General features: G+C 69.0%; 50 protein-coding genes, 1 tRNA gene, 1 other RNA gene and 1 pseudogene. 36 read left to right on the plus strand and 17 right to left on the minus strand.

The genetic code is table 11. The features are described 5' to 3' along the window. Nucleotides 1–334: 334 nt before the first annotated feature. The 6 genes from IPV09_RS08940 (at nt 335) to IPV09_RS08965 (ending at nt 7,738) form a co-directional block, all read left to right on the plus strand. Nucleotides 335–1,351, plus strand: a complete 1,017-nt coding sequence (locus tag IPV09_RS08940) for a PfkB family carbohydrate kinase (protein WP_207474897.1) — start codon at nt 335–337, stop codon at nt 1,349–1,351. Next, on the plus strand, nt 1,348–3,831 hold the full coding sequence (gene pepN / locus IPV09_RS08945) for an aminopeptidase N (protein WP_207474898.1): 2,484 nt from the start codon (nt 1,348–1,350) through the stop codon (nt 3,829–3,831). Before IPV09_RS08940 ends, pepN begins: the two co-directional genes overlap by 4 nt. Before the next feature lie 91 nt (nt 3,832–3,922). Next, nucleotides 3,923–5,695 carry a VanW family protein gene (locus IPV09_RS08950; RefSeq protein WP_207474899.1) on the plus strand — a complete coding sequence of 591 codons (1,773 nt, stop codon included), beginning with the start codon at nt 3,923–3,925 and terminating at the stop codon, nt 5,693–5,695. Between the two features lie 44 nt (nt 5,696–5,739). Then, nucleotides 5,740–6,060: a ferredoxin gene (gene fdxA, locus IPV09_RS08955; protein ID WP_207474900.1), complete on the plus strand. Its 321-nt coding sequence runs from the start codon at nt 5,740–5,742 to the stop codon at nt 6,058–6,060. Beyond that, on the plus strand, nt 6,057–7,163 hold the full coding sequence (gene dapC / locus IPV09_RS08960; RefSeq protein ID WP_207474901.1) for a succinyldiaminopimelate transaminase: 1,107 nt from the start codon (nt 6,057–6,059) through the stop codon (nt 7,161–7,163). The genes fdxA and dapC overlap by 4 nt, the downstream gene beginning before the upstream one ends. A gap of 110 nt (nt 7,164–7,273) precedes the next feature. Further along, the gene (locus tag IPV09_RS08965) at nt 7,274–7,738 is read left to right on the plus strand and encodes an Hsp20/alpha crystallin family protein (protein WP_207474902.1); all 465 of its coding nucleotides are present in this window, start codon (nt 7,274–7,276) and stop codon (nt 7,736–7,738) included. A 73-nt stretch (nt 7,739–7,811) separates the two neighbouring features. Here the strand turns inward: IPV09_RS08965 and IPV09_RS14655 are convergent, their stop codons facing one another. Continuing rightward, a complete protein-coding gene (locus tag IPV09_RS14655) occupies nt 7,812–8,684 on the minus strand; it encodes a hypothetical protein (RefSeq protein WP_370590264.1) in 873 nt (290 codons plus the stop codon). A 126-nt stretch (nt 8,685–8,810) separates the two neighbouring features. Between IPV09_RS14655 and IPV09_RS08975 the strand changes: the two genes are divergently transcribed. From IPV09_RS08975 to IPV09_RS08985, 3 genes are read left to right on the plus strand one after another with little or no spacing between them, the layout of a single operon-like run. Next, nucleotides 8,811–9,788: an ABC transporter substrate-binding protein gene (locus IPV09_RS08975; RefSeq protein ID WP_207474903.1), complete on the plus strand. Its 978-nt coding sequence runs from the start codon at nt 8,811–8,813 to the stop codon at nt 9,786–9,788. 5 nt (nt 9,789–9,793) lie between these two features. Further along, the gene (locus IPV09_RS08980) at nt 9,794–10,702 is read left to right on the plus strand and encodes an ABC transporter permease (RefSeq protein ID WP_207474904.1); all 909 of its coding nucleotides are present in this window, start codon (nt 9,794–9,796) and stop codon (nt 10,700–10,702) included. After that, the gene (locus tag IPV09_RS08985; protein ID WP_207474905.1) at nt 10,699–11,490 is read left to right on the plus strand and encodes an ABC transporter ATP-binding protein; all 792 of its coding nucleotides are present in this window, start codon (nt 10,699–10,701) and stop codon (nt 11,488–11,490) included. Before IPV09_RS08980 ends, IPV09_RS08985 begins: the two co-directional genes overlap by 4 nt. Nucleotide 11,491: 1 nt before the next feature. Here the strand turns inward: IPV09_RS08985 and dapD are convergent, their stop codons facing one another. Both dapD and IPV09_RS08995 read right to left on the minus strand, forming a co-directional pair. Beyond that, complete coding sequence (dapD, locus tag IPV09_RS08990) at nt 11,492–12,448, minus strand: 2,3,4,5-tetrahydropyridine-2,6-dicarboxylate N-succinyltransferase (protein WP_207474906.1); 957 nt, start codon at nt 12,446–12,448, stop codon at nt 11,492–11,494. A gap of 4 nt (nt 12,449–12,452) precedes the next feature. Then, nucleotides 12,453–13,712 (minus strand): alkylhydroperoxidase domain protein, encoded by a 1,260-nt coding sequence (locus IPV09_RS08995; protein WP_207474907.1) that lies wholly within the window; start codon nt 13,710–13,712, stop codon nt 12,453–12,455. Between the two features lie 63 nt (nt 13,713–13,775). Between IPV09_RS08995 and dapE the strand changes: the two genes are divergently transcribed. The 4 genes from dapE (at nt 13,776) to IPV09_RS09015 (ending at nt 16,404) form a co-directional block, all read left to right on the plus strand. Continuing rightward, a complete protein-coding gene (gene dapE / locus IPV09_RS09000; protein WP_207474908.1) occupies nt 13,776–14,858 on the plus strand; it encodes a succinyl-diaminopimelate desuccinylase in 1,083 nt (360 codons plus the stop codon). Between the two features lie 36 nt (nt 14,859–14,894). Continuing rightward, nucleotides 14,895–15,707, plus strand: coding sequence for a TIGR00730 family Rossman fold protein (locus IPV09_RS09005; protein WP_207474909.1), 813 nt, complete (start codon nt 14,895–14,897; stop codon nt 15,705–15,707). A gap of 10 nt (nt 15,708–15,717) precedes the next feature. Then, nucleotides 15,718–16,140 (plus strand): DivIVA domain-containing protein, encoded by a 423-nt coding sequence (locus tag IPV09_RS09010; RefSeq protein WP_207474910.1) that lies wholly within the window; start codon nt 15,718–15,720, stop codon nt 16,138–16,140. Nucleotides 16,141–16,224: 84 nt separating this feature from the next. After that, nucleotides 16,225–16,404, plus strand: a complete 180-nt coding sequence (locus IPV09_RS09015) for a DUF3117 domain-containing protein (protein WP_207474911.1) — start codon at nt 16,225–16,227, stop codon at nt 16,402–16,404. A 75-nt stretch (nt 16,405–16,479) separates the two neighbouring features. Here the strand turns inward: IPV09_RS09015 and glgA are convergent, their stop codons facing one another. From glgA to IPV09_RS09030, 3 genes are all read right to left on the minus strand, one after another. Then, entirely contained in the window at nt 16,480–17,679 is a 1,200-nt protein-coding gene (glgA, locus tag IPV09_RS09020) for a glycogen synthase (RefSeq protein ID WP_207474912.1), read from the minus strand. A gap of 85 nt (nt 17,680–17,764) precedes the next feature. Further along, nucleotides 17,765–17,838, minus strand: a tRNA-Gly gene (locus IPV09_RS09025). A gap of 32 nt (nt 17,839–17,870) precedes the next feature. Further along, nucleotides 17,871–19,133 (minus strand): hypothetical protein, encoded by a 1,263-nt coding sequence (locus IPV09_RS09030; protein WP_207474913.1) that lies wholly within the window; start codon nt 19,131–19,133, stop codon nt 17,871–17,873. Between the two features lie 114 nt (nt 19,134–19,247). Here IPV09_RS09030 and glgC point away from each other — a divergent pair, with 114 nt between their 5' ends. Then, complete coding sequence (gene glgC, locus IPV09_RS09035) at nt 19,248–20,474, plus strand: glucose-1-phosphate adenylyltransferase (RefSeq protein ID WP_207474914.1); 1,227 nt, start codon at nt 19,248–19,250, stop codon at nt 20,472–20,474. Between the two features lie 18 nt (nt 20,475–20,492). Here the strand turns inward: glgC and IPV09_RS09040 are convergent, their stop codons facing one another. Further along, nucleotides 20,493–21,143 carry an O-methyltransferase gene (locus IPV09_RS09040; RefSeq protein ID WP_207474915.1) on the minus strand — a complete coding sequence of 217 codons (651 nt, stop codon included), beginning with the start codon at nt 21,141–21,143 and terminating at the stop codon, nt 20,493–20,495. A 29-nt stretch (nt 21,144–21,172) separates the two neighbouring features. Between IPV09_RS09040 and dapA the strand changes: the two genes are divergently transcribed. The 4 genes from dapA (at nt 21,173) to IPV09_RS09060 (ending at nt 24,710) form a co-directional block, all read left to right on the plus strand. Then, on the plus strand, nt 21,173–22,072 hold the full coding sequence (gene dapA / locus IPV09_RS09045; protein WP_207474916.1) for a 4-hydroxy-tetrahydrodipicolinate synthase: 900 nt from the start codon (nt 21,173–21,175) through the stop codon (nt 22,070–22,072). A gap of 71 nt (nt 22,073–22,143) precedes the next feature. Further along, complete coding sequence (gene sigE, locus IPV09_RS09050) at nt 22,144–22,779, plus strand: RNA polymerase sigma factor SigE (protein ID WP_207474917.1); 636 nt, start codon at nt 22,144–22,146, stop codon at nt 22,777–22,779. After that, a complete protein-coding gene (locus tag IPV09_RS09055; protein WP_207474918.1) occupies nt 22,776–24,251 on the plus strand; it encodes a zf-HC2 domain-containing protein in 1,476 nt (491 codons plus the stop codon). Before sigE ends, IPV09_RS09055 begins: the two co-directional genes overlap by 4 nt. 33 nt (nt 24,252–24,284) lie before the next feature. Beyond that, nucleotides 24,285–24,710, plus strand: a complete 426-nt coding sequence (locus tag IPV09_RS09060; protein ID WP_370590265.1) for a sec-independent translocase — start codon at nt 24,285–24,287, stop codon at nt 24,708–24,710. Nucleotides 24,711–24,742: 32 nt separating this feature from the next. On the opposite strand, the gene IPV09_RS09065 is transcribed toward IPV09_RS09060, so the two are convergent. The 3 genes from IPV09_RS09065 to IPV09_RS09075 form a co-directional block, all read right to left on the minus strand. Beyond that, nucleotides 24,743–25,903: an Mrp/NBP35 family ATP-binding protein gene (locus IPV09_RS09065; protein ID WP_207474920.1), complete on the minus strand. Its 1,161-nt coding sequence runs from the start codon at nt 25,901–25,903 to the stop codon at nt 24,743–24,745. Between the two features lie 76 nt (nt 25,904–25,979). After that, nucleotides 25,980–26,489 (minus strand): DUF1003 domain-containing protein, encoded by a 510-nt coding sequence (locus IPV09_RS09070; RefSeq protein WP_207474921.1) that lies wholly within the window; start codon nt 26,487–26,489, stop codon nt 25,980–25,982. Continuing rightward, nucleotides 26,482–27,753 (minus strand): magnesium transporter MgtE N-terminal domain-containing protein, encoded by a 1,272-nt coding sequence (locus tag IPV09_RS09075; protein ID WP_370590266.1) that lies wholly within the window; start codon nt 27,751–27,753, stop codon nt 26,482–26,484. Before IPV09_RS09075 ends, IPV09_RS09070 begins: the two co-directional genes overlap by 8 nt. A gap of 61 nt (nt 27,754–27,814) precedes the next feature. On the opposite strand from IPV09_RS09075, the gene IPV09_RS09080 reads away from it, so the two are divergent. From IPV09_RS09080 to IPV09_RS09090, 3 genes and pseudogenes are all read left to right on the plus strand, one after another. Continuing rightward, nucleotides 27,815–28,735, plus strand: a complete 921-nt coding sequence (locus tag IPV09_RS09080) for a CoA ester lyase (RefSeq protein WP_207474922.1) — start codon at nt 27,815–27,817, stop codon at nt 28,733–28,735. 50 nt (nt 28,736–28,785) lie between these two features. After that, nucleotides 28,786–29,295: pseudogene (locus IPV09_RS09085) on the plus strand (general stress protein); the annotation flags it as partial. A gap of 80 nt (nt 29,296–29,375) precedes the next feature. Further along, nucleotides 29,376–30,005, plus strand: a complete 630-nt coding sequence (locus IPV09_RS09090) for a class I SAM-dependent methyltransferase (protein ID WP_207474923.1) — start codon at nt 29,376–29,378, stop codon at nt 30,003–30,005. A 6-nt stretch (nt 30,006–30,011) separates the two neighbouring features. Here IPV09_RS09090 and IPV09_RS09095 read toward each other — a convergent pair whose 3' ends face one another. Both IPV09_RS09095 and IPV09_RS09100 read right to left on the minus strand, forming a co-directional pair. Then, a complete protein-coding gene (locus IPV09_RS09095) occupies nt 30,012–31,067 on the minus strand; it encodes a magnesium and cobalt transport protein CorA (protein ID WP_207474924.1) in 1,056 nt (351 codons plus the stop codon). Beyond that, entirely contained in the window at nt 31,067–32,569 is a 1,503-nt protein-coding gene (locus IPV09_RS09100; RefSeq protein ID WP_207474925.1) for an aminopeptidase P family protein, read from the minus strand. Before IPV09_RS09100 ends, IPV09_RS09095 begins: the two co-directional genes overlap by 1 nt. A 49-nt stretch (nt 32,570–32,618) precedes the next feature. Between IPV09_RS09100 and IPV09_RS09105 the strand changes: the two genes are divergently transcribed. From IPV09_RS09105 to IPV09_RS09120, 4 genes are all read left to right on the plus strand, one after another. Next, nucleotides 32,619–33,524 (plus strand): acyltransferase domain-containing protein, encoded by a 906-nt coding sequence (locus IPV09_RS09105; RefSeq protein ID WP_207474926.1) that lies wholly within the window; start codon nt 32,619–32,621, stop codon nt 33,522–33,524. Between the two features lie 35 nt (nt 33,525–33,559). Continuing rightward, on the plus strand, nt 33,560–34,282 hold the full coding sequence (locus IPV09_RS09110) for a zinc ribbon domain-containing protein (RefSeq protein ID WP_207474927.1): 723 nt from the start codon (nt 33,560–33,562) through the stop codon (nt 34,280–34,282). Nucleotides 34,283–34,313: 31 nt separating this feature from the next. Then, nucleotides 34,314–35,771, plus strand: a complete 1,458-nt coding sequence (locus IPV09_RS14485; RefSeq protein ID WP_207474928.1) for an RNB domain-containing ribonuclease — start codon at nt 34,314–34,316, stop codon at nt 35,769–35,771. A gap of 93 nt (nt 35,772–35,864) precedes the next feature. Beyond that, entirely contained in the window at nt 35,865–37,259 is a 1,395-nt protein-coding gene (locus IPV09_RS09120) for a hypothetical protein (RefSeq protein ID WP_207474929.1), read from the plus strand. A 12-nt stretch (nt 37,260–37,271) separates the two neighbouring features. Here IPV09_RS09120 and IPV09_RS09125 read toward each other — a convergent pair whose 3' ends face one another. Further along, on the minus strand, nt 37,272–37,643 hold the full coding sequence (locus tag IPV09_RS09125; RefSeq protein ID WP_207474930.1) for a hypothetical protein: 372 nt from the start codon (nt 37,641–37,643) through the stop codon (nt 37,272–37,274). 398 nt (nt 37,644–38,041) lie between these two features. Further along, a complete protein-coding gene (locus IPV09_RS09130) occupies nt 38,042–38,707 on the minus strand; it encodes a hypothetical protein (protein ID WP_207474931.1) in 666 nt (221 codons plus the stop codon). 85 nt (nt 38,708–38,792) lie between these two features. Here IPV09_RS09130 and rnpB point away from each other — a divergent pair. From rnpB to IPV09_RS09180, 10 genes are all read left to right on the plus strand, one after another. After that, an RNA gene (gene rnpB / locus IPV09_RS09135) (RNase P RNA component class A) lies at nt 38,793–39,158 on the plus strand. Between the two features lie 246 nt (nt 39,159–39,404). Then, the gene (locus tag IPV09_RS09140) at nt 39,405–40,508 is read left to right on the plus strand and encodes an ABC transporter substrate-binding protein (protein WP_207474932.1); all 1,104 of its coding nucleotides are present in this window, start codon (nt 39,405–39,407) and stop codon (nt 40,506–40,508) included. Next, complete coding sequence (locus tag IPV09_RS09145) at nt 40,505–41,569, plus strand: ABC transporter ATP-binding protein (RefSeq protein ID WP_207474933.1); 1,065 nt, start codon at nt 40,505–40,507, stop codon at nt 41,567–41,569. The genes IPV09_RS09140 and IPV09_RS09145 overlap by 4 nt, the downstream gene beginning before the upstream one ends. After that, entirely contained in the window at nt 41,566–42,441 is an 876-nt protein-coding gene (locus IPV09_RS09150; protein WP_207474934.1) for an ABC transporter permease, read from the plus strand. Before IPV09_RS09145 ends, IPV09_RS09150 begins: the two co-directional genes overlap by 4 nt. After that, nucleotides 42,434–43,255: an ABC transporter permease gene (locus IPV09_RS09155; protein WP_207474935.1), complete on the plus strand. Its 822-nt coding sequence runs from the start codon at nt 42,434–42,436 to the stop codon at nt 43,253–43,255. Before IPV09_RS09150 ends, IPV09_RS09155 begins: the two co-directional genes overlap by 8 nt. 11 nt (nt 43,256–43,266) lie before the next feature. Then, complete coding sequence (locus IPV09_RS09160; protein ID WP_207474936.1) at nt 43,267–45,366, plus strand: hydantoinase/oxoprolinase family protein; 2,100 nt, start codon at nt 43,267–43,269, stop codon at nt 45,364–45,366. After that, nucleotides 45,363–47,357: a hydantoinase B/oxoprolinase family protein gene (locus IPV09_RS09165; protein ID WP_207474937.1), complete on the plus strand. Its 1,995-nt coding sequence runs from the start codon at nt 45,363–45,365 to the stop codon at nt 47,355–47,357. The genes IPV09_RS09160 and IPV09_RS09165 overlap by 4 nt, the downstream gene beginning before the upstream one ends. Continuing rightward, nucleotides 47,354–48,349, plus strand: a complete 996-nt coding sequence (locus tag IPV09_RS09170) for a uroporphyrinogen decarboxylase family protein (protein ID WP_207474938.1) — start codon at nt 47,354–47,356, stop codon at nt 48,347–48,349. Before IPV09_RS09165 ends, IPV09_RS09170 begins: the two co-directional genes overlap by 4 nt. After that, nucleotides 48,346–49,311 (plus strand): LysR family transcriptional regulator, encoded by a 966-nt coding sequence (locus IPV09_RS09175; protein ID WP_207474939.1) that lies wholly within the window; start codon nt 48,346–48,348, stop codon nt 49,309–49,311. Before IPV09_RS09170 ends, IPV09_RS09175 begins: the two co-directional genes overlap by 4 nt. 384 nt (nt 49,312–49,695) lie before the next feature. Then, the gene (locus tag IPV09_RS09180; RefSeq protein WP_207474940.1) at nt 49,696–50,223 is read left to right on the plus strand and encodes a hypothetical protein; all 528 of its coding nucleotides are present in this window, start codon (nt 49,696–49,698) and stop codon (nt 50,221–50,223) included. Here IPV09_RS09180 and map read toward each other — a convergent pair. Further along, a complete protein-coding gene (gene map, locus IPV09_RS09185; RefSeq protein WP_242681431.1) occupies nt 50,205–51,044 on the minus strand; it encodes a type I methionyl aminopeptidase in 840 nt (279 codons plus the stop codon). The genes IPV09_RS09180 and map overlap by 19 nt on opposite strands. Nucleotides 51,045–51,135: 91 nt before the next feature. On the opposite strand from map, the gene IPV09_RS09190 reads away from it, so the two are divergent. Beyond that, nucleotides 51,136–51,381 (plus strand): hypothetical protein, encoded by a 246-nt coding sequence (locus IPV09_RS09190; protein ID WP_207474942.1) that lies wholly within the window; start codon nt 51,136–51,138, stop codon nt 51,379–51,381. Here IPV09_RS09190 and IPV09_RS09195 read toward each other — a convergent pair whose 3' ends face one another. Together IPV09_RS09195 and IPV09_RS09200 are read right to left on the minus strand one after the other, a co-directional pair. After that, nucleotides 51,382–52,233 carry a DUF2510 domain-containing protein gene (locus IPV09_RS09195; protein WP_207474943.1) on the minus strand — a complete coding sequence of 284 codons (852 nt, stop codon included), beginning with the start codon at nt 52,231–52,233 and terminating at the stop codon, nt 51,382–51,384. A gap of 37 nt (nt 52,234–52,270) precedes the next feature. Further along, the coding region (locus tag IPV09_RS09200) for a hypothetical protein (protein ID WP_207474944.1) at nt 52,271–52,783 on the minus strand (513 nt) is incomplete at its 5' end.

Raw genomic sequence — 52,783 nt, forward strand, 5'->3', positions numbered from 1 at the left:
GCCGGCAAGTTGCCCGGCCTGTTCGGTGCGGTGGATCCACCGGTCGACTCTGTCCATGCTCTATCGTACACACGTACGAATGCAGAACACAAGAGCTGGGTACAAACTTTCGAGGACCCAATTCTCGAAGCGCCGGGCGACACCGCGCCGTCAAGGTCGGTCAGGCGCCACGCCGAGCTCGTGGACATCGGTCGCTCGACCTCGGCGGGCTCGCCCGCGGGCGCGTCACCCGCGGGCGCGTCAACCCTGCATGCCGCAGCACAACCATGCACATGCTCATGCCAGCTCAATCCCCGACAGGCGGCAATCCCGCGGCGAGCGATAACGTGGCCCCGTGCAGACCAATGACGCCTCCAGCCCCCAGTTCGAGACCGCAGCGTTCGAACTGCTGGCGGTGGGGTTGTTCTTCAATGACATGGTGTTCAGTGGTCTGCCCGCCGACGGCCCCCAGCCGGGACGAGAACTGCGCACCGCGCCGTACCTGGCGGTGCCGGGCGGCATCGCCAACTCCTCCATTGCTGCGGCCCGCATCGGCCTGGACGTGGGCATGGTCAGCGACGTCGGCGACGACACCCTGGGCCGCGGCATGCTGGAAACCCTGGAACGTGAGGGCGTCAACACCCGCAACTGCCTGATCCACCGCGACTGGCAGACCCCGCTGACGGTCATCCTGAACTACGCCCACGACCGGGCCATGGTGACCGCCGAGACCCCGCACCCCGGGGCGTGCGTGCTGCGCCAGCGCGAACACCCCCGGGCCGCGGTCGCCATCGCCCACCTGCAACCGTTCGCGATGCCATGGCTGGCCGAGGCGGCCGCCCACGGCACCCTGGTCATCGGCGACTGCGGCTGGGACGAATCGGGCGCCTGGGACCTCGCGGCGCTGCCCGACCTGGTCCACTGCCGCTCGTTCACCCCGAACCTCACCGAGGCACTGCATTACACCCGCACCGACAACCCCGACGCGGCCCTGCTGGCGCTGGCCGAGTACGTCCCCGAACCCGTCATCACCATGGGCGGCGACGGAGCCATCGCGCTGGACCAGGTCTCCGGTGACGTCATCAGGGTCGGTTCGCTGCCGGTCACCGTCATTGACGCCTCCGGTGCCGGTGACGTGTTCAATGCCGGGTGGGCCGCCGGGCTGCTGACCAGTTGGCCCCTCGAGCAGCGACTCAAGCTGGCCGTGGCCATGGCCTCGCTCACCGTCGCCCGACCCGGTGGGGCCATCACCTCACCCACCCTGGGCGAGCTGTGGCAGTGGGTCGCCAACCTGCCGGCCGACAGCGGTCTGGCCGCCGACTACGCCTTCGTTGCCGACATAGCCACCCATCACCAATGGAGCCGCCGATGACCACCAGTCTGCGCCGCGACGAGGCCGCCACCCGGGCCCGGACGATCAGTGAGGTCCACGCCGACGTCTCCCTCGACCTGGGCACGGGCGCGACGTTCACCAGTCATACCGTGCTCACCTTCACCGCGGTCGCCGGCCACTCCACCTTCGCCGACATCGCCACCGGCGCCGTGCACGCCGTCCTGAATGGCGCCCCCGTCCCGCCCGAGCAGGTCACCGACGGACGCATCCGACTCGACGACCTGGCTGAGCGCAACACCCTGGAGGTCACCGCTGAACTGGCCTACAGCAATGACGGGGAGGCGCTGCACCGCCACGTCGACGCCAGTGACGGCCGCACCTACCTCTATGCGATGAGCTTCCTGGACGCCGCCCCGAGGTGGTTCGCCTGCTTCGACCAGCCGGACCTGAAGGCCACCTACCAGTTCACCGTCACCGTGCCCGAGGACGACTGGATCGTCCGTGGCAACGCGCCGGTCGCCAGCCACCAGGGACGACGCTGGACCCTGGAACGCAGCCGACCCCTGTCGAGCTACTTCGTCACCCTGGTCGCCGGGCCGTACGCCGCCCTTGAGCACACCCACGACGACATCCGCCTGGAACTGCTGGCGCGCGCCTCGATGCGCGCCGAGCTGGACCGCGCCGCCGACGACCTGTTCGCCGTCACCCGGGACTGTTTCGACGCCTACCACGAACTCTTCGGGGTCAGGTACCCGTTCGGTGACTACGTCCAGGCCTTCGTCCCCGACTTCAACGCCGGCGCCATGGAGAATCCGGGCTGCGTCGTGCTGCGCGACCAGGTGCTGTTCCGGGGCGCGGCCACCCGGGCCGAGGTGATGTCACGCGCCGGACTCGTGGCCCACGAGATGGCCCACCAGTGGTTCGGCGACCTGGTCACCATGCGTTGGTGGGACGACCTGTGGCTCAACGAGTCCTTCGCCGAGTACATGGCGCACCGCGTCATCACCGCCACTGGGCGCGCCGACCTGTGGATTGACTTCGGCATCACCCGCAAGAACTGGGGCGCCGAGGCCGACCAGGGGCCCGGCTCGCACCCGATCGCCGGCAATGGCGCCGAGGACGCGCAGACCTCACTGGAGAACTTCGACGGCATCAGCTACGCCAAGGGCGCCTCGGCGCTGCGGCAGCTGGTCACCCTGATGGGCGATGACGTCTTCCTGAGCGGGCTGCGGGCCTACTTCGAGCGCTACGCCTATGCCAACGCCTCGGCGGCCGAGCTGCTCGCCTGCTGGACCGAAGCGGGCGCCCAGGGCCTCGACGACTGGGCCGCGCAGTGGCTGCTCACCCAGGACATGGACGTGCTGGGCGTCGACCCCGGGGACCAGCCCGCGATCCTGCGGCTGGCACCCGAGCAGCACCCGGCCAGGCGGACCCACGCCATCGAGGTCGCCGGGCTGGCCGCCGACGGCACCGAGATCTTCCGCACCCCCATCGTCGTGGCCGGCGACCGCCAGCCGCTCCCGGCGCCGGACCAGGCCGCCGTGCTGGTGCCCGACGCCGGCGACCAGACCTGGGCGCGGATACGCCCCTCGGTGCCGTTCGCCCAGTTGCCCGTCATCTCGTCGGTGGCTGACCCCGCCACCCGCGTGGTGCTCTACAACGCGCTGCGCGACGGGGTGCGACACGCCGAGGTCGGGGCGGGGGCAGCGCTCGAGGCGCTGCTGGCCAGCCTGGTCGGGGAGCGCGAACCCGGCATCGTGGCAGCCATGCTGGTCTGGGCGCTCGACCTGTCGGGGGACTGGATCGTCGCCGACGAGCGGGCCACGGCCCGTGCCCGCCTCGCCGATGTCGCCCAGCGCCTGCTGGAGGCCGCACCAGCCGGCTCCGACCAGCAACTGGCGGCGGCGCGTGGTCTGCTCGCCGCCTCGTCCGACCTGGACCTGCTGACCGACTGGTTGGCGGGCAGCCGGCTGCCGCAGGGCCTCGGGCTCGACCAGGACCTGCGCTGGCTGGCCGTGCACCGGCTGGTGATGCTGGGTGCCGACCCGGTGGTGATTGGCGACGAGTACGCCCGCGACCACACCTCCAGCGGACGGGTGGCGGCACGCCGGGCGCGCACCGCGCTGCCGGACGCCGAGGCCAAGCGCGAGGCACTGAGCCTGCTGGTGGCCGGCGAGGACCTCGGCAACTACGAGCTGTACGCGATCGCCGAGAACCTGTTCCTGCCCGAACAGCACGCGTTGACCGCCGACATGGTCGACGACTGGGCCAGGGGAGTGAGGGCGTTGGCAGAGACCCGGACGGGATGGGTGCTGCCCCGACTGGTGAAGTCCTCGGCACCCACCTCGCACGCGTCGGCGACGACGCGAGCGGTGCTGGTCGACCTCGAGGAGGACCCGGCCCTCTCGCCCGTGCTCGTGCGTCCGGTCGCCGAGGCACTGGCCCGCACCGACCAGATCCTCGCGGCGCAGCGCCCGGGCAACAACGCCCAAATGGGTTCTCGACCCGTCCTGACGTAGAATGAGGCCCGCGATCGGTGCGCGCCGACGTTGAGGCCTGCCGGGCTCCGTTGCCGCTGATTCACGCACGCCATGCCAGGAAGAGGACGTCTTGACCGAGAACAAGCACACGCCCGATGACGATCCGACCCGTCAGTTGCCCGTCCAGGAGCCGGCCCCACGGCCGCGACGCAAGGGACTGGTCGTCGCCACCATCGTGGCCGTGCTGGCCGTGCTGGTGGGCGGCGCCTACGTCGTGGGCTACCTGATGGCCGGTGACAAGACCCCCAAGAACGCCTCGGTCGACGGCGTCGCCATCGGCGGTCTGGGCCACGACGAGGCGGTCGCCAAACTGACCGCCGAACTCGGTGACGGTTTCAACACCCCCATCACCCTGACCGCCGACGGCACCTCGGCCACCGTCGTCCCGGCCGAGTCGGGCATGACCGTCGACTTCGATGCCACCGTGAGCAATGCCGGTGCGGGCAAGTCGTGGAACCCCACCCACATCTGGAACGTCCTGTCGGGCGGTGGGCCGCTCGAGCCGGTCACCGTCGTCGACGAGAACCAGGTCACGGCCACGATGGCCACGATCGCCCCGAAGTTTGAGGTCGCCGGCAAGGACGCCACCATCCGCCTGGACGGCATCAAGGTCGTCACCACCCCGAGCGTGCAGAAGGCGACCCTCGACCAGCAGGCCGCCGCCGCCCTGGTCATCGACGCCTGGCGCACCCAGAACACCGTCACCGCACCCTTGCTGCTCGAGGACCCGGCCATCACCAGCGACGAGGTGGACAAGGTCAAGGTCGAGTACGCGGACAAGGCGCTGTCCGGCCCGGTCACCGTCAAGCTCGACGGCGGCAAGACCTTCCCCATCGACGTCTCCTCCATCGCCGCAGCCACCAGCTTCCCGGTCAAGGACGGCACCATCTCGGCGGCCACCGACATGGACAAGATCTGGGCCGACGCCGAAAAGGCCATCACCAAGCTGGGTCTGACCAAGGGCAAGGATGCGCGCTTCACCTTCGCCGGCGGCAAGCCGACCGTGGTGCCCTCCACCGACGGCATGACCGTCGACAAGGAGGACTTCGTGAAGCTGGTGCAGCCCGCCATCACCGCCAGCGGCGCTGACCGCACGGTGAGCGTCAAGGTGACCAAGGCGCCCGCCAAGCTGAGCACCGAGGACGCCACCAAGCTGGGCGTCAAGGAGGTCACCGGGGAGTTCACCACCACCTTCCCGCACGCCGACTACCGCAACACCAACCTGTCCCGCGCAGCCGCCAGCATGAATGGCAAGCTGGTGCTGCCCGGTGAGACCTTCAGCATGAACGACACCCTGGGCCCGCGGACCCCGGCCAACGGCTACGTCGACGGCTACGTCATCCAGGGATCGCGTCTGGTCAAGGAGACCGGCGGCGGCATTTCGCAGAGCGCCACCACCGTGTTCAACGCGATCTTCTTCGCCGGCCTCGAGGACGTCGAGCACCACCCCCACACCCTCTACTTCCCGCGCTACCCGGCCGGCCGGGAGGCCACCCTGTACTACGGGCAGCTTGACCTGAAGTTCAAGAACAACACCGACCACGGGGTCCTCATCCAGGCCTTCGTCAACAAGTCGGCCCCCGGCAAGAATGGCTCGATCACCGTCAAGATCTGGTCGACCAAGGTGTGGCAGAAGGTCGAGTCGACGCCCCTGACGCCCATCGACTACTACGACACGCCACCAATCACCAGCAAGGCCAAGGACTGCGAGCCGCAGAGTGCCTCGCCGGGCTTCACCGTGAACTACGAGCGGCTGTTCTATCGCAACGGTGCCGTGGTCAAGCGCGAACCCTTCTCATGGAAGTACGCCGCCACACCCAAGGTGACCTGCGCGGTAGGATGACCACGACCCCGTCCGCAAGGACGACGCGATATTGAGGAGTGGACGTGCCCTACATCATTGGTGAGGCCTGCGTGGACATCAAGGACCGCGCGTGTGTCGACGAGTGCCCCGTCGACTGCATCTATGAGGGCAACCGGATGCTCTACATCCAGACCGATGAGTGCGTCGACTGCGGTGCGTGCGAGCCCGTCTGCCCGGTGGAGGCCATCTACTACGAGGACGACATCCCCGAGGAGCAGAAGCACTACTTCGACATCAACGTCGAGTTCTTCGACGGCATCGGTTCGCCCGGCGGCGCCGCCAAGCTCGGTGTCATCGACAAGGACCACCCCTTCGTCGCAGCCCTGCCCCCACAGGGCGAGTGAGCCGTCTCGATCGCCTGCCGGTCTTCCCCTGGGACACGATCGCCGAGGCGAAGGCCGTCGCCGCTGCCCACGACGACGGCATCGTCGACCTGTCGGTCGGCACTCCCGTCGACCCGACCCCCGGTGTCGCCATCGCGGCCCTGACCGCTGCCGCTGACGCGCACGGCTACCCCCAGGTGTGGGGCTACCCGCAGCTCCGCCGGGCGATCATCGACCACCTGGTGACCCGCTGGAACAGCGTGGAGCTGCCCGAGACCGGGGTGCTGCCCGTCATCGGCACCAAGTGGCTGGTCGCCATGCTGCCCGAACTGCTCGACCTCGGCGCCGGCGACACCATCGTCATCCCCACCACCGCCTATCCCACCTACCTGGTCGGGGGACGATTCGCCGGGGTGACGGTCGTCGAGTCCGACGCGCCGGAACTCCTTCCGGGGCCGGGCCAGCCCGGTGCCCCCCGGCTGATCTGGGTGAACTCCCCGGCCAACCCGCACGGCGCGGTGATGTCACCCGAATTGATGCGGGCCTGGATCGACTACGCCCGCTCTGTCGGGGCCGTGCTGGCCTCCGACGAGTGCTACGGCGAGTTCGTCTACGAGGGCCGTGCCTGGTCCATGCTCGACCGCGACCTCAATGGCGGTTCGGTCGAGGGGATCGTGGTGGCCATGTCGACCTCCAAGGAGTCGAACATGGCCGGCTACCGCGCCGGCTACGCCGCCGGCGACCCAAGCATCATCACCGAACTGCTGGGCCTCGGCAAGCACCTCGGCATGATGCTGCCGACCCCCGTGCTGCGGGCCATGGAAGCCGTGCTTCGCGACCGGGCCCATGTGGCTGAACAACGCGAGCGCTACCGGGCCCGGCGCCAGGTGCTGGCAGCCGCACTGCGCGACGCCGGGTTCCGCATCGACCATTCCCAGGGTGCGCTGTACCTGTGGGCCACCCGCGGGGAGGACTGCCGCGCCACCGTCGACTGGCTGGCCCGGCGCGGCATCCTGGTCGCACCCGGCGACTTCTACGGCGCCGCGGGCACCCAGCACGTCCGGATCGGACTCACCGCCAGCGACGAACGGATCGCGGCCGCAGCAACCCGACTGATGGGTTGAGTCTGGTCGGCTCAACTCTGGAATTTTTCCCTGTTCTGGGTGTTAACTATGGGTAAGAGAACTCCGGTACGAACCCGGAAGGCATCCAGACACACAGGAGGAGTTTTCCCATGCCCACCTACTACGACCCGTTCAAGGAACTGCAGTCCTTCGTGAACCAGACGCTGAACCAGACCAAGAGTCTGGGCATGCCGATGGACCTCTACCGCGACGGGGACACGTTCCGCGCCGACTTCGACCTGCCGGGGGTCGACCCGGCCAGCATCGACGTCGACATCGAGGACCGCACCATCACCATCCGCGCCGAACGGCGGGCGCAGTCACTGTCCGAGGGCAGCGAGTGGGTCGCCCGGGAACGCGGCTTCGGCACCTTTGCCCGGCAGATCACCGTGGGTCGAGGACTCGCCCTCGACAAGGTCAGCGGTGAGTACGTCGACGGCGTCCTGCAGTTGACGATCCCGGTCGCCGAGGAGGCAAAGCCTCGCAAGATCCAGGTGCAGCGCCGCACGGAGCACCACCAGGTCGGCGACACCATCCACGGAGAGGTCAGCGCCGAGCAGGACCAGCAGGCCTGAGCCCTCGACACTGACACCGACGCCGGCGCCCCCGTCCCCGGGGGCGCCGGTCGTCGTCCGGGCCCACGCCGTCCTAGCCCAGGGTGAGGGTCACCGTGGTCGGCTGCACCGGCGTGGTCACGTCCCACGGCGCGTAGGCGACGGGGTCCATCGTCCAGGTCTGGACACCACCGGCACCGCCGACGGCGATGGAACGCACCCCGGCGTCGCGCAGGTTGGCCATCGACAGGTGGGCCGCGGCCCAGGCGCTGGTGGCGTCGCCGGCGGTGATCGTCCAGACCTTGTCCGCGGTGGCGACCGTGACCTTGCCCCGCAGCCCCTTGTCGAGGACCTGGGGCAGCAGGTTCGCCGAGGGCGCCGCCGAGTCGCGCACCGCGCACGACAGCGAAGCGGTGCTGTGCCCCGTCAGGGCACTGGCCAACACCCTGGCCTCCTCGACGTGCTTGCGGTAGCCCTCCGGCACCCCGGAGCGCTGCACCTTCTGGGCGACGTCATTGATGTCGCCGGTCTGCCACCCCTTCACCTTGACCAGTGCCTCGTAGAACTTGCCGCTGGAGTACCACGGGTCCATGATTTGTTCGACGGTGCCCCAGTCCTGGCTGGGCCGCTGCTGGAACAACCCGACCGAGTCGCGGTCGCCGTAGTCAATGTTGCGCAGACTGGACTCCTGCATGGCGGTCGCCAGCGCGATGGTCGCCGCCCGGGCCGGAAGGCCGCGACGGATCGACTCGGCCACGATCACCGAGGCCCACTTGCTCTGTTCGGGGCTGAGGAAGGCGCTGCTGCCGTCGGCGGTGGCCACGCAGCCCTGGGTGACCGGCCGGGGGGCCGGGTCCGACCCGTCGGGCAGCAGCATCCGCAGCCCCCAGGCGGCGGCGAGCGCGGCAACCACCACCAGCACCACACAGGTGGACAGGATCAGGAGTCGGCTTGTCACAGAACGCACCGTGCCAGTGTAGGCAACGGTGCCGCTGTCCAACCCTTGACTAGGGGCTCGGCCCCGGCGTTGCCCGCACTAAGTTCTGGTGAGCCCGCCCGCGTCGACAGCCTGGGCCCAACGAAGGGAACGCGCATGCGTCTCACAGCAGCACTTGCGGCCGTGGTTGCCACCGCCGTCCTGCTCACCGGATGCGGCGGCAACGATGCCGCCGACGGTGACCAGACCGTCAAGATCGGTGGCGTCACGATCGTGTCACACCCGTCCCTGGACGCCATCTGGCAGGGGTTCAAGGACGGCATGAAGGACGCCGGATACGAAGAGGGCAAGAACGTCGAGTACGACTTCCAGAACCCGCAGGGTGACCAGTCGACCCTGAACTCCATTGCCAGCACCTTCGCCAACTCCGACAACGACCTGTTCGTCTCGATCGCGACCCCGCCCTCGCAGGCCCTGGTCCAGTCCATCACCGATCGTCCCATCCTGTTCTCCGGCGTCACTGACCCGGTGGACGCGGGGCTGGTCGACAACGTGGACAAGCCCGGCAAGAACGTCACGGGTGCCTCCGACTGGAACCCGCCGAAGCCCGTTCTCGAGCTGATCAAGGAGATCAAGCCCGAGACCAAGACGGTCGGCATCGTCTACACCTCCTCCGAGGCGAACTCCGAGATCCAGACCAAGCAGGCCCAGGCGGCCGCGAAGGATCTGGGGCTGGAGATCAAGGTGGTGACCGTCACCAACTCCAACGAGGTGCAGCAGGCGGCTGCCTCCCTGGACGTCGACGCCTTCTACGTCGGCAACGACAACAATGTGGTGGCCGCCATCGAGGCGCTGCTGCAGGAGGCGGAGAAGAAGAAGGCCATCGTGGTCACCTCCGACGCCGACTCGGTCGACAAGGGGGCCGCAGCGGCCATCTCCATCGACTACTACCAGCAGGGCAAGGACACCGCGAAGCTGGCCGTCGAGATCCTGAAGAACGGCAAGAAGGCCGGTGACCTGCCGGTGTCGTTCCAGACGGAACTGGACCTGGTCGTCAACCCGGCTGCTGCCCAGAAGCAGGGCACCACGATTCCGGCAGCCGTCGTCTCGCGGGCCGCGAAGACGGTGGGCTGAACCTGATGGTGACAGCTCTCGAGGTGGGCTTCCTGTATGCCGTGATGGCGTTGGGCGTCTACCTCACCTATCGGGTGCTCGACTTCCCCGACCTGACCGTCGACGGTTCGTTCACGATGGGGGCGGCCACGGCGGCCGTCCTCATCGTGGGCGGCACCGCCCCCGTACTGGCGATGGTCGCCGGCACCGGGGCGGGGGTCGTGGCCGGGTTCATCACGGGCGCCCTGCACGCCTGGGGCGGGATCAACCCGCTGCTGGCGGGCATCCTCACCCAGATCGGCCTGTGGTCGATCAACCTGCGCATCATGGGCAAGGCCAACCTGTCGCTGCTGCGCGAGCGGACCCTGTTCACGCCCCTGCGCGAGGCCGGGCTGATGGGCACGTGGTGGTCGGTGCTCATCCTGGCCGGGGTCTCGACGCTGGCCGTGCTGGTGCTGTTCTGGTTCCTGCGCACCGCCTACGGTGTCGCCATCCGCGCCACCGGGGACAACCAGCAGATGGCCGCCAGCCAGGGCATCAACACCGCCTGGACCAAGATCGCCGGTCTGGCCCTGTCCAATGGCCTGGTCGCCTTCTGCGGCACCATGGTCGCCCAGTACCAGGGCTACGCCGACATCTCGATGGGCATCGGCCTGGTCGTGGCCGGACTCGCCTCGGTGATCGTCGGGCAGGCCATCTTCGGGATGAGCCGGCTCTGGCAGGCCATCGCGGCCGCCGCCCTGGGCTCGGTGCTGTACCGCCTGGCCATCCAGATCGCCCTGGACAACGGGTTGAACCCGAACGACATGAAGCTGATCTCGGCGCTGCTGGTGGTCGCGGCGCTGCTCATCCCGAAGTGGGCACCGATCCGACGTTTCCGGATGAGGCGCCGGTCGCCCGCCCCAGCCGAACCGACCCGTGGGGTGCCCGCATGATCAAGATCACCCAGCTCACCAAGAGCTTCTTCCCCGGCACGGTGAACGAGCGCGTCGCCCTGCGCGACCTGTCCTTCACCCTGGCCGAGGGCGACTTCGCCACCGTCATTGGCTCCAATGGCGCCGGCAAGTCGACCCTGCTGAACATCATCTCGGGACGGATGCGCCCCGACGCCGGGTCGATCACCATTGGCAGCCGCGACGTCACCCGGATGTCGGAGCACCGCCGCGCCGGATTCGTCAGCAGGGTCTTCCAGGACCCGATGGCCGGCACCTCACCGCACCTGACCATCGAGGAGAACCTGGCGGTGGCCCTCGAACGCGGACGTCGGCGTGGTCTGGGCCAGGCCGTCACCCGCAGGCGCCGGGCCCTGTTCGCTGAGGAGCTGTCCCGGCTGGAACTGGGGCTGGAGAACCGGCTCACCCTCAAGGTGGGCCTGCTGTCAGGCGGCCAGCGGCAGGCACTGAGCCTGCTGATGGCGACCTTCGTCCAGCCCGAGGTGCTGCTGCTGGACGAGCACACCGCTGCCCTGGACCCTGAACGCGCGGCCCTCATCCTGCGGCTCACCGACGAGGGGGTCGCCCGGCACCAGTTGACCACCCTGATGGTGACCCACAACATGTCCCAGGCGCTGGCCCACGGCAACCGGCTGCTGATGATGCACGACGGCCAGATCGTCCTGGACCTGGCCGCCGAGCAGAAGGCCACCCGGACGCCCGAGGACCTGATGGCCGAGTTCAGCAGCCACCGCGGCGAACTGGCCGACCGGATGCTGCTGGGGGACTGAATCAGTCGTTGGCGTGCAGGGCGTCGTTCAACTCGACCGACCGGCCGGTGCGCGACTTGGCCAACACCTGGCCGGTCTGCGAGTCCCGCAGGAACAGCACGTCATGGCTGCCCGACAGTTCCTTGGCCTTGACGACCGAGCCGTCGGCCAGGGTGACCTTGGTGCCGCCGGTGACGTAGAGGCCCGACTCGACCACGCAGTTGTTGCCCAGCGAGATCCCGACGCCGGAGTTGGCACCCAGCAGGCAGCCCTCGCCAATGCTGATGACCTCGTCGCCGCCGCCCGACAGGGTGCCCATGATCGAGGCCCCGCCTCCGACGTCGGAGCCGTCACCCACCACCACACCTGCCGAGATGCGTCCCTCGACCATCGAGGTGCCCAGGGTGCCGGCATTGAAGTTGACGAAGCCCTCGTGCATGACGGTGGTGCCGGCCGCCAGGTGGGCACCGAGCCGCACCCGGTCGGCGTCGGCGATCCGCACGCCCGAGGGGGTGACGTAGTCGGTCATCCGCGGGAACTTGTCGACCGAGATGACCGTGACGTGGCCGCGGTTGCCGCGCAGCGCGACCCGGGTGCGTTCGAAGCCTTCCACCGCGCAGGGCCCCGCCGAGGTCCAGACCACGTTCGGCAGCGCACCGAAGATGCCGTCCAGGTTGATGGTGCGCGGACGGGCCAGGCGATGGCTGAGCAGGTGCAGGCGCAGGTAGGCGTCGGAGGTGTCCGCCGGGGCCGCGTCCAGGTCGATCACGGTCTGGACGAGCCGCACCTCGACCCGGCGGGTCTCGTCATCGGTCCTGGACGAGATCAGTTCGGCGGGGGCCAGGTCCTGGTCGCCGGGCAGCCCCAACTGGGGGTTGGGGAACCAGGTGTCGAGCACCTGTCCGGACTCGTGGACGGTGGCCAGCCCCCAACCCCAGGCGGGGCGGCGGAACTCATCATGGGAACGCGATTGGGTCATGGGGTCATCCTAGGGGAGCCACCCTGCGCGCCTCCGGCTCGCCCAGACCCAGCATCAGCCGGTTGGCCCAGTTGAAGAAAGCGGCGCTGTTGATGACGTCCAGCACCGAGGCCTCGTCCAGCCCCGCCGAGCGCAGCCGGTCGACGTGGCCCTGGTTGAACTGGACGGGGGTGCGGGTCAGTGCCGTCGCGGCGGCCACCACCGCGTTCCACAGTTCGCAACCGAGGTCGGCCTCGACGCCCTCGGCCAGCAGTCGCGCCACGTCGGTGTCGCGGCCCGACTGCTCGATCGCGAAGTTCGCGTGCACCGACGCGCAGAACACGCAGCCGTTGAGACGAGACGTGGCGGCGGCGCTGAGTTCACGCTCGGCCCGGCCCAGGCCGCCCTCGACGTTGTAGAAGATGTCGTTGTCGGTGAGGGTGCGAGCCTTCAGCGCCTGCGGGTCGCGGGCCAGCAGCCGGAAGTAGGGCATGTCGGCACGCCGCGGCTCGACCAGTGCCTCGAGCTGCGCCGGGGTCAGGTCGGCCTTGGCGACCGGGGGAGCCCAGGGACGCCAGCCCAGGGAGTGGCTGACGAAGACGTCGGGGGCCGAGATGCCCGGGTAGGTGGTCACCGGGAAGCCGACGTCGGACAGCTGCCAGTCCACCTCGGCGGACGGCGACACCCGGGTGGCGTCACGGACGATCTGGGCGGTGCCGTCGACCACCCGCAGGCCGTGGACCACCCGCAGCTGGAAGGCCAGGAAGCTGACCAACTGGGCCAGGCTGACCAGGTCGTCGGCGCTCCAGCCGGCCCCGGACAGGTGCCCCAGGACCTCCGGGCGGGAGTCGCGGGGGTGGAAGACCCACAGGTGCGCCGCGTCAAAGGCCGCGGCCAGGCGCCCACCGAGGGCTGCCGCGTCGTGACGCACCGAGGCCACCGGCTCGGACTCGGCAACCAGGCCGGTCTCGCGGTAGCTGCCGGCCGGTCCGGTGGACAGGCCCTCGCTGACCGCGGCGGCGACGGCCTCGCGCAGGGCCGCGGGGGCGTCGTCGAGCAGCAGCTCGGAGTAGAAGTCAAAGGCGGCCTGGTCGCGGTGCAGGCCGGCGACGTAGGCGGCCACCGCGTAGCGCTCACCGAAGCTGAACGTGCCCGGGTTGATCGGCTCCAGCAATGACTCGAAGCTGCGCTGGGCGTTGTCCAGGGCCTGCTGGCGCTGGGTGCGGGTGCGGGCCAGGATCCCGTCGGGGGCGATGCCGCTGAGCACGGTGATGATGTCGGTCATGCACTGGCCAACCCCGATCGGTCGGTCTGCATTCCCCCGGGTGGGGGCACTAGTCTCGATGTCATGAGCACCGCCACCTCGATCGACCCGTCCGCCGACCTCGTCACCCTGCTGCGCCAGCTGGTCGACATCGAGTCTGTCAGCGGCAACGAGGACGCACTTGCCGACCAGGTCGAGGCGGTGTTGCGGGGCTGCGAGCACCTCGAGGTGACCCGGATCGGGAACACCATCGCCGCCCGCACCCACCTCGGACGCCCCGAGCGGGTCGTGATCGCGGGTCACCTCGACACGGTGCCGGTGGCGAACAACCTGCCCAGTTGGACCGAACAGGGCCCCGACGGTGTGCGCATCCATGGCCGCGGTACCTGCGACATGAAGGGTGGGGTGGCCGTCGCGCTGAAGAACGCCGTGGCGCTGACCGCACCCAGCCGGGACGTCACCTGGTTGTTCTACGACTGCGAAGAGGTCGAGTCCGCCCGCAACGGGCTGGTCCGGGTCGGGCGGGAGCGGCCCGACCTGCTGGCCGCTGACTTCGCCGTGCTGATGGAACCCACCAGCGCCGGTGTCGAGGGCGGCTGCCAGGGCACCGCCCGGTTCGCCGTCCGCACCCGTGGCGTGGCGGCCCACTCGGCCCGGTCCTGGCTCGGGCACAACGCCATCCATGACCTGGCGCCGATCCTGACCCGCATCACCGAGTTCGAGGCACGCGAGATCGAGGTGGACGGCCTGCTGTTCCGGGAGGGGCTCAATGCGGTCGCCATTGGGGGAGGGATCGCCGGCAACGTCGTGCCCGACGCGGCCGAGGTCACCGTCAACTACCGCTTCGCCCCCGACAAGGACGCCGAGGCCGCCGAGGCCCTGATGCGCCAGCACTTCACCGGCTGGGAGCTTGAGTTCGACGACATGGCCCCCGGTGCCCGGCCGGGCCTCGATCGTGCAGCGGCGGCGGCCTTCGTCGCGGCCGTGGGGGTCGCGCCCCGCGCCAAGTACGGCTGGACCGACGTCGCGCGCTTCAGTGACCTGGGCATCCCGGCGGTCAATTTCGGCCCCGCGGACCCCGGCAAGGCGCACGCCGATGACGAGTTCTGCCCGGCGGCAGACCTGGAGACCTGCCACACCGTCCTGCAGCGCTGGCTGTCAGCCTGACCGAACGACCAACCAGCCCGAGCCCCGGAGGACCCCATGAACCAAGCGAGCCACGGCCCCATCGACAATGCCCCCCGGCCCGACGGGTCCGCCGTCCGGCAGGGCCCGGTGGTGCGCCGCAAGGACCAGATGCAGCGCACCACCACCGACCAGCGGTTGCTGGAAGGCGGCCACGGCAACGGCTGGGTGCACTCCGACCCGTGGCGGGTGATGCGCATCCAGTCGGAGTTCGTGGAGGGCTTCGGCACCCTGGCCGACCTCGGCCCGGCGATCTCGATCTTCGGCTCGGCACGCACCAGCAGCGACCACCCCATGTACCAGGCCGCCGAGGCCCTGGCCCGCGGGCTGGTGGCCCGCGGCTACGCCGTGATCACCGGCGGCGGGCCGGGCATCATGGAGGCCGCCAACCGGGGCGCGTCACTGTCAGGGGGCACCTCGGTCGGGCTCGGCATCGAGCTGCCGTTCGAGGCGTCCATGAACGAGCACGTGAACCTGGGCATCAACTTCCGCTACTTCTTCGCCCGCAAGGTGATGTTCCTGAAGTACGCCCAGGGCTTCGTGGTGATGCCCGGTGGTCTGGGCACCTTCGACGAACTGTTCGAGGCGCTGACCCTGGCCCAGACCGGCAAGGTGACCCACTTCCCCGTCGTCCTGTTCGGCACCACCTACTGGTCGGGACTGATCGACTGGATGCGTGATCAGGTGTTGGCCGAGGGCTACATCGGCACCGACGACCTCGACTCTCTGGTCGTCACCGACGACGTCACCGTGGCGCTCGACTGCGTGACCCGCGGCGCGCTGGGCGGCGAGGGCGTCGAGGAGGGCGGGGCTGCACCGTCGCCCCGGTAGGCTGGGACTCATGATGTGGTTACTCGGGGTGATTGCCGTCGCAATCATTGCCTGCGGGGTGTTCCTGGCCTCGGACAAGTTCGGTTCGATGCCCGAACTGGTCGACGACCACCCGGTGCCACGACTCCCCGAGGGCGACTTCACTGCCCAGAACCTGGCCGAGGTGCGCTTTGCCCGGGTGATCCGCGGCTATGCGCCGCACCAGGTGGACGACCTGCTCGACCGGGCCGCCCAGAGCCTCGCCGGCGCGGGCGTGGCGCGTCCGATGACCGGCGCCGACCTGCAGGCCGCCGCCTTCACCGTGGTCGGACGCGGCTACCACATGGGCCAGGTGGACCTGGTCATCGACCGGCTGGCCTGGCAGTTCGACCGGCCCGCGCAGACCCCTGAAGCGGTACCCCGGACCCCGGATGTCACGTCGTCCGAGGGGTGACGACAGCCCTTGACGGGCACTTGTCGGCGGAATGCGGAATAATAGGACATGTCAGTCTCGCAGCTCACGATAGGAAGTGGCCACATGGCAGCTATGAAGCCTCGCACTGGTGACGGACCCATGGAGGTCACGAAAGAAGGACGCGGCATCATCATGCGTGTCCCCGTCGACGGAGGTGGACGTCTGGTGGTCGAGCTCAATGCCGAAGAAGCGACCGCCCTGTTGACCTGCCTGAAGGATCCCGAGTTGAAGCTGCCGCAGTGACCGCAGTTCCCCCGTCCCTGCGGATGTGACATCGGCGCCACCCCGAGGTGGCGCCGTTTCGCGTTTCGGTGGTCCTCAGGACCGGCTGCGCTCCCGATGACGGGCCACGGCGGCCTCGTAGACGGCCACGGTCTCACCGGCGATCTTTGCCCAGCTGAACTCGGCGATGCAGCGCTGGCGTCCCGCCCTGCCCATGGCGGCGGCACGATCAGGGTCGCGGGTCAGGGCATTGACCTGCTCGGCGAACCGGGCCTCGAAGTCGGCGACGTAGTCGGGGTCGTCGGCGCGGGTAGGGTCATAGGCGACCAGATGGCCCGTCTCGCCGTCGACGACGACCTCGGGGATGCCGCCCACGGCGCTGGCGACCACGGCTGTCTCGGTGGCCATCGCCTCCAGGTTCACGATGCCGAGCGGTTCGTAGATCGACGGGCAGGCGAAGACGGTGGCGTGGCTGAGCACCTGGCGGACGCTGCCACGGTCGAGCATCCTCTCGACCCAGATCACGTCCCCGCCGCGCTCCCGCTGAAGTTCCGCGAAGGCACCATTGAACTCCGCCGCGATCTCGGGGGTGTCGGGGGCACCGGCCAGCAACACCAGCTGGGTGCCGGGGTCGAGTTGGCGGGCGGCGCGGAGCAGGTGGATCAGACCCTTCTGCCGGGTGATGCGTCCGACGAAGACGACGCTCGGCTTGGACGGGTCCATGCCGATCTCCTCCAGCGCAGCGGTGCCGTGGTCGGGCTTGAACTCGTCTGTGTCGATGCCATTGCGCACCACGTGCACCTTGTCGGGGTCCAGCTCGGGGTAGGACTCGAGCACACCCCTGGCCATGCCGGCGCTGACCGCGATCACGGCATCGGCGCCCTGGAACGCGGTGCGCTCGGCCCAGGAGCTGAGGCGGTAGCCGCCGCCCAGCTGCTCGACCTTCCACGGCCGGTGGGGCTCCAGGGAGTGGGCACTGACCACGTGCGGCACCGACTGGAACAGTCCACCAATGTGGCCGGCCAGGTTGGCGTACCACGTGTGGGAGTGGATCAGGTCGAGGTCCTCGGGCAGCGCGTTGACCATGGACAGGTCGGCGCCGAAGACCCGCAGCGCCGCATTGGCGCCTTCGGGGAAGTTCTCGGCATGAGCCGTCGCGCCCTCGCGCGGCTCACCCATGCACTGGACGTCGACGGTGACGAACGTGCGCAACTGGGGGACGAGTTGGCCGACGTGGACGCCGGCACCGCCGTAGATGTGGGGCGGATACTCACGGGTGAGGATCGAAACCTTCATGACGAGATCGTTGCACACGCCACCACGGTGTGCGACGTCCGGGACGACACGTGCCCGCCCAGATGTTCTGGACGGGCACTTGAGGTGGAGCGGGCGCCGGGACTTGAACCAAGTTCTCCCCACAGGAAGTGGGGCGCCTCACCCATAGGCCTCACCCGCAGAGCTCGAAAGCTCTGGACCACCGTAGCGCATCAACCGAGGGTGCCGGTGATCTCGTGGGGGACGTGCGGCAGGGTGCCGCTGACCTTCACCTCGCCGACGCTCAATTCGATGCCGTGGACCTTCTTGGTGGCGGGGTCGGTGACGTAGACCCAGTGGCCCTGGGTGTGGATGGTCGGCCGCGGCTGCTTCCAGTCCGTCGGTTCGGTGAACGGCTCGACGACCTTGATCGACGTCTCGATGTGGCCATGGTCGGGCTCAATGATGTGCAGCTGGCCGTCATTGGTGAGCACCAGCGCCTGGCCCTCGGCGGTGAACGCCAGACCGCGGAAGGTGTAGGCGGTCGGCATCTTCACCAGGTTGATGGTGCCCTCCACGGTGTTGATGATGGCCACCTCCGTCGGCTTGGCGTCGGCTGAGAGCTTGTAGTCGGCCAGCACCCACGGTGACTCCGAAGAGCCGAACAGGTTGCCGAGGCGGGCGAAATCCGCAGCGGCCTTGACCTTGGTGATCGTGTCACCCTTGACCAGCAGCACCCCGTCCTCGCAACCGATGACCACGGCGTCCTTGGCCACGGTGGCGCCGTGCGTGCCCGGGCACTCGCTCGACTCGGCCAGGGTCGCGCCGGCAGCGTCGACCAGCCGGATGCCGACGGGGTCGGGTCCCTGGGCGATGGTGTGCAGCAGCTTCCCGTCGGCCAGCGGGATGGCGTTGCCGTGATGGGCGGGCACCGTCAGGGTTCGGACGGGGGTGGGGTTCGGCTCGCCGAGGTGCTGCGACTCGTAGACCTCGATGGATCCGTCACCGTCGTCGAAGACTGCCGTCAACCCACCATGGGGGGAGACGTGACCAGTCTTCTTCATGGCCAGCGTCGTGGCGGTGAAGCCGGGTGTGGTCACCTTGGAGTCGCCGTGGTCGCCGTGGGCCTGGGTCCAGGAACCGAGGTCGAGCACCTTGAGGGCCGACCCGTCGGCGTCCACCATGGTGAACCGTGCGTTCCCGGTGGGTCGCAGCCTCAGGAATCCCTGCTGGGGCAGGTCGGAGATCAGCTTCATGGTGGTCGCGTCCACGACCATCACGCCACCGGCGTGGGTCAGGGCAAGGCGCGGTGCCCTGGCGTCAACGCCCTGGGTCTCGCCGTCGGAGGACCCGTGCTCCTCGTGCTCGTCGTGCTCGTCCTCGTGAGCAGACGACGAGGGCAGCGGTGCAGGGGTGCTGGCCGGGGCGGATCCGCAGCCCGCCAGGGTCAGTGCGCCGGTCAGGACGACGAGGCCGTATCTGGGAATCATTCTCATGTGCAGTAGCTTCGCGATAATGAGAATGAGTGTCAACTGGCCGCTGGGGGAAACTCGGGGCCAACACTGGGCAATTCCTTCCCACAACGCGGTTCTGATCGATAGGTTCAGGGCATGCAGAGTCGTCCGAAGGTCTTGTCCATCGTCCTCGCCGGCGGCGAGGGCAAGCGTCTGATGCCATTGACGGCGGACCGCGCCAAGCCGGCCGTCCCATTCGGCGGCACCTACCGCCTGATCGACTTCGTGCTGTCCAACCTCGCCAACTCCGAGTTGCGGCAGATCGCCGTGCTCACCCAGTACAAGTCGCATTCGCTCGACCGGCACATCTCGCTGACGTGGCGGATGTCGACGCTGCTGGGCAACTACGTCACCCCGGTCCCGGCCCAGCAGCGGCTCGGGCCGCAGTGGTACCAGGGCAGCGCCGACGCCATCCACCAGTCGATGAACCTGATCGTCGACGAGGACCCCGACTACGTGGTGGTCTTCGGCGCCGACAACATCTACCGGATGGACGTCGCAGCGATGCTGCGCGCCCACATCGACTCGGGTCTGGACGCCACGATCGCTGGCATCCGGGTGCCGCGCAAGGACGCCTCAGCCTTCGGGATCATCGACGCCGACGCGTCGGCCAAGATCGTCAACTGGCTGGAGAAGCCGGCCGACCCGCCCGGCCTGCCCGACTCGCCCGATGAGTCATTCGCCTCCATGGGCAACTACATCTTCACCCGCAAGGCCTTCGTCGAGGCACTGGAGGCCGACGCCGCCGACCTCGAGTCCAAGCGCGACATGGGCGGCAACATCGTGCCCTGGTTCGTCAACAAGGGACGCGCCCAGGTCTACGACTTCTCGTTGCAGAGCGTGCCTGGCTCGACTGAGAAGGACCGCAACTACTGGCGGGACGTGGGCACCATCGACGCCTACCACGAGGCCCACATGGACCTGGTCTCGGTGGACCCGGAGTTCAACCTGTACAACCCGGAGTGGCCGATCTGGACCGACCAGGTGCAGGCCCCCGGCGCCAAGTTCACCCTGCGCGGCACCGCGGAGGACTCGATCGTCAGCAGTGGCTGCATCATCTCCGGCGCCGACGTTGACCAGGCCGTGCTCAGCCCACGGGTGCGCATCCAGAAGTACGCCAAGGTGGACCGGTCGGTGGTCATGAACAACGTCGAGATCGGTCGCCACGCCCGGATCGCCGACGCCATCGTGGACAAGTCGGTCGTGGTGGACGCGGGGGCGGAGATCGGCCTCGACAAGGACGCCGACCGCGCTCGGGGCTTCCACGTCTCGGCCGGGGGCATCACCGTCGTCCCCAAGGGGGCCCACGTCAGGGGACAGTGAGCGCGCCCCCTGGGCGGGTCAGGCCTTGACGGCGACGAGCAAGCCCTGGCCCACCGGCAGCAGCGCCGGGGTGAACTCCTCGGTCTCCAGGACCGAGCCCAGCGCCTCGCGCAGGATCACGGCCTCGTCGTCCTCGTTGTCGGGGTCGGCCACCCGGTTGCGCCACAGCGCGTCATTGAGGACCAGCACGCCCCCGTGGCGCAGCAGCCGCAGCGCCTGGGCGACGTACTCGACGTACTCCAGCTTGTCCCCATTGATGAAGACCAGGTCGTAGGCGCCGTCGCTGAGCCGAGGCAGCACGTCCAGCGCGATGCCGGCGATCAGTCGGAACCGGGAGGTGGGGATGCCGGCGGCCAGGAATGCCTTGCGCGCTTCACCCTGTCGATCGGACTCGGGGTCGATGCTGGTCAGCACGCCGGGGGTCTGCATGCCCTCGAAGAGGGCCAGTCCACTGGTGCCGCTGCCGGTGCCGACCTCCACGACCTGCTTGGCGCCGATGGCTGCGGCCAGCAGGCGAAGGGTGCTCACGGTGCCGGTGGGCAGCGCGTCGATGCCGAGACCGGCGGCGGCCCGGCGGCTGGCGGCGATGGAGTCGCTGGGCAGGACATAGTCCTCGGCGAAGCCCCAGGAGCGAAGGTCGAGGCCGTCTGCGTTCTGCGGTGAAGTCACAGGCACAGCCTAGCCACTAGCATGGCCCCATGACCCACACACCTGCCACCCAGCCGCGACTGGGCCGACTTGTGACGGCAATGGTCACCGGATTCGGCGAGGACGGCTCGCTCGACCTGGCCGCCGTCCGTCGTCTGGCCACCGACCTGGTCGACGACCAGGGCAACGACGGGCTGGTCGTCAATGGCACCACCGGTGAGTCCCCGACGACCACCGAGGACGAGAAGTTCGAGGTCGTCGCGGCCGCGCTGGAGGCCGTCGGTGACCGAGCGCAGGTGATCGCCGGGGTGGGCAGCTTCGACACGGCCCACACGGTCAGGATGGCCAGGCGCGCCGCCGACACCGGTGCCCACGCCCTGCTGGTGGTGGCCCCGTACTACTCGCGTCCGGTGCAGGCCGGCATCCTCGCCCACTTCCGTGCCGTCGCCGACGCCACCGACCTGCCGATGATGGTCTACGACATTCCCCACCGCACCGGCGTGGCGATTGCCCCCGAGACGCTGGTCACCCTGGCCGAGCACCCGAACATCGTTGCCGTCAAGGACGCCAAGGGAGACCTGGTCAGCTCGTCGCAGGTGATCGCCGAGACTGGCCTGGACTACTACGCCGGTGATGACGCCATCACCCTGCCGCTGATGTCGGTGGGCGGGGTCGGCGTGGTCGGCACCTCGACCCACTTCACCGGGCGCGGCATGCGGGACCTCATCGACGCCGTGCTGGCCAACGACTGGACCCACGCGCTGGAGGTGCACCGGCGCTGGTTGCCCGCCTTCACCAGTGTTTTCGGCGCTCCCGGCTGCTGCACCGTCAAGGCCGGGTTGCGGGCTGAGGGCCGTGGGGTCGGCTCGGTGCGCCTGCCCATGGTGGAAGCCGAGCAGGACGTCGTCGAGCGGTTCCTGACCGCGCTGCGCCAGGCCGAACGCGGCTGAACGGCTCCGGCGTCGCCTCTCAGGTGGACGTGGCAAAATGGGCGACGTCGTCATAGCCAGAGGGGGTCGAGATGTTCGGATCGCAACGGGTCGCCCCCGACGACTGGTCGACGCCGACCTGGGAGGAACTGGTCCGTGACCACTCCGACATGGTCTACCGGGTGGCCGTGCGGCTGACCGGCAACGCGCCCGACGCCGAGGACCTCACCCAGGAGGTGTTCATCCGGGCGTTCAAGTCGATCCACAAGTTCGAGCCCGGCACCCTCAACGGGTGGTTGCACCGCATCACCACCAATCTCTTCCTCGACTCGGCCCGCCGGACGCGTCGGCTGCGCTTCGACCCGATGGCCGAGGCCCAGGAGCGCGTGCCCTCGGCCGAGCGTGGGCCCGCGGAGTCGATGATCGACACCTCGCTCGACCACGACATTGTCCGCGCCCTGGCTGACCTGCCTCCCGACCAGCGTGTCGCCGTCGTGTTGTGCGACATCGAGGCCTTGAGCTACGACGAGATCGCGCAGATCCTGGACGTCAAGGTCGGGGCGGTGCGCAGCCGTATCCACCGCGGACGTGAAGGTCTGCGCCGCAGTCTGGCCCACCGCCGACCCGCCGACGGCCACACCTACGTGCAGGGCGCCCCCGACGAACTGCCGGGGCAGGCGCGTGAACTGCAGCCCGACCCCCACCTGGACCAGGTGTTGAAGCGATGATCCACCGCGACAGTCTGGGGGTGGAGTGCCGCGCGGTTCGTGACCGCCTCAACGTGCTGATCGACGGTGTGGCCTCCGATGAGGACAGCGCCCGGATCGGCGACCACCTGGATCGCTGCGATCCGTGCCGCGAAGCGGCCGACCAGTTGCGCACCGTGGTCAACCGACTCAAGGATGTCCACCCGGCCGCGGCCGCGACCGCCGACCTGTCGGCACGACTGGCGGCGATCGCCGGCGGTGACGCCCGTGAACCCTTGTGGTTGGCCCCCCAGGGCGACGGCACCCTGCCCAGCCCCCGCCGTCGTCGCAACCGCAGCCTGGTCACCGGGTCGGTGGCGCTGATGGCCTGCGTGGGCATGTTGTTCGGGCTGGGGCTGTTGCTGGCGCCCTCGGTCGACGAGGTCGCCGACGCCCGCACCACCGCCAACCGCGAGTTCGACCTGTCGCTGGGCATCGGTGCCGGGGCCCAGGCCGTGAACGCGGTGATGGCCTCGGCCCAGGGCGGACGGCTCAGCCCCACCGCCACGATCGAGCGTCCCGGGGTGATGACCGCCATGGACTGGCGCGTGGTCAGTGAGGCCCGCGCCCTGGAACTTGTGCTGGGATCGGTCGACCCCAAGGTGGGCTATGTCGGGTTCCAGCGGGTGACACTGTCCGGTGACTCGGGCTACGTCACCGCCAACGTCCGGGTGGCGCAGCAGCCGGGTTCGGCGCTGAGCGTGGCCGTGCACGACGAGTCCGGCCAACTGATCAACTCCGGCTTGCTGCCGGCCCGCCAGTCCGACGTGGTCAGCACCCTGCCACCCAGTGCGGTGCGCTTCCGGGTCACCAGCGGCGGCACCATCGCCGGCCAGCCGGCCACCCTGCTCGAGGCCAAGCGTGATGACCGGTCGCTGGTGGCGCGCTGGTGGCTGGCACCCGAACTGGGCCTGGTGCTGTGGAACGAGACCTTTGACTCCAGCGGCACCCTGGTGCGCTCGTCAGGGTTCACCGACCTGCAGTTCACCAGCCACCCGCCCGAGGGCATCAACCCGGTGCCTCTGCGGCTCAGCCGGGCGCCGGCCGAGGTGGGTACCGCCACCCGCCAGATGTGCACCGGCGGCTTCAACTGTGCCTCCTCATTGGCCGGTTTCCGGCTGCTGTCGATGAGTTCCGACTCCCCGATCAACCCCACGGTGATCCACGCCGTCTACGAGAAGGACGGGGTCTGCGTCACCGTGCTGCAGCAGCGTGGACGGCTGTCGACGGCGGCATCGTCTGGTCAGCAGGGCCGTGAGTTCGGCGTCAGCGCCGACCGCTCCCTGGTCACCTGGCAGTCGGGCAGCGTGGTGTACACCGTCACCACCAACGCCGGCCCCTCGGTCGCCGAGGTGGTCGCCGCCCAGTTGCCGCACGAGCCGGCGGCCAGCCAGCACCCCGTGCGCAGGTCACTGTCCGGTCTCGCTCGTCTCGTCGGCCTCGGGCCGCGCTGACCCGGCGGTCAACAGGAAGCTATGGTGTGAGTCGTGGACCTCGGCATTGGTGAAATCGGGATGTTGCTCATTCTGGGCGTTGTCATGTTCGGACCCGAGCGAATCCCGCCGCTGGCACGCAAGGCAGCCAAGATCATTCACTTCCTGCGCAACATCGCCAACGACGCGACCAGCCAACTGCGCAATGAGCTGGGGCCCGAGTACAAGGACCTCAGCATCGCCGACCTGAACCCCAAGACGTTCATCGCCAAGCACCTGCTGGGTGACCTGCAGGACGACCTGAACGAGATCAAGGAAGACCTCGGGTCGATCAAGAAGGACTTCGAGGCCGAGGGCAAGGACCTGATCGAGATCGAGAGCGCGCTGCGCACCACCGACGACGCGCTGGCGACCACCAGCGCGCCGTCCTCGGTGGGCAACTACTGGACGGCGGCGCCCTACGACCTCGAGGCGACCTGATCGTCCCCTACTGATCGTCTCGGCAAGGTCGATCAGGCAGGGTTCAGGTCGAGCCGCACCTTCTTGAGGTCGAAGTCACGGGGCCGCGCGTCAATCGCTTGGGCGAAGGCGAACAGGGCCTGGGCCGACGGGTGCTGCGGGTGGCTCTCGACGATCGGGATGCCCGCATCGCCACCCTCGCGCAGTTCCAGGTCCATCGGGATCTGGCCGAGCAACGGCACCTCGTAGCCGAGGCGCTCGGTCAGCACCGAAGCGACCTTCTCGCCACCGCCGCTGCCGAACAGTTCGACCTTGTGGGTCTCGTGGCAGTGGGGACAGGTGGTCTCGAACCAGGACATGTTCTCGACGACGCCGATGACCTTCTGCTGCATGATGCCGGCCATGGTGCCCGCACGCTCGGCCACCTCGGCGGCGGCGTCCTGCGGGGTGGTCACCACGACGACCCACGAGTTGGGGATCTTCTGGCCGAGGCTCATCGCCACGTCACCGGTGCCCGGTGGCAGGTCGAGGATCAGGTAGTCCAGGTCACCCCAGTAGACGTCGGCCAGCAGCTGGGTCAGCGCCCGGTCGAGGATCGGGCCGCGCCAGGCGATGACCTGGTCGCGGCTGGGCTTGAGCATGCCGACGCTGATCACCTTCAACTCGCCCGCGGGGACGGGCATGATCATGTCGTCGACGGGGGTCGGACGGGCGTCGCCAAGACCCAGCATGTCGGGAATGGAGTGGCCGTAGATGTCGGCGTCCAACAGGCCCACCTTCCGGCCCTGGGCGGCCAGCGCCTTGGCCAGGTTGACGGTCACCGACGACTTGCCGACACCGCCCTTGCCGGAGGCGATGGCGATGACCTTGGTCAGGTTGCCCGGCTTGCCGAAGGGGATCTCACGCTCGACGACCCCGCCGCGCAGCAGCGTCTTGAGCGCCTTGCGCTCGTCGTCGTCCATCACGCCGAGGTCGACCTGCACCTCGGAGATGCCCTCGACGGCCGAGACGGCCTTGGTCACCTCGACCCGCAGGGGACCCTTGAGCGGGCAGCCCTCGGTGGTCAGCTTGATGTGGACCCGGGCGCGGCCGTTGTCATCAACGGCAATGTCGCCCACCATGCCCAGTTCTGTGATCGGACGCTTGATCTCGGGGTCGTCCACCTCGTGGAGCGCAGCACGGATCTTGGGCAACAGCGGATGCTCGACAGTCATGGCTCTTCTCTAGAACAGGTGATGGCGTACTTTCAACCTAGTGGACGCCGCCAAGCCCGACGAATGCGGGTCGGGCTCAGCGGTCCTCGACGCGCTTGTCGAGGTCGGCGACCAGCTCGCGCAGCTCGGCGCGCACCTCGCTGCGGATGTAGTCCCGGGTGGCCAGTTCGTTGACGCTCATCCGCAGGCTGGCAATCTCGCGGGCCAGGAAGTCCATGTCGGCACGCGACTGCTGGGCGACCCGGCGGTCCTCCTCGAGCCCGAGCCGGTCGCGGGACTCCTGCCGGTTCTGGGCCAGCAGGATCAGTGGGGCCGAGTACGAGGCCTGCGTCGAAAACGCCAGGTTGAGCAGGATGAACGGGTAGGGGTCCCACGCGTAGCCGAACAGTCCGATGACGTTCAGGGTGATCCACACGATCACGAAGATCGTCATCCACAGCAAGAAGGTGGGCGTGCCCATGAAGCGGGCCACCCACTCGGCGAAACTGCCGAAGCTCTCGCTGCCGAACGACGGCCGGCGCCACCGGAAACCGGCGCGCTGGACGGGCTGGTCGAGGCGCACCTCGTCGTTGCGGATCTCAGCCATTGCTCACCTCATCGGGGTCGGTGCCGTCCATCTGGTCGCCGCGCCAGTCCTCGGGCAGCATGTGGTCGAGCACGTCGTCGACGGTGATCGCGCCGATCAGGCGCTGGCTCTCGTCCACGACCGGCGCCACGACGAGGTTGTAGGTCGCGAAGTAGCGGCTGATCTCGGCCAGGGTCTGGTGGGGACTCAGCGGTTCCAGCCCGCCGTCGACCATGCCCACCACGGGCACCGAGGGCGGCTCGCGCAGCAGGCGCTGCACGTGCACGGCACCGATGTAGCGGCCCGACGGGACGTCAAGGGGTGAGCGGCAGACGAAGACCATGGACGCCAGCGCCGGTGTCAGTTCCTCCAACCGCACCCGCGCCAGCGCGTCGGCGACGGTGGAGTCAACCCCCAGGATCACCGGCTCAGGGGTCATCATGGCGCCAGCGGTGGACTCCTGGTAGACGAGCAGGTTCCGCACGTCGCGGGCCTCCTCGGGCTCCATCCGCTGCAGCAGGTCCTCGGCGACCTCGACGGGCAGTTCGCGGATGAGGTCGGCGGCGTCGTCGGGGTCCATCTCCTCGAGGATGTCGGCAGCGCGTTCCGTGTCCAGGGTCTGCAGCAGGCTGACCTGCTCGTCCTCGGGCAGTTCCTCCAGGGCGCTGGCCAGCTGTTCGTCGTCCAGTGCATGCGCGATCTCGAGTCGCCGGTCGGGCAGCATGTCATGCAGCTCCCGGGCGACGTCGGCGGCCTTCATCTCCGACATCTGCGCCAGTACCTGACGGGTGTCCTGGTCGACCGATCCACTGATGGCAGGCCCCACCTCGGCCCAGGGCAGGGTGTAGGTGTGGCGTCGGCGACCCAGGCGCAGGCTCCCGCTGCGTGCCTCGGACAGGGCCACCTCGTCGAGTTCCCACTCCATGTTGCGGACCTTCCGGAAGGACACGTCGTGGATGACCGCCCGGGTGCCGTCGGGGCGCTCGATCACGCGGTCGAAGAGGTCCTCGATGACCAGCGTCTCGGCCTCGCGCCGGATGAACCTGCGGGTGTCGACGGCGCCGCTGATGGCGACCTGGGTCGGGTCGATGGCATGGACCCGCATCATCGGGATGAAGATGCGCTTGCGGGCGAACAGTTCCACCACCAGACCGCGGCATTTGGGTGCCCGGCGTCCCGAACGTTCCTGGACGACCACGTCGCGGACCTTGCCGACGGGGTCACCGAAGCTGTCCAGCACGGGCATACCCTGCAATCGTGCGACGAAGACCGAGGAAGTGTTCACGACCGAAATCTATTGCATGGCCACCCGTGGCGGTGGAGTCGTGGACTCCTAGGCTGGGGGCATGGCCCCCACTGCACGCGCCCGCCGCACCGTCCTCGCCGTCCCCGGTTCCAGCGACCGATTCATCGCCAAGGCACGGTCGGTGGCAGCCGACTGCATCTTCCTCGATCTGGAGGACGCGGTGGCGCCCGCCGAGAAGCAGAGCGCTCGGGACAAGGTCGTCGACGCCCTGACCAGCGGGGGCACCTGGCAACCCGGCACCGTGACCGTGCGGGTCAACGACTGGACGACGCCGTGGACGACCCAGGACGTCTGGCAGGTCGTCACCGCCGCCGGTGCCCACGTCGATGCCCTGGTGCTGCCCAAGGCGAGCTCCGCCGACCACGTCCGCGCCCTCGACCTGGTCCTCACCCAGGCCGAGCAGGCGGCCGGTCTGCCGGTCGGCCGGATCGGCATCGAGATCCAGATCGAGGACGCCGCCGGCCTGCTGCACGTCGCCGAGATCGCCGCGGCCAGCCCCCGCGCTGAGTCGCTGGTCTTCGGGCCCGGTGACTACATGGCCTCGATGGGCATGGCCAGCCTGTCGGTCGGGGCCGGCATCGACGGCTACCCGGGTGACCACTTCCACCACGTGCTGTCCACCATCCTGGTCGCTGCCCGCGCCCACGGGCTGGCCGCCGTCGACGGACCCTACGTGGCCATCAGAGACCTGGACGGTTTCGGTGCTGCTGCCCGTCGGGCCGCCGCCCTGGGCTACGACGGCAAGTGGGTGATCCACCCCAGCCAGATCGAGGTCGGCAACGAGGTGTTCAGCCCCGACCCGGCCAACCTGCAACGGGCCCGGCGCATCATCGACGCCTACGCCGAGGCCACCGAGCGGTCCCGGGGAGCGGTGGGGGCCATCGTGGTGGACGGCGAAATGGTGGACGAGGCCGGCGTCAAGCTCGCCCGAGCAACCCTGGCCCGTGGGGGCCGCAACTAGAGTGGCAGGGGTAGGGCCGATCCACAGGCCCCGTCGCACGGAAGGTGACCATGTCCATTCAGAATCCTGAAACCCAAGACCTGGGCAAGGCGTTGATGCTGGAGTACCCCCAGTCGATCGCCGTCTACGACACCTACCCCGAGGCCCAGCAAGCGGTCGACTACCTGGCCGACAACGAGTTCCCGGTCAACATGCTGGTCATCGTCGGCACCGACCTGAAGACCATCGAACGGGTCATCGGACGCAAGACCTGGGCCAATGTGATGGGGGCGGGGGCGCTGTCGGGGATCTTCATGGGTCTGCTCGTCGGTCTGATGCTGGGCATCTTCGTGCCCGGCACCTGGTTCAGCATGCTGCTGGCCGGCCTGGTCTTCGGTGTCGCCTTCGGCATGATCAATGCGGCGATCAGTTACGGCATGAGCCGCGGCAAGCGTGACTTCAACTCGGTGCGCCAGACCATCGCCAGCAAGTACGAGGTGCTGGGCGAGCACAAGGTGACCCAGCAGGCTCGCCAGATGCTGATGCAGGCCCCCGGCGAACGTCGCCGCCAGTTCCAGGGCGGCAGCAGCGGGGTCGTCAACACCCCGCTGGGCGGCCAGCAGGCCCCCACCCAGCAGCCCCCGATGAACCCGCCCGTCGGGTGAGCGCCGCCCCGGCGGGCGACACCGCGGCCTTCTGGGATGCCCGCTACCAGCACCCCAACCACGTCTACGGCTACAAGCCCAATGACTTCCTCAAGGCGAACGAGATCATGCTGCGACGCGGCTCACGGGTGCTGTGCCTGGGTGACGGGGAGGGCCGCAACGGCGTCTGGCTGGCCGAACGCGGACACCGTGTGACCACCGTGGACATCTCGGGGGTCGGCGTCGCCAAGGCCCGCGCCCTGGCCGCCGAGCGCGGCGTCCAGGTCGACGCCCAGGTCGACGACCTGACCCAGTGGGTGCACCGCGAGGCAGCCCGGGGCCCGTGGGACGCGGTGGTGTCGATCTTCTGCCACCTGCCGTCCGCGACGCGTCCCGGCATCTGCCAGGCCCTGGTCGGGGCCATGGCCCACGGGGGGAAGCTGGTACTGGAGGCCTACACCCCCGCGCAGCGCCAGCTCGGCACCGGCGGTCCCACCGACGAGGACTTGCTGTTGACCCGCGACCGGGTGCTCAGTGACTGGAAGGGGCTGGTGCTGGACGCGCACCTGGTCGAGAGACGCATCTTCGAGGGGATGGCCCACCAGGGCTTGTCGAGCGTGGTGCAGGTGCTCGGTCAGAAGCCCTGAGGTGGGTCACAACCACCTGTTGCGGCGGAAGACCAGGTAGAGCCCCACCATGATGGCGGCCATCGCTGCCAGCACCACGAAGTAGGAGTACCGGTAGTGAAGTTCGGGCATGTGGTCGAAGTTCATGCCGTAGATGGCGCCGACCAGGGTCGGCACCGCCAGGATCGCCACCGCCGCCGAGATCTTGCGCATGTCCTGGTTGTCCTTGACGCTCAGCCGTGCCAAACCCGCCTGCAGCAGGTTGGTCAGCACCTCGTCGAAGGAGGCCACAGCCTCACGGGCCTCGGTGTGGTGGTCGGCGACCTCGCGGAAGTAGGCGCGGAAGTGCTCGGGAATCTGGGGGATGTCGCGGCTGGCCAGCAGGTTCAGCGGCAGGGCCAACGGTGAGACGTTGCGGCGGAACTCGATCACCTCGCGCTTGAGTTCGTAGACCTTGGACAGGTGCAGGGTGCCCGCTGGGGAGAAGACTTCCTCCTCGAGCTCGTCCAGGTCCTCCTCGATCTCGGCCACCATCTGCATGTAGTCGTCGACCACCCGGTCGTAGACGGAGTAGAGGACGACATGCGGCCCGTTGGCCAGGAACTGGGGGCGTCGCTCCAGGTCTTCGCGCATCGTCCGCAGCGGGGACTGCTCACCACGGCGCACCGTCATGATGAAGTTCGGACCCATGAAGACCATGATCTGGCCGGTGGAGACCACCTCGGCGGTATCAGTGGCCGTGCTCGGCTCGAGGTAGGCGACGGTGCTCATCACGGCGAAGACGGTGTCCCCGAAGAACTCCAGCTTCGAGCGGGTGTGGCCCTCGACCGCGTCCTCGATGGCCAACGGGTGCAGGTCGAACTGGTTCGCGAACTGGGTCATGTCCTCGTTGGTGGGGTCCTTCAACCCCAGCCAGACGAAGCCGTCACCGACCTTGGCGCGTTCGGCGGCGACGTGCAGGTCGTCCTCGCGCTGGCGTTCGCCCTCCACGTACCAGCCCCACGCGACCACCGAGTCCGGGGTGGTGTGCCACTCGGTGGTGCGGCGGGTGCCGGCCTGGTGGGTGGGCAGCTTGCGAGCCATCAGCCCTGCCGCGGCAACAGGGTTGCCATCCAGGCCTCGACCTCGTCGGCCCTGCGCGGCAACTTGTCGGACAGGATGCGGCAGCCGTCGGCGGTGATGACGATGTCGTCCTCAATGCGCACCCCGATGCCCTTGAGCTCGTCCGGCACGAGCAGGTCGGTGGCCTTGAAGTAGAGGCCCGGTTCCACGGTGATCACCATGCCCTCGACGAGCACCCCGTCGCGGTAGTTCTCGCTGCGGGCCTGGGCGCAGTCGTGGACGTCGAGACCCAGGTGGTGGCTGGTGCCGTGCACCATCCAGCGGCGGTGCTGGCCACCGTCGGGTCCGAGCGACTCCTCGGGGGTGACCGGCAGCAGACCCCACTCGTGCAGACGGTGGGCGATCACCTCGATGGCTGCGGCATGCACCTCCTTGAAGGTGGTGCCCGGCCTGGCGACGGCCAGGGCCGCCTCCTGGGCCTCCAGGACGACGTCGTAGACCTTGCGCTGGGCCTCGGTGAAGCGTCCGTTGACGGGCAGGGTGCGGGTGATGTCGGCGGTGTAGAGGCTGTTGACCTCGACGCCGGCGTCCATCAGCAGCAGGTCGCCGTCCTTGAGGTCGCCGTCGTTGCGCACCCAGTGCAGGGTGTTGGCGTGGTCGGCGCCGGCGGCGATCGTCTCGTAGCCGACCGCATTGCCGTGGTGGCGGGCGTACAGGCCGAAGATGCCCTCGACCCAGCGTTCGCCTCGGCCCCGACGAATCGCCTCCCGCAGGTCACGCACGACGGCCTCGAAGCCCTCGGCGGTGGCGTCGCAGGCCAGCTGCATCTGCTCGATCTCGAAGGCGTCCTTGACCAGGCGCTGTTCGGAGGCGAAGACCGCCAGTTCGGTGTCAAGCGCCTCCTGGTCGCTGAGCCCGGCGGCGGCGCGCAGGGCGTCGACGGTGGCGGCCACGTTGGCGTCGGCGCTGCGCAGCACCCGCACACGGGTGGAGTCGATGTTCTTGGCCAGGTGCTCGTCGAGCTGGCTGATGGGGGCGCAGCTGAAGCCCACCATGGCCGACATCTCGTCGAGGGACTCACGCTGCCCCACCCACATCTCTCCGTAGCGGGCGTCGGCGTAGAACTCCTGGTCGGTGCGCGGGGCGCGGGGGGTGAAATACAGGGTGGGGGCGTGGGTGCCCCCGTCCACCGGCTCCAGGACCAGCACGGCGTCAGGCTCGCGGTCCTCGCCCAGACCGGAGTAGTAGGCGAAGGCAGTGTCGGGGCGGTAGGGGAAGTCGGTGTCGTTGGCGCGCACCTTCAACCCGCCGGCGGGCAGCACGATGCGATCGTCCGGGAAGGCGGCACCCAGCGCGGCCCGGCGGGCCGGCGTCCACGAACTGGTGGGCAGGGGAGCGGGCAGTTCGGCGGAGTACGGCGCCCAACCGGTGGGGATGAAGTCGCGGAACGCCTGGGAGAACGGGTTCTGGCGGTTCGGCAGCGGCTTGTCGGCTTCGTCCTGGGGCTGGGTGGTCTCGCTCATCGAGCATGCTCCTGTCGGGTAGGTCACCGGCCATCATAGGGTCGCAGTCATGAATGTGGTTGAGCGGTTGGCGTTGTCCGACCTGTCCGGGTTGTTGCAGCGTCTGGGCATCGACGAGGTGGACCGGGGGCCGATCGTGGCGCTGGTGACCCGGGTGCTCGACGACCCTGCCCTGGTGGCGGAGGTGGAGCGGCTGACCGGACTGCTGAGCCCGTTCGTGGGGCAGTGGCGCGACACGTGGGCTCGGCCGGGGTTCACCATGGACGACGAACGCGAGGGTCTGATGGTCGGCGGGCTGCCGCTGTGCGCGCTGCTGGCGACCGCGGTGGACGTCCACCAGCACCACCTGACCCGGGGCATCCCCGCCGACGTCAGTTGGGCCTCGATGGCCGACCTGGGCCAGCAGGTCACCAAGCACCGGCTCGTCCGCGGGGCCACGGGGCTGACCCAGGCGAACTGGGCGCGCAACGTGTGGGCCGGGGACTTCATCCGGCTGGGACGGCTGCAGTTCGAGCTGTACGTCGCGGACGTGGGGGGCGGGCCGCAGGTGGTGCTGAACACCCACATTCCCGGCGACGGGTCAATGGCGCCGGAGGCGGTGTCGCAGTCCCTGGACGCGGCAGCCACCTTCTATGCCCGACACTTCCCCGACCAGATCGAGGGCGGGGTCGACTGGCTGTACTGCCAGTCGTGGCTGCTCGACCCGGCCCTGGTCGAGTTGTTGCCCGGCAGCAACATTGCCGCCTTCGCCGCACGCTGGCAGGTCACCGGCGGGATCGACAAGGACCGCGACGGCTACTACTTCGTCTTCAACATCGAACCCGACGCCGCTCGCGTGCTGCCCGACCGTCTGGACGAGTTGCCCCAGCGGACCTCGCTGGAGCGGGCGCTGGTGTCGCACTGGCGCGCGGGCAAGCACCTGCGGCAGGCGCAGGGACGCATCGCTGCGCGGTAGAGTCGGGCTCCACAAGTCCATCCAAGGAGGGTCTCATGCAGGCTTCACCCGAAGACCAGTTGCGCCTGCTCGTGCTGGCCGACGCCGACGTCGCGATCGCGCGGGCCAAGCATCGTCGTGCCACCCTTCCCGAACTGGCCGAACTGCGTGAGCTCGGCGCCCAGCGCAATGCCGTCACCCAGGAACTGGTCGCCGCCGAGACGGCGCTCAGCGACCTGCAGGAGGAGCAGCAGCGCCTCGAGGTCGACCTCGAACCGGCGCGGGCGCGGCTGGTCCGCAACCAGGCCAAGGTGGATGCCGGGCAGATCAGCGACCCGAAGGCGCTGCGCTCGATGGTGGACGAACTGGAGCACCTGCGGGGACGCATCACCAAGCTCGAGGACGACGAGTTGGAGCTGATGCAGCAGATCGAGGACGCCACCCGGGTCCGCGACGAGATCGCCGCGCGTCGCGGCGGCATCGACAGCCAGGGTCGTGCCCTGATCGCCAGCCGTGACGCAAGCTTTGCCGAGATTGACGCCGAGCTCGAGGAGTTGGGCAGCGACCGGGCGGCGCACGCCCACGTCGTGCCCGGCGAACTGCTCGCCCTGTACGAGAAGATCGGGGCCAAGGCCGGCACCGGGGCCGCGAAGCTGACTGATGGCCGCTGCATGGGCTGCCACGTCGAGGCGAATGCCTCCGATCTGCGCCAGTACTCTGCCGCGCCGCCCAGTCAGGTCATAAGGTGCGAGGAGTGCGGTCGCATCCTGGTCCGCTGATCGAACGAGCCCCGCACGAGAGGACCAGCCCATGCCGTCAGTTGCGTTCCGGATCTCCCCGGACCTGCCCGAGCCGCTGAGGGCTGCGTTCGACCGCCTGCATGACGAACTGGATGTTCCTGACGAGTACCCGGCCCAGGTGTGGGCCGAGGTCGACCAGGTGGTGGCGCGCGGGTACGACACCTCACTGGGGCACGTCGACCTGACCGACATCCCCTTCGTGACGATCGACCCGCCGGACTCGATGGACCTGGACCAGGCGATGCACATTGCCCGATCCGGCGACGGGTACGTGGTGCACTACGCGATCGCCGACGTGGCGGCGTGGGTCCGGGCGGGTTCGGCCATCGATGCCGAGACCCACCGCCGAGGGCAGACCTTCTACGCCCCGCACACCCGCTACGGCCTGCATCCGCCGGTGTTGAGCGAGCAGGCGGCGAGTCTGCTGGCCGACGGGGTCGCTCGTCCGGCGCAGGTGTGGCGGATGACCCTGGACGCTGCCGGTGAGATCAGCGACGCCACCGTGATGCGCGGACTGGTGGGCAGCCGCGCCAAACTTGACTACGCCCGGGTGCAGGCGGACATCGATGCCGGCACTGCCGGCGAGACGCTGATGCTGCTCAAGCAGGTGGGCCAGTTGCGGCGCGCCGTCGAGGTGGCCCGCGGAGGTGTCAGCCTGAACCTGCCCGACCAGCAGGTCGACGTCGCCGAGGACGGCAGTTGGGAACTCGGCTACCGCGAGTCGCTGCCCGACGAGGACTGGAATGCGCAGATCTCGCTGATGACCGGCTTCAGCGCGGCCAAAATCATGCTGGACGCCGGGGTCGGCATCCTGCGCACCCTGCCGCCGCCCGAGAAGCGAACCATCGACGTGCTGCGCAAGGTGGCCCGGTCGCTGAGGTTGCCGTGGCCAGCCGAGCAGAGCTACGGCGACTTCGTCCGCTCGCTGGACCCGACGCAGCCCGCGGGGCAGGCCATGATGATGGCCTGCGTGCGACTGTTCCGCGGTGCCGGGTACACCGTGATCACCCCCGGACTCGGCCACGACGAGACCGTGCACGGGGCGCTGGCAGCCCAGTACGCCCACGTCACCGCACCGCTGCGCCGCCTGGTCGATCGCTACGTCGGTGAGATCTGCGTGGCCGTGTGCGCCGGTGAGCCGGTGCCCGAGTGGGTGCTGGAGGCGTTGCCGGACCTGCCGGAGACGATGGCCGAGTCGGACCGTCGCGCCAAGGCCTTTGAACGCGGCATCACCAACATGGTTGAGGCAATGGTGCTGCAGCGACGGGTGGGACAGCAGTTCGAGGGCGTGGTGGTCAGCGTCGATGAGCGCAACAAGTCCGAGGGCGTGGTGTCCTTGACCGACCCGGCGGTGGAGGCCCCGGTGAAGGGGCGCGGGGTCGTGCTGGGCGAGCGGATCACGGTGACGTTGCAGCGGGCGAGCGTGGCCGATGGCGAGGTGTCGTTCGTCACGTCCGCCCCTCGGTAAGGGCTGACCGCAGCCCGTCGGAACGTGCTGCAAGTTTTGTCAGAGGTCACCGCGAGAATGGGACATGGGTTCGATTCAAGCAGGAGGGTGACCATGGAGTTCAGCGTTGAACACGCCCGGGTCATGGTGGCGGAGGTGAGCGAGGCCGAGACGGCCGTGATGAGGGCAGAGGCGGAACGTTTCGCCAGCTACGCGCGGTTCGCCGATGCGTACCGGTACGTGCCCGAGGATGGTCCGGTGCTGGCTGGCACCGAGCGTCTGGTGCAGTGGGGTGGCGATGGTGTGCCCGGGGTGGCGGAGTTCTGCAGCCTGGAACTGGCTGCGGCGCTTCGGGTCAGCGAGGAGTCGGTGCGTCTCACCATTGGGGACGCACTGGCGGTGCGCCACCGACTGCCCAGCGTCTGGGCGAGGGTGATGGACGGCGGGTTCCGGGTGTGGCGGGCACGCGAGTTGGCCCGGGTCACCCACCAGTTGTCCTTTGACCAGGTCATTGCCCTTGACGCGGAGCTCGGGCCACTGTTGGTGACGATGTCCTATCGACGCCTGCTGAACCTGGTCAAGGGTCGGGTGATGCAGTTGCAGCCCGAGCGGGCGCAGACGGAGTACGAACAGTTGAAGGGCCAGTGCCAGGTCGTCTTCGACGAGTCGGCCGTCGGGTTCACCCGGGTCTGGGCGACCATTCCGGTTGCCGATGCGGTGATGCTGAAGGCGCAGGTCGCCCGGCTGGCGGGGATCATTGGCAGCCTTTCCGCGTCCTCGGACCCGGTGGCGGAAGCGCAGACGAAGGAGTCGTTGGCGATGCGCCATGCGCTGGCGCTGGGCGTGCTGGCGAACCCGGCGCTGGCGCTGCAGTTGATCCAGGCCTCGGTGCAGGGTGAGTTGCCCGACCTGGACCCCGAGTGCCCCGCCCGCGGGATGCGTGGCCACACCTGCGGCCGGGTCGACGTGGACCCCGAGAAGTTGCTGCCCCACGCCGACCTGGTGGTCCACCTGAGCGACCAGACCCTGCGCGAGGGTGTCGGGGTGGTGCGGGAGGAGAAGCTCGGGCCGCTGTTGGCGGGGTGGGTCAAGGACTTGGTCGGCCACACCCGGGTGCGGGTTCGTCCAGTACTGGACGCGGGTGGGATGGTGGCCACCGACGCCTACGAGTGCCCACCGCGGATGCGTGAGGCGGTCGAACTGCGCAATGGCTATGAGGTCTTCCCGTTCTCGCAGCGGCTGGCCAGGGGACTGGACCTCGACCACACCCAACCCTGGGCGTCGACACCGCCACCGCCACCGGCGGAGCCACCGACTCGGCCTGGGAATCTCGGGCCCCTGTCCAGGAAGGTCCACCGGGCGAAGACGCATGCGGGGTGGCAGCTCAGCCAGCCGTTGCCCGGGGTGTTCTGCTGGACCTCTCCGCTGGGGTTCGGCTATCTGGTGACGCCGTCCCAGTCGTGGATGACCCACGACCCGACCGGGCGGATCGCCCCCACTGCTGCCTGACAGCGGGCCAGATCAGGGGCCCGGGACCAGGACGGCGGTGAGTTCGCCGACACGCAGCGGTGCGTTGCCGGTGCGAGTGATGGGAATCGTGCCGGTGAGTCCGAGCGCCTGCCAGGTGACGTTCCACGTCGTGGTGGCGCGGATGACGTAGTCGCCCTTGTCCCGGTAGGTGTGGCCGCAGTCTGGCGAGGGCGGGGGAGGGGTGATGACCGGGGCCCGGGGAGTCATCGTCGTGCACACGAGGCTGGTGCCGTCGCCGAAGGTGATGGTGGTCGGTCCCTGGGTCGCGGTCATGGTGATGGCGATGCCCTGCTGCGTCGTGGTGGCGTTCAAGGTTTTCGGCTCGGTGGTCCAGATCCACACGGGGAAGCCGACCGGAATCATGTTCCACTCGTTGCGCGCCGGGTCGGGCCCGATGCTGATGGCGGGCGCCGGGAGTCGCAGGCTCAGTGCTGCCGTGCGAGCTGCACCCGGGATGTCGATCGGTCTGCCGCCGGCGTCAGTGGGGATGCAAGCAGCCGGGTTGTCGAAGGGAGTGAGACAGCCGATGGGCGGTCCTGGCGGGCCGGGGGCGACGGGTTGTCCCGGAGGCGGAGTTCGTTTAACCGGCGTTGCTATGACTGTCGGGACGGGAGTGCTTGAATCCCCCGCCCACTTGGCGCAGATGAGGGTTACTTTGCCGTCTTCACCGATGCCTTTGACCGGACGGATGCAACGCTTCTGTTCAGCGGGAGCAGAGAGCGGCAAGAATATCGCGACCATGACAACGAGAGCTGTACTGATTAAGCGTCGCACGTGCCCACCTCGTTGGCCTCGTTATAGGTGACACGGAGCCTTCCATCAACACCACGGCTAAACTCGGCACGATTCATCAACCACGCTTCAACAGGCACGCGTCGGCCATCCTTGTCGATGAGGACCGTCTCACTCCAGTCATCACAGAACTGCATCCCCAAGAGCGATGACGGTTCCTTAGTGTCCGTGAACACCTTGATCCGCTTCACCAGCGTCGCGCCCTCGACCCTGTGTCCTTGATCGTTCGTGCGTTTGAGCGACTCTGCGACAGCAGTGGCGTACACACCGCCAACGAAGCGCTTGAGCGGTTCCGGCAACGTTGCTGCTCCACCCTTGCTCTCATACTCGTCGATCAGTCGTTGTTGCTCCCGGTACACGAACTCCGCCTCCGCAGCCAATGCCGCGGTCTCCTCCGGAGTGGTCGGCCGAGCGGTGACCACCATCGACGGGCTCGGGGTCGGCGTTGCGGATGCAGTCGGCGACGCGCTGGGCGACGCAGTCGTGGACACCGTCGGCGCTGCTGTGACGGACGGCGGGGGAGTGGTCGCGTCGTCCGAGGGCTGGCACCCGCTCAGCAGTGCCGCCGTGACCAGTCCAGCAACCATCCAGCCTCGCGCCGTCGACGCCGCGGTGGTAACAGAGTTTCCGGACACGGACTCATCCTCACCCACGAGTGGCCCATCTCCGAGCCCGTTGCGCAAATCTGTGGACAACTTCGGCGTAGACTGCGTGGTTGGACGAGTCGGCCAGATGATCGCGGTCACCACCCCCCGGGTGGTGGCTGAGGAAAGTCCGGACTCCACAGGGCAGGATGGTGGGTAACGCCCACCCGGGGTGACCCGCGGGACAGTGCCACAGAAAACAGACCGCCAACCACGGTTGGTAAGGGTGAAACGGTGGTGCAAGAGACCACCAGCACGCCAGGTGACTGGCGTGGCTCGGTAAACCCCATCCGGAGCAAGACCGAACAGGACGTGTTTGAGGGCGGCCCGCCTGAGCGTCCGGGTAGGTCGCACCGTGCGTGCACGGAAGGCCGTTGGCAACAGCGGTCGCAGATAGATGATCATCCTTCGACAAAATCCGGCTTATCGGCCGACTCGTCCTTCCACGCGAGCTCACCAGGGGCTGTGACAACGCCCCCACGGCCTCCTTCACACACCCGGGCCGCAGGATCTCCGAAGGCGCCCCACCGCCAACGTCGTCCAAAACCCCACTTTGGACCCCCAAACATCTTCGGTCTTCTGGTTGATGCTTTGACGAACCAGACTGGACCAGGGTCACGTGACCCCCTGCCCCGGCCTGTGCCCACGGCCACCGGAGCAGCCCACCCCCACACCAGGAGGTCCGGACGTGAAGCGTTCATCATCGGTCAGCCGTGCTGCCGCAGCCATTGTCACCACCCTCGCGCTGCTCGTCACCGGCTGCAGCGTCGACACCGGTTCGACCTCCGACAACGGCTCCGAGCTCGCGGGCAAGACCCTCACCGTCACCGCCTTCGCCGGTGCCTGGAGCGAGACCTTCTCCAAGGCCTTCGTCGAGCCCTTCGAGAAGCGCACCGGGGCCAAGGTCCAGTTCGTTCCCGGTGGCGGTTCGGAGTGGCTGACCAAGCTGCGCGCCGCCAACGGCCAGAACCCGCCCTACGACCTGGTCGCGCTCACCCCCGACCTCAGCGGCCAGGCTGCCCGCGCGAACGTGCTGGAACCCCTCGACACCAGCAAGATCAGCAACTGGAGCCAGCTCAGCCCGGTCCTGGTCGAGCATGCCGGCGTTGACGGCACCACCTTCGGTTTGCCGCTGACCACCGGTTCCACCGGGTTCGCCTACCGCAAGGACAAGATCGCGACCCCGCCGACCGACTGGTCCGACCTGCTCAAGCCCGAGTACTGCGGTCACGTCGGCCTGCCGCCGCTGTCCTACAACCCCGGCCTGGAACTGCTGGCCGGTCTGGCCAACGAGCAGGGCGGCAAGCTCGGCGACCCGGCCGCCAACAAGAAGGCCATGGACACCCTCGCCAAGCTCAAGAACTGCGTCTCGACCTACCCCGCCGACTCCGGTGCCATGCAGACCGCGCTGCAGAACGGTGACGCCTGGATCGTCCCGTGGTGGGACGGCCGCGCCTTCGCCATGGAGCAGAACGGCGTCGACATTGGTTTCGTCTACCCCGAGTCGGGTGCTGTCGGCGCGCTGACCTCGTACTACCTGGCCAAGGGGTCGGCGAACTCCGACCTGGCTTATGAGTTCCTCTCCGAACTGAGCAAGCCCGAGAACATGAAGGTCTTCGCCGAGGGCACCTGGTACGCCGCCTCCAACACCACCATCACCTACAGCGAGACCTTCGCCAGCCGCATCAAGTACGGCAACGACGTCTACGAGAAGTTCGCGTGGATCGACTACCCGACCGTTCTGCCCCAGCTGAATGGGCTGCAAAAGGACTGGAACGAGATTTTCGCGTGAGCGCTGGCCACGTCGCCGTCCGCAACCTGCAGGCCGGCTACGGGGACACCACGATCCTCGACCTCGACGCCTTGGACGTCCAGCCCGGGGAGTTCCTCTCCGTGCTGGGCCCCTCCGGCTGCGGCAAGACCACCCTGCTCAACGTCATCGCCGGCTTCGTCGATGCCCGACAGGGACAGGTCCTGGTGGACGGGCGCGACGTCACCGGGGAACCGGCGCACCGCCGCGACCTGGGTCTGGTCTTCCAGAGCTACGCCCTGTTCCCGCACCTGACCGTCGCCCAGAACGTCGCCTACGGCCTGGACGTCCGCAAGACGCCCAAGACCGAAGTGCGCCGCCGCGTCGCCGAAGTCCTGGAACTGGTCGACCTGGCCGCCTTCGCCGAACGTCGCCCGCGCCAACTGTCCGGCGGACAGCAGCAGCGGGTCGCCGTGGCCCGGGCCCTGGCCTACTCGCCCAGCGTCCTGCTGCTGGACGAACCGCTGTCGAACCTGGACGCGAAACTGCGCCGACAGATGCAGTTCGAGCTGCGGCGCATCCAGAAGGCCATCGGCACCACCATGATCTTCGTCACCCACGACCAGGACGAGGCGTTGACCATGTCCGACCGGGTGGCCCTGCTCAACGGCGGCAAGATCGAGCAGATCGGCACCCCCGAAGAGATCTACCGGCACCCCCGCACCGCCTTCGTGGCCGACTTCCTCGGCGCCGGCAACCTGATCACGGCCACCATCAGCGACGGCCGCGCCGTCACCGCCAGTGGCACCACCCTGCCGGTGGTCCCCGGCGGTGCCACCGGGCAGGTCACCGTGGTGCTGCGCCGCGAACAGATCACGCTGGCCGACCCCCACCAGGGCGGGGACGACGGGTTCCCCACGGGCGAGGTGACCATGCGCGCGTTCTCCGGCGGCACCTGGCACCTGCAGGTCCGTCTGGAAGGGACCGAGCAGCTGATCGCGGTCGAACTGGCCGATGCGGGTGCCGGGCGCACCCCACCCCAGGAGGGTGAGACGGTGCGCCTGGTCTGGGATCCGGCGGCCGTGGTGGTGATCAGCGAGTGAAGCAGCCGATCCGCACCCGCAGGCGGCTGCTGGAGGCACTGCCGTTGGCACCGGGCGGACTGTTCCTGCTGGCGCTGTTCGTGGTGCCGCTGGCCAGCCTGTTCCTGCTCAGCCTGCGCCCGGTCGACGGATTCTACGAGCCCCAAAGCGGGCTGACCATGGACAACTACCGGGCCGTGTTCGCCAGTTCCTACTTCCGCGACTCGTTGTTGTACACGATCAGGATGGCGCTGGTCGTCACGCTCCTGTGCGCGGTCCTCGCCTTCCCGGTGGCGTGGCTGCTGGCCCGCTCCACCTCCGCCACCTACCGGATGATCGCCACCATCGTGGTCGTCTCACCGCTGCTCACCAGCGTGGTCGTGCGATCCTTCGGCTGGCGTGCACTGCTGAGCGCCGAGGGCCTGTTCAACTCGATCATTACCGGGGTCGGACTGTCCGACCGTCCGATGAACCTGCTGTCAGGACCGGTGACGGTGGTGGTCGTGGTCACCCACGTGCTGCTTCCCTTTGCGGTGGTCACCCTGGCCACCTCGCTGGGACGCATCGATGACGCCCTGCTGCGCGCCAGCTCGTCCATGGGTGCCCGCCCGCTGGGCACCTTCGGCCGCGTCGTCCTGCCGCTGTCGGTCCCCGGACTGGTCAGCGGTGCCGTCATCGTCTTCTCACTCTCGATGGGCATCTACGTCACCCCGATGCTGGTCGGCGGCGCCAACCAGCCACTGGCCGGGCTGCGCGTCTACGACCAGGCCATGCGGGTGTTCAACCACCCCGGCGCCGCCGCGCTCAGCTTCGTCCTGTTCGCGATCTCGCTGGTGGTGATCCTGCTGCTCAGCGCAGCGGGTCGCACCTGGGACAGGAGGATCCATGACTAGTCCCACCACCGGTCCCACCCGCCGCCGCCGGCTGCGCCCCTTCGGTGATGGCTGGCTGGTCCGACTCAGCGGTCTGGCCGTCCTGGTCTTCCTGGCCCTGCCGCTGGTGGCCCTGGTCGGCAGCTCGGTCAATCCGACGCCGTTGGTGCAGTTCCCGCCCTCGGGCTTCTCGCTGCGCTGGTACCAGACGGTGCTGTCCAGCAACGAGTGGCTGGTCTCCATCCAGTTGTCGCTGCTGGTCGCCGCCCTGACCATCCCGACCGTGGTCGTGCTGGCCACCCTGGCGGCCTACGGCCTGCACCGCGGACGCCCCAAGCCGCTGCTGACCAGCTTCTTCATGTCCCCGTTGATCGTCTCGGAGGTGATGATCGGGCTGGGACTGCTGACCTACCTGCAGGGCTCCGGGGTGCTCAACACCATCACCGGCCTGTGGCTGGCCCACACCCTGGTCACCCTGCCGTTCGCGATCCGCACCGTCTCGATCAGCGTTCACGGCCTGGACCCGATGCTGGAACGCGCCGGGCAGAGCCTGGGCGCCGGTCCGCTGCGGGTCTTCTTCACCGTGACCCTGCCGCAGCTGCGTCCGGGCATCGTCGCCGGCGGCGTCTTCGCTGGCGTGCTGTCCCTGGGTGAGGTCGCCGTCTCGACCTTCGTCTCGGGACCCAACACCACCACCGTGCCGCTGCGCATCATGTCGGCCGTGCAGTTCGAACTCGACCCCTCGGCCGCAGCCGTCTCGACCCTGCTGATGGGCCTCAGCATCGCCGTGATGCTGCTGCTGTCGAAATGGGTCGACCTGTCCAAGGCATTCTGAAAGGAACACCCATGGTTGCCTACCGCATCGGCATCGACGTCGGCGGCACGTTCACCGACTTCGTGGCGGTACCCGACGACGGGTCGGCCATGCTGCGCCACAAGGTCTCCAGCACCCCGGCCGACCCGGCCGAGGCCGTCGGCGTCGGCATGGCCGACCTGCTGGGGCACCTCGGTGAGGCCACCATCGCCAGCGTCACCCACGGCACCACCATCGGCCTGAACGCCATCATCCAGCGCCGCGGCGGCAAGGTCGTCCTGGTCGTCACCGAGGGCTTCGCCGACGTCCTCGAAATCGGACGCTCGCGGATGCCCAGCTCGTTCAACCTGCACGCGGTCGGCCAGCAGCCCCTGGTGCGCCGCGACAACGTGCTGCAGCTGGGTGCCCGACTCAGCCCCGAGGGCGCCGTCATCGACCCGGCCGAGGACGACGAGATCACCGCCGCCGCAGCCCGAGTCGCCGTCCTGGCCCCCGAGACCGTCGTGCTGAGCCTGGTCAACGGCTACGCCAACCCCGCCTACGAACAGCAGGTCGCCGACCGGCTCGCCAGCGCCATCGCCGCCCACGGCGGCCTCGTCGAGGTCATCTCGGCGGCCGCGCTGTGGCCCGAGATCCGCGAGTACGAACGCTGCCTGGTGGCCGTCATGGGCGCCCACATCCACGGCACCGTCAAGCGCTACCTGGAAAACCTGCAGCGTCGTCTGGCCGACCTGGGCGTCACCGCGCCGCTGTTCATCTCCGCCTCCAACGGCGGCAGCCTCTCGGTCGAGTCGGCCATCGCCCGACCCCTCGACACGATCCTGTCGGGCCCGGCGTCCGGTGTGACCGCTGCCCGCATGCACTACCCGGGGCAGAACCTGGTCACCTTTGACATGGGCGGCACCAGCAGCGACATCTCCATCATCGTCGAGGGACGCAGCCGGCTGAGCACCACCACCGAGGTCGGCGGGCTCACCCTGATGCTGCCCGTCGTGGACGTGTCGGCCATCGGCGCCGGCGGCGGGTCGGTGATCTGGGCCGACCTGTCCACCCAGCAGCCCGTGCTGCAGGTGGGCCCCGAGTCGGTGGGCGCCTCCCCGGGCCCGGCCTGCTACGGGCTCGGCGGCGACCGGGCCGCCATCACCGACGCCTACCTGGCCACCGGCATGATCGACCCCGCCGGCTTTCTGGGCGGCAGCATGGCGTTGCACCCCGAACGCGCCAACGGCGCCCTGGCCGACGTCGCCACCCAACTGGGTGTCGGCGCCGACGAACCGGCCGCCTGGACCGCCGGCACCGCGCTGCGTCTCACCACCGCCCAGATGGCCACCGAGCTGCAGAAGCTGCTGGCCGAACGAGCCCTGGACGCACCCGACTTCACCCTGGTCCCCTTCGGTGGGGCCGGCCCCACCCACGCCGCCATGCTCGCCGACGAACTGGGCATCACCCGCCTGGTCGTCCCCGACGCCGCCGCCACCTACTGCGCGCTCGGTGCCGCCCTGGCTCCGTTGCGCCGCGACTTCGTCCACAGCGTGCGTGACCTGCTCGACGAGCAGACCGCCGCCGCGCTGCGCGGGGCCGCCGCCGACATCATTGACCAGGGCCGCGGCTGGCTCGCCGAGAACGGCGATGACCCCGACACCGGCAAGGTGCAGGTCAGCCTCGACATGCGCTACCCCGGCCAGGCCTACGAACTGTCCATCGCGCTGGGGGAGTACAGGCTGGCCGACCTGCCCCCCGGAACCAGCCCCGACGTCCTGGACGCCGAGCACATCCGAGCCGGCTTCAACGCCGAGCACCAGCTGCGCTACGACTTCGTCCATGCCACCTCCGCCCTGGAGGTCGGCACCCTGCGCCTGGCCGTCGTCGGGCAGACCCTGCCGCTGGCCGACCAGGTGCACGAAGCCGACGGCGGTGCCCAGGTCGCACCCCGCCAGCACCGCCGCCTCAGCCACCGCGGCACCTGGGTCACCGCCGACGTCTTCGACTACGACGACCTGGCCGTCGGTGCCACCACCAGCGGCCCCGCCGTCATCGAGCACAGCGACACCACCATCGTCGTCCCCCCGGACTGGACGCTGCGGCGGCTGCCCAACCGTGACCTCGAACTCGTCAAGGAGGGTGCGCGATGACCGCGACCACCGACCTGCAGATCATCGGCGCCAAGCTGGCCGCGCTCACCGAGGAGATGTGCCTGACCCTGCAGCGCACCTCGCGCAGTCTCTACGTCAAGGAGACCGCCGACTTCGCCTGCGCCATCGCCGACCGTGACGGCACCTTCATCGCCTACCCCAACGCGATGGGGGTTTCCGGCTTCGTGGGGCTCAACCTGGCCACCGCCATCGCCCGCGTCCACGACCGGGACCCGCTGCAGCCCGGCGACGTGATCGTCACCAACGACCCGTTCACCACCGGCGGCCTGTCCACCCACCTGCCCGACATCCAGATGATCGAGCCCTACTTCGTCGACGGTGAGATCGTCGCCTACGGCTGGGCCTTCGTCCACATCAGCGACATCGGCGGACGGGTGCCCTCGTCGGTCAGCCCCTTCAACACCAGCATCTTCGCCGAGGGCCTGCAGATCCCGCCGGTCAAGTACGTCCGCGGCGGCCAGGTGGTGGCCGACATCAACGAACTGCTGCAACGCAACACCCGCACCCCCGACGCCAACGAGGGCGACTTCCAAGCCATGCTCGGCGCCCTGGCCACCGGACGCCGCCGCATCGGCGAACTGGCCGCCCGTGAAGGCACCGATGCCTTCCTGGAGGCCTCGACCTACCTGCTCGACCGCTCCGCGGCCAAGTCCCGGGCCGCCCTGCGCAGCCTCGGCAACGGCAGCTACCGGGCCGTCGACTACCTCGACAGCGACGCCTTCAGCCGGGCACCGGTGCGCATCAGCATCACCGTCACCCTCGACGACGGCCACCTCAGCGTCGACTTCGCCGGCACCGACCCGCAGGTCGAGGCAGCGCTCAACATTGCCAGCTTCGGCACCACCCACGCCTGGCTGACCACCCGCATCCTCGGCCTGGTGATGACCCTTGACCCGACCATGCCACTCAACGGCGGCCTGATGCGTCCGGTCACCCTGGTAGCACCCCAGGGCTCCATCGTGCATGCCGACTACCCGGCCGCGACCGGGGTGCGCCACGCCACCGCGTCGCGGGTCAACGACGTGCTGTCGGCAGCCCTCATCCAGGTCGCCCCCGAGACCCTGCCGGCGGCCAGTTCCGGGCTGGTCGTCCCGGTCGTCGTCGCCGAGACCCGCGGCGACCGCGACCACGTGCAGGTCGTCGAGCCCATGGTGGGCGGCACCGGTGCCCGGCTCGGTGCCGACGGTGTCGACGGCCGCGACTCCGGCATCTCCAACCTGGCCAACAACCCCGTCGAGACCGTCGAGTCCGAGGTCTGCGTCAGGGTGCTGCGCTACGCCCTGCGCCCCGACTCGGGCGGGCCCGGCAGGTGGCGCGGCGGCACCGGTCTGGCGCTCACCTTTGAGGCCCTGCGCCCCTGCTCGCTGCTGGCCCGCGGCATGGAACGGGTCAGCTTCCGGCCCTGGGGCTATGCCGGCGGCCAGCCCGGCCTGCCGACCCGGATGGTCATCAACGAGGGCACCGACCGCGAGCAGCGTCCCTCGATCGTCGACATCATCGCCCTGCAGCCCGGGGACACGGTCACGCTGCTGACCTCCGGTGCCGGCGGCTACGGGCACCCCTTCGAGCGGGACATCACCGCGGTGCGCGAGGACGTGGCCCGCGGCAAGGTCAGCGTCGAGGCCGCCGCCCGCGACTACGGGGTGGTCATCACCGGGGACGGCTCGGTCGACCTGGCCGCCACCGAGGAACGCCGGCTGGCGCCCACCTGCGGCGCCGGGGAAACCGGCCCCGAACGAGAACGCTTCGACCGGGTCTTCGAGACCCCCACCTGGGACCGCATGGTCGAGCGCCTGTTCGCCGGCCCGGTGGTCGGACGCAATGCCCGCAAGGTGCAGATCATCGAGCAGGTGCTGGACGGCCTGCCCGCGGGCTTCCCCCGCACCGAGGCCAGCACCACGAAACTGCAGACCGCCGCCCGACTGTTCGACGCCCTGGTCGCCGACCTGACCGACGGGACCGACCGATGACCTGGACGCCACGCGAACGATTCGCCGCAGTGATGGCCGGCGAACTGGCCGACCGGCCGCCGATCAGCGCCTGGCGCCACCACCGCGACAGCGAGTACCCCGGGGGACCGCTGGCCCGCTGGACCGCGGACTTCGCCCACCGCTGGCAGTGGGACTGGGTCAAGCTCAACCCGCGCGCCACCTACTACGCCGAGGTGTGGGGCAACCAGTACCGCACCGGCGACTACGAGGTGCGTGACATTCCCCGACAGACCGCGGTGGCCATCACCTCGCTGGACGACCTGGCCGCCGTCGACGCCCGGACCGATTCGCCGGTGCTGGCCGAACAGGTGGCGCTGGTGGCCGAGGTCCACGCCCTGGCGCCCGACCTGCCCGTCGTGCAGACCCTGTTCTCGCCGCTGAGCACCCTGGTCCAGGCGGCCGGACTCAGCTACTACGCCGGCAAGCCGGTCTTCGGCGCCACCGGCGCGTTGACCCTGCCGGAACTGTTCGAGACCGACCCGGCGCTGACCCACCAGGCGCTGCGTGCCATCACCGACACCTACCTCAGCTACCTGGGCGACCTGCGGGCAGCCGGCATGGAGGGCTTGTTCTATGCGGCGACGGGTACGCTGAACCCGCAGATCACGACCTCGGAGCAGTTCAGCGAATTCTCCGAGCCCTACGACCTCGAGATCCTGGAGGAGGTGGCAGACCTGTCCACCATCGTGCACACCTGCGGGGAACACTCCCGGGCCGAGCGGCTGACCCGGTGGGGCGCCGCGGTCAGCTGGGACCAGTTCCTGCCCGGCAACCCGTCCCTGGCCGACCTGGATGCTACCGTCGTGGTCGGGGGAGTGGACCACCGCGCCTTCACCGAACCGGTTGTCATTGCCGAGCAGGCCGCGGCCGCCGCGACCCTGGGCCGGGTCCGTCCGGTGCTGGTCACCCCCACCTGCAGCATCCTGTCGGCCCAGGCCAGCGACGCGGGATTGGCCGCCCTCACGCCATGACCAGCGCCGAGGACCACGACGAGACGGCAGAGATCAGCGGGTCGCTGGACCCCAAGCTGGTGTTGACCTTCCGCGAGGTGGCCCGGATGGGATCGATCTCGGCGGCCGCCCGGAAACTGGGCTGGACGCAGCCCGCGCTCGGGCAGCAGCTGCGCCGCCTGGAGAAGGAGGCCGGCACCGCCCTGGTCCGCAGGCACGCCCGCGGCATCACCCTGACCCCGGCCGGTGAGGTGCTGCTCGGCCACGCCGACGCCATTGCCGGACGACTGCTGGTGGCCCGCGCCGCGCTGCGCGACTCGGTGCGGCGCCGTTCGACGCGGCTGACCATCGCCAGCTTCCCCAGCGGGTCCTCTGCGCTGGTGGCGCCGGCCGTCGCCGCGCTGACGGTGGCGCTGCCCGACCTGGACGTCCGGGTCATCGACATGGAGCCGCCGGTGGCGGTCGAGGCGTTGTCGGAGGGGCAGGTTGACGCCGCGCTGGTCTTCGAGCACGCCGAGGGCGGCCAGGACCTGGGTGGCAGCGGACAGTTGCGCCACCGCGTGCTCGGACGCGACCCGCTGCTGGTGGCCGTGGCCGCGGGGCACCGGCTCGCCGGAGACCCCGACCTGCCGCTGGACGCCGGCGAGTTGGCTGGCGAGACGTGGGTGTCGGGGTGCGTCTGGTGCCAGTCCAACCTCACCGACTTCGGTGAACGCCATGGGTTCAGCCCGGCGATTCGGCACACCTCGGAGGACCAACTGGTGGTCCAGCAACTGGTGGGCGCCGGTCTGGGCCTGGCGCTGGTCTCGCAGATGACGGTGCGCACCTGCCAGCGCCCCGGGGTGGTCACCCGTCGCCTGCTCGACCAGCCGCTGCGCACCGTCAGCCTGGTCACCCACCAGCACGACGCCCGGCGGATGCTCGGCCGGCTCGCCTCCGAGGTCTCGCTGGTCGCGCGCCGCGCGGGACTGCTCGAGGGCTGAGGTTGAGTAATGGCCGTTTCACTGGATCGAGCAGTTCACCCGCGAGAATCGCCTCGAACTGTACGCTAAGAAGGTCTGTGTCTCAGCCACCCCATAGCAAAGGAGCATAGACGTGAAGAGAATCGCAGTTCTAGTTGCACTCACAGTCGTAGCACTGTCCGTGTTTGTCGCGCCCACAGCGCGAGCTGATTACGAGACCATTGTGAATACATGGTTCACGTCGGAGAGCAGCTGCCAGAGCAGGGGCAGGACGTTGGCTGCCGAGAACCATGTCTACTACGCGCCGCGATGCACCGCGAATCGATGGAATAACCGTTGGACACTGTGGATGATGGTGCGAGAAAGCGGTGGCGGCGGTGGTTGGGTGGCGCCCGGGGTACCCGCGTGAGCAGCCTGCCACTGCTCAAGCCTTTCGATGTGGCCACAGGTGTGGGCCGATTGGTCCGTTACGAGGACATGCTCTTCCTGGACCCCTACGCCCTAGGACCACCCAGCGATGGCTTCGATGGGCTGCCCCAACCACTGGACGCTACCGCGGTGGCGTGCGTGAATGAAGGACCGAGCCAACCGCTGGACGTTGCCCTCCACTGCCGGGGCATCTGGACCGGCGAAGTCTTCCGGATTCGGACGTCGCGCCGACGCGAGGGCCAAGAACTTGGCAGGCGTCGTCCGCCTGACAGTGCGGCGCGGTGGCTCACCGATCCGGAATACGACGCACTGAGGGCCAGCCTGCCCGAGGAACTCGCCTCCCAGTTGAAAGCGGTGGGGAGCTTTGAGCACCCCACCGTTCCCGGTTTGATCCGCCCCGTCCTCGAAATTCAGGTGATGACCGCGGCTTGGCAAGGATGGCTGTCGTCGCTTCCCGAGAACTCCGTGACCGTTCACACCACGATTCAGCGGGCGGTGGTGTAGCCCGCCATCGGCACGGTCAACACCTCGGCGCCCTCGGGTGTGACCACGATCGTCTGCTCGAACTGGGCGACCCGGGAGCGGTCCTTGGTGACCACGGTCCAGCCGTCGTCCCACTGCTCGTTGGCCGCCGACCCCAGCGCCAGCATCGGCTCAATGGTGAAGGTCATCCCGACCTCGATGGGGGTGTCCAGACGCGGCTCGTCGTAGTGCAGCACCACCAGCCCCGAATGGAAGGCGGTGTGCACCCCGTGGCCGGTGTACTCGCGCACCACGCCGTAGCCGAACCGGCCGGCGTAGCTCTCGATGACCCGTCCGATCACCGACAGCGGACGCCCCGGCTTGACGGCCTTGATGGCCCGATTCATGGCCTCCTCGGTGCGGTCGGTCAGCAGCCTGGACGCCTCGTCGACGTCGCCGCAGTAGAAGGTGCCGCAGTTGTCGCCGTGGACGCCGTTCTTGAAGGCGGTCACGTCAATCTTGACCAGGTCACCGTCCTCCAGCGGCCGCCCGTCGGGGATGCCGTGGCAGATCACCTCGTTGACGCTGGTGCAGCAGGCCTTCGGGAAGCCCCGGTAGCCCAACGACGAGGGGTAGGCGCCGTGGTCGAGCATGAACTCGTGGGCGACCTTGTCGAGGTCGTCGGTGGTGACACCCGGTGCGATCGCCTTGGCCGCCTCGTGCATGGCCTGGCAGGCGATCGAGGCCGACTCGCGCATCAGCTCGATCGTCTCGGGGGTCTGCACGTGGCTGCCCAGGTAGGGGTCGGGCGCTCGCTTGCCCACGTAGTGGGGCCGCTCGATCGACGCCGGGACGGGACGCATGGGGCTGACGGGGTAGGGCTTCACAACGCTGGTCACCCGGCTGATTCTAATACCCGCCCGCGGAGTGCCCCGGTGTGGCAGTGTCGGACCCATGAATGCGGACCACAGCAGCGAGTGGTACTACTGCCTCAAGCACAAGACCGTCGAACCCTATGCCGCCTGCAAGGCCGAGGACCGGCTGGGCCCCTATGCCAGCCCGGAGGCCGCCGCCGCAGCCCTGCAGCACGCGGCCGAACGCAACGAGCTCTGGGACACCGACCCACGCTTCAACGACCCCGTCGAGGACGAGGACGACGAGGAAGAGGTGGAGGGCAGTTGGGGCCCGTTCCGCTTCTGATCAGCTGACCACACGCACTGTCTGCTCGGTCTGCTGCACCTCGGCAATGTTCTCGGGATCGGTGATGGTGGCCGCCGAGACGAAGAATGAGAACTGGTCGGGGTGGCCGGTGTCGACGACGATGACCGTCACCCTGTCGCCGGTGACGTCGGCGGGTTCGGACACGTAGATCTCGGTGACCATCCTGTGGCCCGGCTTCCCGTCGATGGTGACCGCCTCGGTGGTCAGCACCTTGTTACCGGTGTAGCCACGGAAGTAGGACGAGCTGGCGAAGCAGTCGGTCATCATCTTCGCCGAACGGGCGGGGTCGTCGAACCCGTCGGCCTTGAGCAGCGCACCCACCGCGAGGTTGCTCTGCCACCCGGGCCGGATGGTGCGACGTTCGGCCGAGACGTCGTGGGCGAAGGGCATGCTGAACCCGCCACGCGACCAGCCCCGTGACTCGAAACTCAACTGGCCGCCCAGGCGACGGTTGCCGTCGCTGCGGTACCCGTAGCCGCCGCCACTGCGGGGGCATTCCACGCGGGCTGCGCCGGAGGGGTCGGTGGTCGACGGCGTCGGGGTCGGGGTGGGCACCGACGTCTCGTCCCAGCCGGTGATCGAGGGGCTGGCCGAGTTGGTGTCCTCGGGGAAGCCGGAGGCGTCTCCACCACCGGGTCGCAGGAGGAACCAGACCAGCAGGCTGAGGGCCAGCACGCCGACGATGGCGGCGACCAGACCACCCCGACCAGCCGTGCCGCCACCGGCGTCCTGGCCCTGGGCGACCACCTGGCTGGTCCACGAACGACCGTCGAAGTAGCGCAACTGGCCGGGCGCACCCGACGGGTCGGGGTACCAGCCTGCGTCTGCCATGCCGTTGAGTGTAGGGGGGCCACGGGTCGTCGCCGACTCAGGCGCGAACCTGCAGCCCGGCCGCGGCCGCGTTGACGAGTTGGTTGCGCTCGGCGTCACCGATCGGTGCCTGGCCACAGAACACCGCCAACTTTCCCTCGCGGCCGACGTCGACGACGATGATGGTGATCACGTCACCGCGCACCCCGTCGGGACGGTTGCTGACGTTCACCTCGGCCACCAGCTTCCAGCCGCCCTTGCCGTCGATGGTGACGGCCTCGTTCTGCAGATCCTTGCGTCCGGAGAAGTCGCGGTAGTAGTACGAGCTGGCCATGCACTGCATCAACTGGTTGGTGGCGGCCTGCGGGCTGGGGAAGACGGTGCGGTCGACCTCGCCGACCACGGCGATCGAGACCCACGAGGAGGTCACCTCGTCACGCTGCCCGGCCCGGTTCGACGCCCAGTCCAGCCCCCACCCGCTGGAGTTTGCCCAGCCGGGGATCTCGGCGAAGGACAGCCCGCCGCCGGTGTAGCGCCCGTTGTCGGGTTGGTTCTCGGCCACGTCGAAGGT

Origin of the sequence: Tessaracoccus sp. SD287 (assembly GCF_017355265.1) — a bacterium.
GTDB lineage: Bacteria > Actinomycetota > Actinomycetes > Propionibacteriales > Propionibacteriaceae > Aestuariimicrobium.

Bases quoted from the DNA above. Each gene is read 5' to 3' on its own strand.
- IPV09_RS09170 (WP_207474938.1), top strand. From the start codon at position 47,354: ATGACCTGGACGCCACGCGAACGATTCGCCGCAGTGATGGCCGGCGAA.
- IPV09_RS09055 (WP_207474918.1), top strand. From the start codon at position 22,776: ATGATCCACCGCGACAGTCTGGGGGTGGAGTGCCGCGCGGTTCGTGAC.
- IPV09_RS09120 (WP_207474929.1), top strand. From the start codon at position 35,865: ATGGAGTTCAGCGTTGAACACGCCCGGGTCATGGTGGCGGAGGTGAGC.
- IPV09_RS09070 (WP_207474921.1), bottom strand. From the start codon at position 26,489: ATGGCTGAGATCCGCAACGACGAGGTGCGCCTCGACCAGCCCGTCCAG.
- IPV09_RS09155 (WP_207474935.1), top strand. From the start codon at position 42,434: ATGACTAGTCCCACCACCGGTCCCACCCGCCGCCGCCGGCTGCGCCCC.
- IPV09_RS09080 (WP_207474922.1), top strand. From the start codon at position 27,815: ATGGCCCCCACTGCACGCGCCCGCCGCACCGTCCTCGCCGTCCCCGGT.
- IPV09_RS09175 (WP_207474939.1), top strand. From the start codon at position 48,346: ATGACCAGCGCCGAGGACCACGACGAGACGGCAGAGATCAGCGGGTCG.
- IPV09_RS09015 (WP_207474911.1), top strand. From the start codon at position 16,225: ATGGCAGCTATGAAGCCTCGCACTGGTGACGGACCCATGGAGGTCACG.
- pepN (WP_207474898.1), top strand. From the start codon at position 1,348: ATGACCACCAGTCTGCGCCGCGACGAGGCCGCCACCCGGGCCCGGACG.
- IPV09_RS08980 (WP_207474904.1), top strand. From the start codon at position 9,794: ATGGTGACAGCTCTCGAGGTGGGCTTCCTGTATGCCGTGATGGCGTTG.
- IPV09_RS09125 (WP_207474930.1), bottom strand. From the start codon at position 37,643: ATGATTCCGGTCGGCTTCCCCGTGTGGATCTGGACCACCGAGCCGAAA.
- dapD (WP_207474906.1), bottom strand. From the start codon at position 12,448: ATGACCCAATCGCGTTCCCATGATGAGTTCCGCCGCCCCGCCTGGGGT.
- IPV09_RS09100 (WP_207474925.1), bottom strand. From the start codon at position 32,569: ATGAGCGAGACCACCCAGCCCCAGGACGAAGCCGACAAGCCGCTGCCG.
- IPV09_RS14485 (WP_207474928.1), top strand. From the start codon at position 34,314: ATGCCGTCAGTTGCGTTCCGGATCTCCCCGGACCTGCCCGAGCCGCTG.
- dapE (WP_207474908.1), top strand. From the start codon at position 13,776: ATGAGCACCGCCACCTCGATCGACCCGTCCGCCGACCTCGTCACCCTG.
- IPV09_RS08995 (WP_207474907.1), bottom strand. From the start codon at position 13,712: ATGACCGACATCATCACCGTGCTCAGCGGCATCGCCCCCGACGGGATC.
- IPV09_RS09095 (WP_207474924.1), bottom strand. From the start codon at position 31,067: ATGGCTCGCAAGCTGCCCACCCACCAGGCCGGCACCCGCCGCACCACC.
- IPV09_RS09190 (WP_207474942.1), top strand. From the start codon at position 51,136: ATGAATGCGGACCACAGCAGCGAGTGGTACTACTGCCTCAAGCACAAG.
- sigE (WP_207474917.1), top strand. From the start codon at position 22,144: ATGTTCGGATCGCAACGGGTCGCCCCCGACGACTGGTCGACGCCGACC.
- IPV09_RS08985 (WP_207474905.1), top strand. From the start codon at position 10,699: ATGATCAAGATCACCCAGCTCACCAAGAGCTTCTTCCCCGGCACGGTG.
- IPV09_RS08965 (WP_207474902.1), top strand. From the start codon at position 7,274: ATGCCCACCTACTACGACCCGTTCAAGGAACTGCAGTCCTTCGTGAAC.
- glgC (WP_207474914.1), top strand. From the start codon at position 19,248: ATGCAGAGTCGTCCGAAGGTCTTGTCCATCGTCCTCGCCGGCGGCGAG.
- map (WP_242681431.1), bottom strand. From the start codon at position 51,044: ATGCGTCCCGTCCCGGCGTCGATCGAGCGGCCCCACTACGTGGGCAAG.
- IPV09_RS09030 (WP_207474913.1), bottom strand. From the start codon at position 19,133: ATGAGAATGATTCCCAGATACGGCCTCGTCGTCCTGACCGGCGCACTG.
- IPV09_RS09105 (WP_207474926.1), top strand. From the start codon at position 32,619: ATGAATGTGGTTGAGCGGTTGGCGTTGTCCGACCTGTCCGGGTTGTTG.
- IPV09_RS09195 (WP_207474943.1), bottom strand. From the start codon at position 52,233: ATGGCAGACGCAGGCTGGTACCCCGACCCGTCGGGTGCGCCCGGCCAG.
- IPV09_RS09065 (WP_207474920.1), bottom strand. From the start codon at position 25,903: ATGACTGTCGAGCATCCGCTGTTGCCCAAGATCCGTGCTGCGCTCCAC.
- IPV09_RS09165 (WP_207474937.1), top strand. From the start codon at position 45,363: ATGACCGCGACCACCGACCTGCAGATCATCGGCGCCAAGCTGGCCGCG.
- IPV09_RS09110 (WP_207474927.1), top strand. From the start codon at position 33,560: ATGCAGGCTTCACCCGAAGACCAGTTGCGCCTGCTCGTGCTGGCCGAC.
- glgA (WP_207474912.1), bottom strand. From the start codon at position 17,679: ATGAAGGTTTCGATCCTCACCCGTGAGTATCCGCCCCACATCTACGGC.
- IPV09_RS08975 (WP_207474903.1), top strand. From the start codon at position 8,811: ATGCGTCTCACAGCAGCACTTGCGGCCGTGGTTGCCACCGCCGTCCTG.
- dapA (WP_207474916.1), top strand. From the start codon at position 21,173: ATGACCCACACACCTGCCACCCAGCCGCGACTGGGCCGACTTGTGACG.
- IPV09_RS09005 (WP_207474909.1), top strand. From the start codon at position 14,895: ATGAACCAAGCGAGCCACGGCCCCATCGACAATGCCCCCCGGCCCGAC.
- IPV09_RS09010 (WP_207474910.1), top strand. From the start codon at position 15,718: ATGATGTGGTTACTCGGGGTGATTGCCGTCGCAATCATTGCCTGCGGG.
- IPV09_RS09160 (WP_207474936.1), top strand. From the start codon at position 43,267: ATGGTTGCCTACCGCATCGGCATCGACGTCGGCGGCACGTTCACCGAC.